At 53.9% G+C, this 56,238-nt stretch carries 57 protein-coding genes (1 of these 57 only partly in view); 28 read left to right on the forward strand and 29 right to left on the reverse strand.

What is annotated here, in order from left to right; all coding sequences use genetic code 11:
* Positions 1 to 324: 324 nt before the first annotated feature.
* The 4 genes from IE092_RS07090 to IE092_RS07105 form a co-directional block, all read right to left on the reverse strand.
* Entirely contained in the window at positions 325 to 534 is a 210-nt protein-coding gene (locus IE092_RS07090; protein WP_189356360.1) for a type II toxin-antitoxin system antitoxin, read from the reverse strand.
* Positions 527 to 1,018: a hypothetical protein gene (locus IE092_RS07095; protein WP_189356361.1), complete on the reverse strand. Its 492-nt coding sequence runs from the start codon at positions 1,016 to 1,018 to the stop codon at positions 527 to 529. Before IE092_RS07095 ends, IE092_RS07090 begins: the two co-directional genes overlap by 8 nt.
* A gap of 31 nt (positions 1,019 to 1,049) precedes the next feature.
* Positions 1,050 to 1,961, reverse strand: a complete 912-nt coding sequence (locus IE092_RS07100) for an SPFH domain-containing protein (protein ID WP_189356362.1) — start codon at positions 1,959 to 1,961, stop codon at positions 1,050 to 1,052.
* A gap of 77 nt (positions 1,962 to 2,038) precedes the next feature.
* A complete protein-coding gene (locus tag IE092_RS07105; RefSeq protein WP_189356363.1) occupies positions 2,039 to 3,412 on the reverse strand; it encodes an MFS transporter in 1,374 nt (457 codons plus the stop codon).
* A gap of 165 nt (positions 3,413 to 3,577) precedes the next feature.
* Between IE092_RS07105 and IE092_RS07110 the strand changes: the two genes are divergently transcribed.
* The 3 genes from IE092_RS07110 to ychF all read left to right on the forward strand — a co-directional run bounded on the left by IE092_RS07110 (position 3,578) and on the right by ychF (position 8,183).
* Complete coding sequence (locus tag IE092_RS07110) at positions 3,578 to 5,275, forward strand: SgrR family transcriptional regulator (protein WP_189356364.1); 1,698 nt, start codon at positions 3,578 to 3,580, stop codon at positions 5,273 to 5,275.
* Positions 5,276 to 5,395: 120 nt separating this feature from the next.
* Positions 5,396 to 6,769 (forward strand): MATE family efflux transporter, encoded by a 1,374-nt coding sequence (locus IE092_RS07115; protein ID WP_189356365.1) that lies wholly within the window; start codon positions 5,396 to 5,398, stop codon positions 6,767 to 6,769.
* A gap of 322 nt (positions 6,770 to 7,091) precedes the next feature.
* On the forward strand, positions 7,092 to 8,183 hold the full coding sequence (ychF, locus tag IE092_RS07120; RefSeq protein WP_189356366.1) for a redox-regulated ATPase YchF: 1,092 nt from the start codon (positions 7,092 to 7,094) through the stop codon (positions 8,181 to 8,183).
* Positions 8,184 to 8,291: 108 nt separating this feature from the next.
* On the opposite strand, the gene IE092_RS07125 is transcribed toward ychF, so the two are convergent.
* The gene (locus IE092_RS07125; protein ID WP_189356367.1) at positions 8,292 to 11,108 is read right to left on the reverse strand and encodes a DUF3857 domain-containing transglutaminase family protein; all 2,817 of its coding nucleotides are present in this window, start codon (positions 11,106 to 11,108) and stop codon (positions 8,292 to 8,294) included.
* A 185-nt stretch (positions 11,109 to 11,293) separates the two neighbouring features.
* On the opposite strand from IE092_RS07125, the gene IE092_RS07130 reads away from it, so the two are divergent.
* A complete protein-coding gene (locus IE092_RS07130) occupies positions 11,294 to 12,142 on the forward strand; it encodes an MOSC domain-containing protein (RefSeq protein ID WP_189356368.1) in 849 nt (282 codons plus the stop codon).
* Between the two features lie 13 nt (positions 12,143 to 12,155).
* Positions 12,156 to 13,280, forward strand: a complete 1,125-nt coding sequence (locus IE092_RS07135) for a GGDEF domain-containing protein (RefSeq protein WP_189356369.1) — start codon at positions 12,156 to 12,158, stop codon at positions 13,278 to 13,280.
* On the opposite strand, the gene IE092_RS07140 is transcribed toward IE092_RS07135, so the two are convergent.
* The 3 genes from IE092_RS07140 to rsmD all read right to left on the reverse strand — a co-directional run bounded on the left by IE092_RS07140 (position 13,281) and on the right by rsmD (position 14,882).
* Positions 13,281 to 13,559 (reverse strand): YfhL family 4Fe-4S dicluster ferredoxin, encoded by a 279-nt coding sequence (locus IE092_RS07140; RefSeq protein ID WP_189356370.1) that lies wholly within the window; start codon positions 13,557 to 13,559, stop codon positions 13,281 to 13,283.
* Between the two features lie 116 nt (positions 13,560 to 13,675).
* Positions 13,676 to 14,176: a pantetheine-phosphate adenylyltransferase gene (gene coaD, locus IE092_RS07145; RefSeq protein ID WP_189356371.1), complete on the reverse strand. Its 501-nt coding sequence runs from the start codon at positions 14,174 to 14,176 to the stop codon at positions 13,676 to 13,678.
* 61 nt (positions 14,177 to 14,237) lie between these two features.
* On the reverse strand, positions 14,238 to 14,882 hold the full coding sequence (rsmD, locus tag IE092_RS07150) for a 16S rRNA (guanine(966)-N(2))-methyltransferase RsmD (RefSeq protein ID WP_189356372.1): 645 nt from the start codon (positions 14,880 to 14,882) through the stop codon (positions 14,238 to 14,240).
* 111 nt (positions 14,883 to 14,993) lie between these two features.
* Here rsmD and ftsY point away from each other — a divergent pair, with 111 nt between their 5' ends.
* From ftsY to rpoH, 4 genes are all read left to right on the forward strand, one after another.
* Positions 14,994 to 16,124, forward strand: a complete 1,131-nt coding sequence (gene ftsY / locus IE092_RS07155) for a signal recognition particle-docking protein FtsY (RefSeq protein WP_189356373.1) — start codon at positions 14,994 to 14,996, stop codon at positions 16,122 to 16,124.
* A gap of 12 nt (positions 16,125 to 16,136) precedes the next feature.
* Positions 16,137 to 16,805: a cell division ATP-binding protein FtsE gene (locus IE092_RS07160; RefSeq protein WP_189356374.1), complete on the forward strand. Its 669-nt coding sequence runs from the start codon at positions 16,137 to 16,139 to the stop codon at positions 16,803 to 16,805.
* A gap of 26 nt (positions 16,806 to 16,831) precedes the next feature.
* The gene (locus IE092_RS07165) at positions 16,832 to 17,746 is read left to right on the forward strand and encodes a cell division protein FtsX (RefSeq protein ID WP_189356375.1); all 915 of its coding nucleotides are present in this window, start codon (positions 16,832 to 16,834) and stop codon (positions 17,744 to 17,746) included.
* 285 nt (positions 17,747 to 18,031) lie between these two features.
* Positions 18,032 to 18,922 carry an RNA polymerase sigma factor RpoH gene (gene rpoH, locus IE092_RS07170; protein ID WP_373295323.1) on the forward strand — a complete coding sequence of 297 codons (891 nt, stop codon included), beginning with the start codon at positions 18,032 to 18,034 and terminating at the stop codon, positions 18,920 to 18,922.
* Between the two features lie 76 nt (positions 18,923 to 18,998).
* On the opposite strand, the gene IE092_RS07175 is transcribed toward rpoH, so the two are convergent.
* From IE092_RS07175 to IE092_RS07195, 5 genes are read right to left on the reverse strand one after another with little or no spacing between them, the layout of a single operon-like run.
* Positions 18,999 to 19,589, reverse strand: coding sequence for an SCO family protein (locus tag IE092_RS07175; RefSeq protein WP_189356377.1), 591 nt, complete (start codon positions 19,587 to 19,589; stop codon positions 18,999 to 19,001).
* Positions 19,586 to 20,467, reverse strand: a complete 882-nt coding sequence (gene cyoE / locus IE092_RS07180) for a heme o synthase (RefSeq protein ID WP_189356378.1) — start codon at positions 20,465 to 20,467, stop codon at positions 19,586 to 19,588. The genes IE092_RS07175 and cyoE overlap by 4 nt, the downstream gene beginning before the upstream one ends.
* 5 nt (positions 20,468 to 20,472) lie before the next feature.
* Complete coding sequence (locus tag IE092_RS07185; RefSeq protein ID WP_189356379.1) at positions 20,473 to 21,552, reverse strand: COX15/CtaA family protein; 1,080 nt, start codon at positions 21,550 to 21,552, stop codon at positions 20,473 to 20,475.
* A gap of 2 nt (positions 21,553 to 21,554) precedes the next feature.
* Positions 21,555 to 22,193: an SCO family protein gene (locus IE092_RS07190; RefSeq protein WP_229793086.1), complete on the reverse strand. Its 639-nt coding sequence runs from the start codon at positions 22,191 to 22,193 to the stop codon at positions 21,555 to 21,557.
* Positions 22,153 to 22,893, reverse strand: coding sequence for an SURF1 family protein (locus IE092_RS07195; protein WP_189356380.1), 741 nt, complete (start codon positions 22,891 to 22,893; stop codon positions 22,153 to 22,155). Before IE092_RS07195 ends, IE092_RS07190 begins: the two co-directional genes overlap by 41 nt.
* A 50-nt stretch (positions 22,894 to 22,943) precedes the next feature.
* Between IE092_RS07195 and IE092_RS07200 the strand changes: the two genes are divergently transcribed.
* On the forward strand, positions 22,944 to 23,144 hold the full coding sequence (locus IE092_RS07200) for a twin transmembrane helix small protein (RefSeq protein ID WP_189356381.1): 201 nt from the start codon (positions 22,944 to 22,946) through the stop codon (positions 23,142 to 23,144).
* Positions 23,145 to 23,187: 43 nt separating this feature from the next.
* Here the strand turns inward: IE092_RS07200 and IE092_RS07205 are convergent, their stop codons facing one another.
* From IE092_RS07205 to IE092_RS07230, 7 genes are all read right to left on the reverse strand, one after another.
* Positions 23,188 to 24,048: a cytochrome c oxidase subunit 3 gene (locus IE092_RS07205; RefSeq protein ID WP_189356382.1), complete on the reverse strand. Its 861-nt coding sequence runs from the start codon at positions 24,046 to 24,048 to the stop codon at positions 23,188 to 23,190.
* A 51-nt stretch (positions 24,049 to 24,099) separates the two neighbouring features.
* Positions 24,100 to 24,315, reverse strand: coding sequence for a DUF2970 domain-containing protein (locus IE092_RS07210; protein WP_189356383.1), 216 nt, complete (start codon positions 24,313 to 24,315; stop codon positions 24,100 to 24,102).
* A complete protein-coding gene (locus IE092_RS07215; protein ID WP_189356384.1) occupies positions 24,312 to 24,896 on the reverse strand; it encodes a cytochrome c oxidase assembly protein in 585 nt (194 codons plus the stop codon). Before IE092_RS07215 ends, IE092_RS07210 begins: the two co-directional genes overlap by 4 nt.
* 6 nt (positions 24,897 to 24,902) lie before the next feature.
* Positions 24,903 to 25,010, reverse strand: a complete 108-nt coding sequence (locus IE092_RS18785; protein ID WP_229793087.1) for a cytochrome oxidase small assembly protein — start codon at positions 25,008 to 25,010, stop codon at positions 24,903 to 24,905.
* 45 nt (positions 25,011 to 25,055) lie between these two features.
* A complete protein-coding gene (gene ctaD / locus IE092_RS07220; protein ID WP_189356385.1) occupies positions 25,056 to 26,651 on the reverse strand; it encodes a cytochrome c oxidase subunit I in 1,596 nt (531 codons plus the stop codon).
* Between the two features lie 23 nt (positions 26,652 to 26,674).
* Positions 26,675 to 27,847 (reverse strand): cytochrome c oxidase subunit II, encoded by a 1,173-nt coding sequence (coxB, locus tag IE092_RS07225; RefSeq protein ID WP_189356386.1) that lies wholly within the window; start codon positions 27,845 to 27,847, stop codon positions 26,675 to 26,677.
* 323 nt (positions 27,848 to 28,170) lie between these two features.
* The gene (locus tag IE092_RS07230) at positions 28,171 to 29,085 is read right to left on the reverse strand and encodes a methyltransferase domain-containing protein (RefSeq protein WP_189356387.1); all 915 of its coding nucleotides are present in this window, start codon (positions 29,083 to 29,085) and stop codon (positions 28,171 to 28,173) included.
* Positions 29,086 to 29,201: 116 nt separating this feature from the next.
* On the opposite strand from IE092_RS07230, the gene IE092_RS07235 reads away from it, so the two are divergent.
* From IE092_RS07235 to IE092_RS07245, 3 genes are read left to right on the forward strand one after another with little or no spacing between them, the layout of a single operon-like run.
* Positions 29,202 to 30,005, forward strand: a complete 804-nt coding sequence (locus IE092_RS07235; protein ID WP_189356388.1) for a ComF family protein — start codon at positions 29,202 to 29,204, stop codon at positions 30,003 to 30,005.
* A gap of 35 nt (positions 30,006 to 30,040) precedes the next feature.
* Positions 30,041 to 30,511 (forward strand): tRNA (uridine(34)/cytosine(34)/5-carboxymethylaminomethyluridine(34)-2'-O)-methyltransferase TrmL, encoded by a 471-nt coding sequence (trmL, locus tag IE092_RS07240; protein WP_189356389.1) that lies wholly within the window; start codon positions 30,041 to 30,043, stop codon positions 30,509 to 30,511.
* Between the two features lie 34 nt (positions 30,512 to 30,545).
* Positions 30,546 to 33,260 (forward strand): putative bifunctional diguanylate cyclase/phosphodiesterase, encoded by a 2,715-nt coding sequence (locus IE092_RS07245; RefSeq protein WP_189356390.1) that lies wholly within the window; start codon positions 30,546 to 30,548, stop codon positions 33,258 to 33,260.
* Here IE092_RS07245 and rfaE2 read toward each other — a convergent pair.
* The gene (gene rfaE2 / locus IE092_RS07250) at positions 33,229 to 33,717 is read right to left on the reverse strand and encodes a D-glycero-beta-D-manno-heptose 1-phosphate adenylyltransferase (protein ID WP_189356391.1); all 489 of its coding nucleotides are present in this window, start codon (positions 33,715 to 33,717) and stop codon (positions 33,229 to 33,231) included. The two genes, IE092_RS07245 and rfaE2, sit on opposite strands and share 32 nt — an antisense overlap.
* A gap of 375 nt (positions 33,718 to 34,092) precedes the next feature.
* Here rfaE2 and IE092_RS07255 point away from each other — a divergent pair, with 375 nt between their 5' ends.
* Entirely contained in the window at positions 34,093 to 34,497 is a 405-nt protein-coding gene (locus IE092_RS07255) for a VOC family protein (protein WP_189356392.1), read from the forward strand.
* Positions 34,498 to 34,585: 88 nt separating this feature from the next.
* Here IE092_RS07255 and IE092_RS07260 read toward each other — a convergent pair whose 3' ends face one another.
* Genes IE092_RS07260 through IE092_RS07280 form a run of 5 tightly spaced genes read right to left on the reverse strand, consistent with a single transcriptional unit; the run spans position 34,586 to position 39,398 of the window.
* Positions 34,586 to 35,524, reverse strand: coding sequence for a CysB family HTH-type transcriptional regulator (locus IE092_RS07260; protein WP_189356393.1), 939 nt, complete (start codon positions 35,522 to 35,524; stop codon positions 34,586 to 34,588).
* 14 nt (positions 35,525 to 35,538) lie between these two features.
* Positions 35,539 to 36,609 carry a sulfate/molybdate ABC transporter ATP-binding protein gene (locus IE092_RS07265; RefSeq protein ID WP_189356394.1) on the reverse strand — a complete coding sequence of 357 codons (1,071 nt, stop codon included), beginning with the start codon at positions 36,607 to 36,609 and terminating at the stop codon, positions 35,539 to 35,541.
* 10 nt (positions 36,610 to 36,619) lie between these two features.
* Positions 36,620 to 37,507, reverse strand: a complete 888-nt coding sequence (cysW, locus tag IE092_RS07270) for a sulfate ABC transporter permease subunit CysW (protein ID WP_189356395.1) — start codon at positions 37,505 to 37,507, stop codon at positions 36,620 to 36,622.
* Positions 37,504 to 38,364, reverse strand: a complete 861-nt coding sequence (gene cysT, locus IE092_RS07275; RefSeq protein ID WP_189356396.1) for a sulfate ABC transporter permease subunit CysT — start codon at positions 38,362 to 38,364, stop codon at positions 37,504 to 37,506. The genes cysW and cysT overlap by 4 nt, the downstream gene beginning before the upstream one ends.
* A gap of 29 nt (positions 38,365 to 38,393) precedes the next feature.
* Positions 38,394 to 39,398, reverse strand: a complete 1,005-nt coding sequence (locus IE092_RS07280; protein WP_189356397.1) for a sulfate ABC transporter substrate-binding protein — start codon at positions 39,396 to 39,398, stop codon at positions 38,394 to 38,396.
* Positions 39,399 to 39,665: 267 nt separating this feature from the next.
* On the opposite strand from IE092_RS07280, the gene IE092_RS07285 reads away from it, so the two are divergent.
* Positions 39,666 to 40,223 (forward strand): glutathione peroxidase, encoded by a 558-nt coding sequence (locus IE092_RS07285; protein ID WP_189356398.1) that lies wholly within the window; start codon positions 39,666 to 39,668, stop codon positions 40,221 to 40,223.
* A gap of 86 nt (positions 40,224 to 40,309) precedes the next feature.
* Here IE092_RS07285 and IE092_RS07290 read toward each other — a convergent pair whose 3' ends face one another.
* On the reverse strand, positions 40,310 to 40,945 hold the full coding sequence (locus tag IE092_RS07290) for a TetR/AcrR family transcriptional regulator (protein WP_189356399.1): 636 nt from the start codon (positions 40,943 to 40,945) through the stop codon (positions 40,310 to 40,312).
* Positions 40,946 to 41,097: 152 nt separating this feature from the next.
* Between IE092_RS07290 and IE092_RS07295 the strand changes: the two genes are divergently transcribed.
* From IE092_RS07295 to IE092_RS07335, 9 genes are all read left to right on the forward strand, one after another.
* A complete protein-coding gene (locus tag IE092_RS07295; RefSeq protein WP_189356400.1) occupies positions 41,098 to 42,390 on the forward strand; it encodes an NAD(P)/FAD-dependent oxidoreductase in 1,293 nt (430 codons plus the stop codon).
* Between the two features lie 8 nt (positions 42,391 to 42,398).
* Positions 42,399 to 43,175, forward strand: a complete 777-nt coding sequence (locus IE092_RS07300; RefSeq protein WP_189356401.1) for a DUF1365 domain-containing protein — start codon at positions 42,399 to 42,401, stop codon at positions 43,173 to 43,175.
* Positions 43,172 to 44,416 carry an SAM-dependent methyltransferase gene (locus IE092_RS07305; protein ID WP_189356402.1) on the forward strand — a complete coding sequence of 415 codons (1,245 nt, stop codon included), beginning with the start codon at positions 43,172 to 43,174 and terminating at the stop codon, positions 44,414 to 44,416. Before IE092_RS07300 ends, IE092_RS07305 begins: the two co-directional genes overlap by 4 nt.
* A complete protein-coding gene (locus IE092_RS07310; RefSeq protein WP_189356403.1) occupies positions 44,413 to 44,964 on the forward strand; it encodes a chalcone isomerase family protein in 552 nt (183 codons plus the stop codon). Before IE092_RS07305 ends, IE092_RS07310 begins: the two co-directional genes overlap by 4 nt.
* A gap of 10 nt (positions 44,965 to 44,974) precedes the next feature.
* Positions 44,975 to 45,544, forward strand: a complete 570-nt coding sequence (locus IE092_RS07315; RefSeq protein WP_308427119.1) for a DUF3833 domain-containing protein — start codon at positions 44,975 to 44,977, stop codon at positions 45,542 to 45,544.
* A 3-nt stretch (positions 45,545 to 45,547) separates the two neighbouring features.
* On the forward strand, positions 45,548 to 46,315 hold the full coding sequence (locus IE092_RS07320) for an SDR family NAD(P)-dependent oxidoreductase (RefSeq protein ID WP_189356404.1): 768 nt from the start codon (positions 45,548 to 45,550) through the stop codon (positions 46,313 to 46,315).
* Entirely contained in the window at positions 46,312 to 46,770 is a 459-nt protein-coding gene (locus IE092_RS07325) for a nuclear transport factor 2 family protein (RefSeq protein ID WP_189356405.1), read from the forward strand. Before IE092_RS07320 ends, IE092_RS07325 begins: the two co-directional genes overlap by 4 nt.
* 83 nt (positions 46,771 to 46,853) lie before the next feature.
* Positions 46,854 to 47,417, forward strand: coding sequence for a hypothetical protein (locus IE092_RS07330; protein ID WP_189356406.1), 564 nt, complete (start codon positions 46,854 to 46,856; stop codon positions 47,415 to 47,417).
* A 131-nt stretch (positions 47,418 to 47,548) separates the two neighbouring features.
* Positions 47,549 to 48,829 (forward strand): MFS transporter, encoded by a 1,281-nt coding sequence (locus tag IE092_RS07335; RefSeq protein WP_189356407.1) that lies wholly within the window; start codon positions 47,549 to 47,551, stop codon positions 48,827 to 48,829.
* 353 nt (positions 48,830 to 49,182) lie between these two features.
* Here IE092_RS07335 and IE092_RS07340 read toward each other — a convergent pair whose 3' ends face one another.
* Positions 49,183 to 51,198, reverse strand: coding sequence for an NADPH-dependent 2,4-dienoyl-CoA reductase (locus tag IE092_RS07340; protein WP_189356408.1), 2,016 nt, complete (start codon positions 51,196 to 51,198; stop codon positions 49,183 to 49,185).
* A 138-nt stretch (positions 51,199 to 51,336) separates the two neighbouring features.
* Here IE092_RS07340 and IE092_RS07345 point away from each other — a divergent pair, with 138 nt between their 5' ends.
* Both IE092_RS07345 and IE092_RS07350 read left to right on the forward strand, forming a co-directional pair.
* On the forward strand, positions 51,337 to 51,870 hold the full coding sequence (locus IE092_RS07345) for a PadR family transcriptional regulator (RefSeq protein WP_189356409.1): 534 nt from the start codon (positions 51,337 to 51,339) through the stop codon (positions 51,868 to 51,870).
* Between the two features lie 158 nt (positions 51,871 to 52,028).
* A complete protein-coding gene (locus IE092_RS07350) occupies positions 52,029 to 52,973 on the forward strand; it encodes a hypothetical protein (protein ID WP_189356410.1) in 945 nt (314 codons plus the stop codon).
* Positions 52,974 to 53,259: 286 nt separating this feature from the next.
* Here IE092_RS07350 and IE092_RS07355 read toward each other — a convergent pair whose 3' ends face one another.
* The gene (locus IE092_RS07355; protein ID WP_189356411.1) at positions 53,260 to 54,162 is read right to left on the reverse strand and encodes a PhaM family polyhydroxyalkanoate granule multifunctional regulatory protein; all 903 of its coding nucleotides are present in this window, start codon (positions 54,160 to 54,162) and stop codon (positions 53,260 to 53,262) included.
* A 184-nt stretch (positions 54,163 to 54,346) separates the two neighbouring features.
* On the opposite strand from IE092_RS07355, the gene IE092_RS07360 reads away from it, so the two are divergent.
* Both IE092_RS07360 and IE092_RS07365 read left to right on the forward strand, forming a co-directional pair.
* Complete coding sequence (locus IE092_RS07360; protein ID WP_189356412.1) at positions 54,347 to 55,555, forward strand: DUF3108 domain-containing protein; 1,209 nt, start codon at positions 54,347 to 54,349, stop codon at positions 55,553 to 55,555.
* Positions 55,552 to 56,238 carry the 5' portion of a DUF3108 domain-containing protein gene (locus IE092_RS07365; RefSeq protein ID WP_189356413.1) on the forward strand. It continues 57 nt past the right edge of the window, so 687 of the gene's 744 nt are visible here — the first part of the coding sequence; the start codon lies at positions 55,552 to 55,554; its stop codon lies off the right edge, out of view. The genes IE092_RS07360 and IE092_RS07365 overlap by 4 nt, the downstream gene beginning before the upstream one ends.

A 56,238-nucleotide genomic window follows, 5' to 3' on the forward strand; every position in this document is an offset into this window, starting at 1 on the left:
TGTGCGCGGCTGATGCGTTCAGTCACTTGCGCTGGTGTGTCAGCACGCAGGCTGGCCATGGTGCTGCCGGAAATCGGGGAAATGCTGTGGATGTCGTTACCGAGGAAGGAATTCAGGTCGGCGCCCATTTGCGCCAGCAGGCTGGCTGCCTGCGCTGTGGTGGCTGAAAAAGTCGTCATGTTTGCTGATACGGAAAAGTACCGGCAGTCAGATTGCCGGAATGAGGAAATCTGCCGATAGTAGGCAAGACGCGCCGGCGCAGATAGGCGCTAATTCCGAATGAATAGTGACGATTTCAGCACAACAAAAAGCAATGCCGGAAGCTCAGGCATCTTCCGGCTGTTCGGGTTCCTGCGGAGGTAAGGGCGTTTTTTTCGTTTCCGGCAAACGCCCGCGTTTTGCCAGCGCTTCACGCAACAGATATTCAACCTGCGCATTCACACTGCGCAACTCCTGCGCTGCCAGTCTTTCGATTTCCTGCCACAACTGCGGATCGATCCGCAGCGGGAAGGATTTTTTATTCGGACTAGCCATAACGGTTTCCTGAGATACGTGCATCCGGCCCGGTACGCCCTTCCAGCAGACCGCGCCACTGTGCAGCCTGCTGCGTTCCGAGGCGAAGGCTGCTTGCATTTTTCAGATGCAGCCGGATGGCTTCTGTGCCAGTCACGTTATACAGCATCCCTGTGGTGGTATACCGGATTCCCCAGCCCTCGTACCACGACGATTTTGTCGTTTCCACACTGCGGATATCTGATAAAGGAATCCGCCAGCCCGGAAACCGAATCCAGTTATAACGCCAGCGGATTTCTTTTGCAGTCAGGGTAATCGTCAGCCTGCACATCGAAAAAAAGATCAGCGCCACAAAAATCGCAATACCGATAATCAGGCCTTGTTCATAGTTGTTTAAACGGTCTCCGCCTTGTTTAAGGAGCAGGAGTGCGCCGATACCGACGGCGGCAATGATACGAAAATACCATGCTGCCGTCTGATGTTCTTCATAAATGATGTCATCCATGATTGCACCTGTTTTTTCACTCAGTCCGGCATCAGTTATACAAAGTACCGGCATTCACCACGGGCTGCGTATCACGCTCACTGCACAACACCACCAGCAGATTGCTGACCATCGCTGCTTTGCGCTCATCATCCAGCTCCACAATCTGGCGCTCCGATAATCCCTGCAATGCGCCTTCCACCATGCTGACCGCACCCTGCACAATTTTCTTACGGGCGCTGATGATGGCTTCGGCCTGCTGACGACGCAGCATCACCTGAGCGATTTCCGGTGCATAAGCCAGATGCGTCAATTTGGCATCTTCCACCTGAATACCGGCAGCAGAAAAACGGTCATGTAATTCCTGTTTCATCGCATTCACAACCACATCCATCCCGGCACGCAGTGTTACTTCGCCGTCCACCAGATCATCACCTTCGTCATAGGCATACTGCGTTGCCAGATGACGCAGCGCTGCTTCTGCCTGCACAGAGACAAAACGCTCGAAATCATCGACGTTATAAATCGCCAGTGCCGTATCGTTGACGCGCCAGACGATTGCAGCGCCGATCTCCACCGGATTGCCGCGCTTGTCATTCACTTTCAGCGGTGGTGTGTTCAGCGTGCGGGCGCGCAAACTGAGTTTGCGTTTGCTGAGGAAAGGATTCACCCAGCGCAAACCCTGGCTGCGATCCGTGCCTTTGTAATCACCGAACAGGCTCAGCAAAGCAGCTTCATTCGGCTGCAGCATATAGAAACCGCTGAACAGCAAGGAGCCAATCGCGATCAGTAACACTTTGATCAGAACACTGTAACCCGGCATCGCACCACCCCAGATCAGACTGGCAATACCGGACGCGATGAGCAGGAAAGCAATTGCCAGAATCAGATAACCACTGGCGGAAGAACGGGATACTTCTCTGATACCTGTACTGCGCATAGAAACTTCGTTTGACGTTGTCATGTTTGCCCCTTATACGATCTCACGATGAAATCAAAGTGATATCACTTTAGGCGCTTCGTTCTGAAATTGCAAGACATTTAGCTCAGGTTGCGTAAACCACGCACTGCATTACCAGCCAGCAGGCGAATTGCGTCGCTGTACTCATGGGATTCCGGCGTGGCATGCTGATCACACGTGGCAGTCTGCACCGCACGGCGCTGCCGTAAAAACCAGCCCGTTGCATACAGCACAACCCCCAGCGCGCCTGCCAGTATCAGGCTTGCAAACATCGCATTGCTGCCGACGTGAGTCAGCAGATACGCACAGACCACGGCATTCAGCGCCGTTCCCAGACTGGCCAGCGTCTGCACGCCGTAGTAAGCGCCGCGCTGACTGGCCGGTGCGATCAGATCAATAAACAGGTACTCGCAGGGCACCACAATAATTTCACCGAGTGAAAACACCACCGTTGCCAGTATCCAGCTGAGCTTGCTGTCAGACACGGCATAGCCGGTCAGACCGAGCAGATAAAATCCGACCCCGGCAGTGATCCATCGCAGCAAGTGCCGGTTTTGCATACGGCTGCCGACCAGATACTGCAGACACACCACCATCACGGCATTCGTCACCAGCACGGTTGTGATCGTACCGGCAGCCTGCTGCGCGCCGTAGACCGCAATCAGATACTGCGCCAGATAACCGGAAATAAAGCGTCCGAACACAAAAGAGGTCAGGATACTGGCCAGTGTAAATAACAACAGAATCCGGTCACTGCGCAAGGCCTGCAGGGTTTCACGCAGACTGGTCTTGGCAGCGGAGCTTTCTGCAAGCGGCAGACTGGCTGCCTGACTGCGCCGCATCGCGCTGTCACGCACCATCCACCCGGCCGCCAGAATAAAGATTGCAGCGAGCCAGAATGGCGCAGCAATCCAGTAAGCAAATAAGCCTGCGCCAATCAGCGGACCTATCGTGAATCCCAGATTGATCATCAGGTAATTCATGGAAAATGCACGGGCGCGCAATTCGCCGGGCAGATAATCCGCCAGCAAAGCTTTCAGGCTGACGCTGCGCAGAACCAGTGCTGCCTCAATTGCCGCCAGCGCCAGCATCGCAAATCCGGCGTTCGGCGAGACGCTGAGCATCAGCACTGCCGCCGCCGCGATCATGCAGGCAATCGCCATTAATCGTGTCTTGGCGACACGGTCAGCCAGCATACCGGCCAGCGGGCCGGATAAAGTCGCCACCAGCGAAGCAAACGCCAGCATCCACCCGATGCGTGTCTGTGAAAGCTGCAGCGCCTGCGCCAGATATAACACCACCAGCGGCAGCGATACTGCACGCCCCATCACGAACACCAGCGAACTGCCCAGCAAGCGCGGTACCGGCGCCGGAAACACCGGTATCCATTGCATCAGTCGCGATTGCCGCCATGCCGGCGTTGCGACGGCGGGAACTTCTGAACATCCACGCATATCACTCTCCTGTGTGCTGATGATGAACTGATGAATCATTGCTGATTTACAGTATCCTCATAAAAGCTGCACATAAAAACGGATAAGAAAGCCTGCATCATTTCCGCTTTTATTTTTTACGACGCACGGCATAATCAAACCATCCGATTCAATGAATGTCTGCCTATGAAACTGCGCGACCAGTTCAACCGTTTGTATCAGCTGATGCATGATCAGAAACAGCCCGGATTACCGGCGCTGGCCGATGCGATGCATTGCAGCGAACGCAATATGCGCCACTTGCTGAGTAAGATGCAGGAACAGGGCTGGCTGCGCTGGACACCGGCGCGCGGACGCGGACACCATTCCGAACTGGAATTCCGTGTCACGCCGGATGCACTGGCGCTGGATCAGATTCAGGGCTTGCTGGCACAGGGTGAACTGGAACAGGCATTTGCCAGCCTCGGTCGCCAACAGAAAAAACAGCTGGCTGCGCGTCTGCCGGAATTTCTGGATTTGCGTGACGGAAACCGTGATGTCTTACGTTTGCCGATGTACCGGCAGGTTTCCACGCTCGACCCTATGCATGCTTACGGCCGGCTGGAAGCGCATCTGGTACGCCAGATTTTTTCAAGGCTGATGACCTTCGATCACCAGACCCGCAGCCTGCGTCCGGTGATTGCGCATCACTGGGAACACAATGCCGACGGCAGCGTCTGGCATTTCTGGCTCAGGCCGCGTCTGCACTTTCACGACGGTTCGGATCTCGGGCCGGAAGATGTGAAAGCCAGCTTTTTGCGCCTGCGCGACCAGCCATCCATGAATCAGCGTCTGTACCGCCATTTGCTGCGCGTGGAAACCGGGCCCGACCGTCGTGTCAGTTTTTATCTGAAACACAGCGACTGGCTGTGGCCGCATTTGCTGGCAACCTCAATGAGTTCGGTTGTCCCGCGTCAACGTGCGCGCAACTTTGCACAGTTCCCGGTTGGCTCCGGTGCGTTTCAGGTGATACGGAATAATCCGTATCAGCTGACCTTACGTGCGTTTGCTTCGTATTACCGTGAAGGTGCATTACTGGATGAAATCGATTTATGGGTGATACAACCCTGCGTCGCCGAACCCACGTTTGATATGCAGTACGGTTACACGCCACCCGGACAAGCGAATCAGCAACAGCAAAGAGTGGATGAAAGCGGCTGCACCTATCTGATTATGAATCCGGACACCCCTTTACTGCGCCAGCAATCCGGACGCCAGCAGATCGCCGCCATCCTGCAACCGGAATCTTTGTTTCCCGAAAACAGCCCGGCACGCAAACCGGCATATGGCTTATTACCGGAATGGCAGCACCGCCCGCCGCTGCCACCGCCGCAACGCGTGGCGGCCGGCACCCGTCTGCGCCTGATCAGCGGGCAGACCAAAGAAATGCGTCAGCTGGCGGAACAGATCAAAGCCTTGCTGGAACAGGCCGGTTTTTCTGTGGAGTGGAAAACCATCACGCTGAAAGAACAAATCGCGCGCGACTGGCTGCAGCAATGCGATCTGTATCTGGGCCGCGAAATGCTGCACGATGATAAAGACTTCGGTTGCTTTGAATGGTTTGGTAACGACAGCCATTTCCGCCACTGGCTGCCGGACAGCATGAATCAGTGGCTGGATAAACAATTGTGCGACATTCAGTCCATGCCCGCAGCCAGCAACCGTATGCAGGCCTATGCCGGCATCGGACGCGAACTGGTACAAGGTCACTGGATCATGCCGGTATCGCATGAAAGCCATTTCGTCAGCGTCTCCCCGCATATCGCGGGAGTCCGCATGACACCGCTGGGCTTTGTCTCGTTTTGTGAATTGTGGGTAAAGAAAGAGCTCAGCAAAGCCTGCTGATTCCTGCTCGTCCTGACCGGATTTCCGCATAATCCACTGCCGGAATCAGGTAACATGCCAGATTCGCCGTTCCGCATCAGCTAAGTTGCTGATGCTTTGTATTTTTTGAAAAGATTGCTTATGAAACACCAGATCCGTTCCGAATTTTCCGCTTTATGGCAACTGGCGTGGCCAGTGCTGATTGGCCAGATTGCGACCGTGGGTATGGGTGTGGCGGATGTGGCGATGACCGGGCATCTGAATGCAGAAGAACTGGCGGCGGTATCGCTGGGAACGTCGGTCTGGACCATCGTGCTGGTGACGGTCATGGGTCTGATGATGGCGGTGAATACCGTGATTGCGCATGAAACCGGGGCCGGTCGCGAAGACCGGATTCCGCATCAGATGCGGCAGGCGATGTGGCTGGGGCTGGGTGGCGGTTTGCTGGCTTGTCTGCTGCTGAATGCATCAACGTTTGTCTTTGATTACTTATCACTGGATGCGCCGGTCGCGGCAAAAGCGAAGCAGTTTGTGCATCTGATCAGTATCGGTATGCCCGCGTTTGCGATGTACCGTGCGCTGTACGGTTACACCACCAGTCTGAATCAGACCAAACCGGTGATGGTGATTGCGCTGCTGGGACTGGCGTATAACGTGCTGATTAACTGGCTGTTTATTTACGGGCATTTCGGTTTCCCTGCGCTGGGTGCCAGCGGTTGTGCGCTGGCGACCGGCAGCGGTTTATGGCTGATGCTGGGCGCGATGCTGTACTGGATACGCCGCTCGGAAGCTTATCAGCGCACCTATCCGTTTGCGCAGGCAGAAGCGCCGCACTGGCCGGAAATCCGTTCCATGCTGAAACTGGGTTTACCGATCAGCGTGACTTACTTTGCGGAAGTGTCTGCGTTTTGCGCGGTCGGTTTGCTGATTGCACGCTTCGGTGTGGTGGAAGTCGCTGCTAATCAGATCGCACTGAATTTTTCGTCGCTGGTGTTCATGGTGCCTCTGAGTATCGGGATCGCGCTGACCACCCGCGTCGGGCAGGCACTGGGCGAAGGCGATGCCGATCGTGCGCGCTTCATTTCCTGGGTTGGCGTCGCCGCGGGGCTGGTGTTTGCGGTGTTTTCCGCGACGCTGATCACGCTGTTCCGACATGTGATCGCCGCTGCCTACACGTCTGACCCGGCGGTACAGCAACTGACGGCAACCTTGCTGTTGTTCGCCGCCGTGTTCCAGCTTTCCGATGCCGCGCAGGTCACCACTTCCTGCGCAGTACGCGGCTACAAAATCACCCGCACGCCGATGCTGATCCACCTGACGGCGTTTTACGGCATCGCGCTGCCGGTCGGCTGTCTGCTCGGTCTGGCACCGGACTGGATGCCGTGGCCGACATCGCCGATGGCATCGCAGGGATTCTGGGTCGGGCTGGTGTCCGGCCTGACTGTCGCCGGTGCGCTGCTGCTGCGCTTCCTGCACCGTGTCAGCCTGCGCGCGCTGACCAGGCCTGCGCACTGAACTGGCGTGGCGATAACGATCATTGTGCAGAAGTCCGCATGCATGTTTTTGCGAAGTCCGGACTTTCTGCCGACGACCGCCGGGGTGCTGTGCTGAACACCGCATTTCGCACCAAAACAGTGCAATTTTTAACCTTCTGAGCCTGCCTGAGACGCTGTCAGCCATCCCCGCCGGATACCGGTAATCACTCAGACAGCAGCCACCCCGCCCTGCCATTTACCCGCATTGCCGCCGCAAAGGCAGGCCGGTACAGGATTTTCCGGTTTGCACTGGCTTTTCCGGTAAAATAGCGGGTTAATTTCATCCTGAATACACAAACACCATGAGTCTCAAATGCGGCATCGTCGGCTTGCCTAACGTCGGCAAATCCACTCTGTTCAATGCACTGACTAAAGCAGGCATTCCGGCAGAAAACTATCCTTTCTGTACTATCGAACCGAACGTGGGCGTGGTGGAAGTGCCTGATCCGCGTCTGGGTCAGCTGGCTGGCATCATCAAACCGGAACGTATCGTGCCGGCCATCGTGGAATTCGTCGACATCGCCGGTCTGGTTGCCGGTGCATCCAAAGGTGAAGGTCTGGGTAACCAGTTCCTGTCGCACATCCGCGAAACCGATGCGATTGTGAACGTGGTGCGTTGCTTTGAAGATCCGAACGTGGTGCACGTTGCCGGTCGCGTTGATCCTATCGCCGACATCGAAGTCATCCAGACCGAACTGGCGCTGGCCGACCTCGGCACACTGGAAAAAGCGCTGCAGCGCGAAGGCAAAAAAGCCAAATCCGGTGACAAAGACGCCATCAAACTGGTCAGTCTGTACGAAAAAGTCCTGCCAACCCTGAACGATGCGAAACCGGTACGCGGCATGGGTCTGGATGCGGAAGAGCTGGCACTGCTGAAACCGCTGTGCCTGATCACTGCAAAACCGGCAATGTACGTTGCCAACGTGTCGGAAGACGGCTTCGAAAACAATCCGCTGCTGGATAAGCTGACCGAATACGCAAATGCGCAAAACGCTCCTATCGTTTCCATCTGCGCTTCCATCGAATCCGAAATCGCGGATCTGGAAGAGGAAGACAAAGCCGCTTTCCTGGCCGATCTGGGCATGAAAGAACCGGGTCTGGATCGTCTGATCCGCGCCGGTTTCAAACTGCTGGGTCTGCAAACTTACTTCACCGCTGGTGTCAAAGAAGTACGCGCATGGACTATCCGTATCGGCGACACTGCACCACAGGCTGCAGGCGTGATCCACACCGACTTCGAACGCGGCTTCATCCGTGCACAAACCATCGCTTTCGACGATTTCATCCAGTACAAAGGTGAAACCGGCGCCAAAGAAGCAGGCAAAATGCGCGCTGAAGGTAAGGAATATGTGGTCAAAGACGGCGACGTACTGAACTTCCTGTTCAACGTCTGATCATTTCCGTATCCGACAAAAAACCGCGCCACGGCGCGGTTTTTTTATTGTCTGCAGAAAGCGTAAGTTCCGTACGGCACTTTCTGCAAACTGACTGCGTAACAGGTTTTACTTCAGTGCTTCAATCTGACGGTCAGAAAAATACAGTTCCGGCATTTCCATCTGCATACCGAACATCGCTTTCTGGAACCACGCTTTCGCCTGCGCCTTATTTCCCTTCTGCAATTCAAACTGCCCCAGTGCGTAACTGGCTTCCGTCACTTTTGTGTAGTCTGGTTTGCCACCGTTTTTCAGTTGCTCCTGCAATGCGGATTCAGATAACTGACCATGCAAGACTTGCAGCACCGGATACGGCCATGCGGGCTGCGTGGATTGCGGCAAAAATTCGCTGGTTGCAGCAACCGGATCTTGTCCGGCAGCCTGTGCAGCAAGGAATAAACCAATCACCGCTGTACTTTTTTCCGCTTCGTTGCGATCTGCCAGCACCACACGCCATTGCGCTGCTGACGCCGCATACTGCTTTTGCTGATACAGCGTGGATGCCAGTAAAGCTTGCGCAGAAACATCATTCGCCTGCAATTCCAGCATTTGTTTTGCAATGCGCGCCGCTTCCGGCAGGTTATTCTGCATTTGCGCAATTTGTCCCAGTTGCAGCAGCAGCGGCAATTCCTGCGGTTTGATCTGCAGTGCTTTCTCGATATCTGATTTTGCACCTTTCAGCCGGCCTATCTGTTGCAAGCGCTGTGCGCGTTCCAGATACGCATCAGCTTTTTGTTTTTCACTGAGGCGACCGGAATTCAGTTGCGCATCCAGCACCGGCAAGCGGTACACCGCTTCAACCTGCGCTTCCGAATACACACTGATTTTTTTCTCTTTAATGGCTTTTTCCAGATCTGCAATATCCAGCTTTGCCCTGACCAGTTGCGGTGTACTGATCGCGTTAACCGTCAGGGTATTCAGCAAACCATTCCAGCCACGCTGAACTTTATCGCGATACGTCGTCCAGTCTGCCGGCTCAACACGGTCACGCATAAAGCGCAGATCCGACTGAATCTGTACATGATCCACCTCACCATTCGCGATACTGTGAATCTCAAAGTGCTTGTTGGCTTCATCAAAACGTTTATTAAATGTTTTAGAGAAAACAGGCTCAGAAAAACGGATATCGGTGACATGACGATACATACCGGTCGGGCTGATACGCATCGTTTCTGTGCGCGGCACCTGTGTTGGCATACGTAAGGTCTGCAGCAGGGACACCGGCGAAAATTCCGACTGCAATACCTGTTTTTCGTGATAACGCCAGAATTCCGGCAATGAAAAACGCAAGGTCAGCGTTAATGCATTTTGTCCGTTTTCTTCGTTCACACCCAGACTACCATCCACCTGCGCAGCCGGATAAAAACGCAGATATTCCGCAATAATTTCTTTCTCAATATCCGACTTACGATTTGCCGCCAGACTGGCACGCAGGGATTCAGCACCATCACCGTAATAGGTCTGACGCACGTCCAGCACAGCCGGTTTCCCCATAGACTGAATGGTGTACTGATCCCAGGTCACCGCCTGCAAATCTCTGGACGGATCTGGCATCGCCACCAGTTCGCGGGTATCGGCCTGCGCTGGTAAGCCGGTGCGCTGTGCCAGTGCCTGACGGGATTTCAGATCACCGGTCTGAAAGCTGCGCGTGCCATCCAGCCAGTAGGTTTTGCCATTCAGTTTAACGCGGGCAATCACATGATTAAACGCCAGCGGGCTTGGCAACAGCTGCGGCGTATCGTCGCGGAATGCGGTGGATACCAGTACCGGCTCCGCATCAATTTTCTGCGCCTTCAGCAAAGCAATCAGCAAGCCGGTTTTATCTTTACAGTCACCAAAACGCTGACGCAATACGTCTGCCGGCGGATGCGGCAAATGCGAGTTCTCACCGATCTCTGTACCAAAGTAGCGTACTTCTTTCTGCACAAAATCCAGCGTTTTTAACAATGCCAGCTCGGGCGTATCCGCCAGCTTTGCCAGCCGCTCGGCTTCTTTTTCAATATCCGGTGCAGACTGGTAAGCCGACTGAAACAAACGCTTAGACCATTGCGCCACATCGTTCCAGTCACGGAATTCACTGATTTGTATCTGATCTTTCAGATAGGTCGGCGCAATCCCGTAAGGATCGTTCTGAAACGCCGGTACAAAGCGACGGCGCAATACAGTTTCTTTCCAGCCGCCGCGGGTTTCCTGCTGCATTTCAAACAGCTTGCTGTCATATTTCCACTGCATCTGACGATTATCCGGATGCTGCAAACGATAATAGAACTGACTGACCGGGCCGTAATTGGAATACACCCATTCGATATCGACAAATCGTCCGTCGAAGACAGGATTTGCACCGGTCAGTGTGTACGCATATTCGATCTGATCTCCGGCGCGGGCATCATCCAGCGTAATGCTGGCAGTAATCTGACCATCCAGCATTTGCGCTTCCAGCCGGGACTCGCGCTGCAGATAGCGGATTTTTTTAGGATCAAATTTCTGTATCACTTTGCCGTTACGCACAATCTGTAACTGGTGAATACTGAGTTTCTGATAATTCGGATCAAAGATCATCAGAATCTGACTACCTGATTCCAGCCCTGCGGTGTCGCGGATTTTGCGGATCACGTGGGAGTAACGGTAAGTCTGGCGCGCATCCACCCGCGTCTGCACATCCAGCAATGGCAGATATACCGGCGCAGTGGCGTCGCGCGCATCCCATTCCGGCGCAACTTTGGTAACCCATGCCGGTGTCGCCTCCAGTTTCTGTGGCCGCGCAGACGCGGCCAGTGGTACGTGATCTGCCGCGAATACCGGCGCAGTCAAAGGCAATACGCTGCCACACATCAGAAAAGCTGCCAGCGCCAGCGGGCGCAGAGAAGTGGTTATACAGAGTCGCATAGCTTCCATCAGAAAAAAAACGGCAATCGGACTGTGCCGGAAACAAGAATTGCATTCCATTGTGAAGCAAATAACAAAAAAAGAATACTTTTCATAGCCGGTTCTGCTGCGCTGTATCAGTCTGCGCAGCATGAGCGAGGCAAAGCGTTTTACAATATGGTTTTATTGATGCAATCGGAACCGCCATGCCTGTTATTACTGAACTGTTTCTGTACCCGGTCAAATCCTGCGCCGGCATCTCCCTGACTGAAGCGGAGTTCGGTGAAAACGGTCTGAGCGTACATGGCATCAGCGACCGCAGCTGGATGATCGTGACGCCGGAGGGCATGTTCATGACACAGCGCGAATTGCCGCAAATGGCAACGATACGCCCTGCGGTTTCTGAACAGGGACTGGTATTACAGCATGACGATATGCCGGATTTTTATCTGCCACCGGCGCTGAATGATGAACACGCGCAGCGCGAAGTCACGGTCTGGGACTTCACCGGTACGGCGCGTGACGCCGGTGATGAAGCAGCAGCATGGTGTACACAGGTTCTTGGTCAGCCCTGCCGACTGGTGCAGGTCACACCGGCAACCGGTCGCACGACCAGCGGCACCTGGACTGACGGCGTTCCCCATCCGGTACAGTTTCAGGACGGCTACCCGTTTCTGCTGACCTCTGTCAGCTCACTGGCAGAACTGAACCGCCATGCGCAACAGGCTGGCTGGACAGATTTTCCGGCTAACCGCTTTCGCCCGAATATTGTCATCGATGATCAGATGGCGTTTGAAGAAGACCACGTCACGCACTATCGCTTCGAAAACGGACTCAGTCTGCACGCAGTAAAACCCTGCACACGTTGCCCGATTCCTGCAGTGGATCAGGACACCGGCATCAGCGGCAACAATCCGGTCGATCTGCTACAGCAATTCCACTGCGACGCCCGCGTTGAAGATCAGCCGGTGTTCGGCATGAATTGCGTACTGCAGAGTGGCAAGGGCCTGACCTTGCGGGTCGGTGATACTTGTCAGGCTGAACTCAGCTTCTGATGGCGAACTCCCGATGAAATCTGTGCCATCTCCGTATCCTGAATTTGAAATCGCCGAGTTACAGCGCGAAAATCAAACCCTGCGCCAGCAACTGCAACAGATTCTGGAACAGGCGCACCGCAACCAGAATATTATGGAGCGCCATCAGCGCTTCGAGCTGGATGCGATTGCCTGCACCAAATTCGAGGAATTGATCGCGCATATCTTCAGTGCGCTGGCACAGACTTCAGAACTGGAAATGGTAACGCTGATGCTGCTGGATCCGCGTCAGGAACTGGCAGCCATGCTGGCAGATCAGCGTGTGGAATTACAAGCCTATCCGCATCTGAAACTGATCGCGAATCAGCGCGAACTCGCCAGCAGCGACTTATCTGCACACAAACCGGTGCTGGGCCCATACATGAGTACGCGGCATGATCATTTGTTCCGCAGCTGGACTGTCAGGCCACGCAGTGTGGCAGTGATTCCCTTACGTCGTCAGCAAAAGCTGATCGGTTTTCTGAATCTCGGCAGTCAGCATGCTGAGCGCTTTCAGCGCTCAATGGCAACGGATTTCATTGAGCGTCTGGGCTCAGTAATTGCCATCGCACTGGAAAATGTGCTGAACAATGAAAAACTGGTGTACATCGGCCTGACTGATCCGCTGACCAAAATCAGCAACCGGCGCTACGTTGAGCAAAGAATGCTGGAAGAAATTAACCGCGCGCGGCGACAGCAGTACAGTATTGCCTGCATGTTTCTGGACATCGATTTCTTCAAACGGATCAATGACCAGTTCGGGCATCAGGGCGGTGATGATGTGCTGTGCGAAGTGGCAGCGCGCATTAAGGCAGAGTTGCGCCTCAGCGATACCCTGGGACGTTTCGGCGGCGAAGAATTTGTTGCGCTGCTGATTAACACCCGGCTGGAAGATGCGTTACAGGTAGCGGAACGCATACGCCGCAGCATTGCCGGTGCAGCCTGCAGACTCTCAGACGGATCACGCTGTCAGACCAGCATTTCTATTGGTCTGACAATTATGGATCCTTTATTGCATCGCGGCGAAGTGGGTACCGTGGCACGTGAAATGTTATCCCGTGCCGATCAGGCCTTATACGGCGCAAAACACCACGGCCGGAATCAGGTCTGTTATCAGTAATCAGGCCTGACGGGCAGCCGCCTTCTGACGCGCCTCTTCCTGCAGACGTTCATACTTGGCCTGCAATTCCGCCTTGCTTTCTTTCCATTCCGGATTAAACGGAATGCAGTTCACAGGGCATACCTGCTTACATTGCGGCTCACTGTAATGTCCGACGCACTCGGTGCACTTATCCGGATCAATCACATAAATCTCCGGACCCATGGAAATCGCATCGTTCGGACATTCTGGTTCACATACATCGCAGTTGATGCAGTCATCCGTAATCATAAGGGCCATACTAACTACTCGCTCTGATATTCAATCGTTCAATAAAACAATCCGGCTCTCACAGGAGAGCCGGATTCAGGATATACCAAAATGCAGATTTTACTGTGCAGTGCACAGAAGCTGCATCAGACAGACTGTCCGCTGCGCAGTGCTTCCACTTTCTGTTTCAGCCAGCGATCCACTGACGGGAACACAAATTTCGACACATCGCCACCCAGCAGGGCGATTTCACGCACAATCGTACCGGAAATAAACTGGTACTGATCTGACGGTGTCAGGAACAGAGTTTCCACATCCGGCAGCAAATAACGGTTCATCCCCGCCATCTGAAATTCGTATTCAAAGTCAGACACCGCACGCAAGCCGCGCACAATCACGCGCGCATCATGCTCACGCACAAAATCTTTCAACAAACCGGAAAAGCTGTGAACCTGCACATTCGGATAATGTCCGAGCACTTCATTCGCGATACCCAGACGTTCTTCCAGTGAAAAAAACGGGCGCTTACTTTTGCTATCAGCAACACCAACAATCAGTGTGTCGAACAATCCTGATGCGCGACGCACCAGATCTTCATGTCCGCGCGTCAACGGATCGAATGTTCCCGGATAAACGGCTGTAACCATCTTCACTCCCTAAGTTGGCGGTTTGCACTAAAAATGTGTGGCAATGCACTGAATTCCGGCATTATGCCTGATTTTCGCTCATTGCTGCAGCCGTTGTGTTGCGTTGCAATATATGAAAAAACACACTTCCTGCTTTATCAGCACGTATCACTTCCCAGCCGTCCAGCCAGGCAAATGCTCCGGTTTCCAGCGGCGTTTCGGCTTCCGCGTAGACCAGCCCTGACGGCGTCAGCAGACTGGCGCAGACCGGTAATACTTTTTCCAGCCATCCGTGATGAAACGGCGGGTCCAGAAAAATCAGGTCAAATCGCTCACCACGGCTGACCGCCTGATTCAGGAATGCCATGGCATCAGCGCGCAGAATCCGGCATTGCTGCGCCCCCAGTTTTTCCTGCACCTGTTGCAACTGACGAACAGCAGCAGGGTTCGTTTCTGTCATTGTCACCTGTGCCACTCCGCGACTGGCTGCTTCCCAGCCCAGTGCACCACTACCTGCAAACAGGTCAAGGCACCGGCGGTGTTCCCAGTCACGGTCAAACAAATGACCCAGCCAGTTAAACACCGTTTCACGCACCCGGTCAGGCGTAGGCCGCAAGCCGTCGGCATCCACGACGCTGATCAGGCTGCGCTTCCACTGGCCGCCGATGATGCGAATCTGGTGCGATGTCCGTTTCGGCGCAGATGTCGTCTGACGTTGATTTTTCATTGCTTATATGACAGGCGCCAAGCGGTAATCCTGCCTCAGTCTGTTAGAATGGCAGCATTCTAATCCAGTGCAGGCGACTATGCCTGCCAGCACTCTGCAAAATCATCCCCCATGTTTAGTTTTTTCCGAAGAAAGCCTAAAGAAGAAGCGCCTGTTGTGGCTGCGCCCGAAGTCGCGCCTGCACCGGCCAGTTCCGTTCCGCCAGCGCCGTCAGCGCCAGTATCCGTACCTTCCGTTCCTGCAAACACTGCGCCGTCAGCACCGGTGGCCGTTACTGCTCCTTCTGCTCCGGCTGTCGCAGAAGAAACAGAAATCACGCCTGCGCCGGCACCGGCTCCTGAGCAAAAGAAATCATGGCTCAGCCGCCTGAAAGCAGGTCTGGCAAAAACTTCGTCCAGCCTGACAACACTGTTCGTCGGCGCACGGATTGATGATGATCTGTATGATGAACTGGAGGCAGCATTACTGACTGCCGATGCCGGCGTGGAAGCGACGCTGTTCTTGCTGGATGCGCTGAAAAAGAAAGTCAAAGAAGAAAAACTGACAGAGGCTGAACAAGTTAAAGCCGCACTGAAAACTTTGCTGACTGATTTACTGACTCCGCTGCAAAAACCACTGGTTCTTGGTAAGCATCAGCCTATGGTGATGATGATTGCCGGCGTGAATGGCGCTGGCAAAACCACTACCATTGGCAAACTCGCTAAACATATGCAGATGCATAACCAGTCTGTCGTGCTGGCTGCCGGCGATACCTTCCGTGCTGCTGCGCGCGAACAACTGGCAATCTGGGGTGAGCGCAACGGTGTAACCGTGATTGCGCAGGAATCCGGCGATCCCGCTGCCGTTGCATTTGATGCGGTTGCCTCTGCAAAAGCGCGGCAGACCAACGTCGTGATGATTGATACCGCAGGTCGTCTTCCAACTCAGCTGCACCTGATGGAAGAACTGAAAAAAATCCGTCGGGTACTTGGTAAAGCTATGGATACGGCACCACATGAAGTGCTGCTGGTAATTGATGGCAATACTGGTCAGAATGCACTGGCGCAGGTCAAGGCATTTGACGACGCGCTGCAACTGACCGGCCTTGTCATCACCAAACTGGACGGTACTGCCAAAGGCGGCGTCCTGGCTGCGATTGCAAAAACCCGTCCGGTTCCGGTGTACTTTATCGGGGTCGGTGAGCAGATTGAAGATTTGCAACCATTCAATGCGCAGGAATTCGTCGACGCGCTGCTCAACTAATCATCTTACGCCATGATCGAGTTTGAAAACGTCAGTAAGCAATACAACCAGGGCGGCTATGCGTTGCAGGACATCAGTTTTTCGATTCCCGACGGGGAGCTGGTGTTTCTGGCCGGACCTTCCGGCGCTGGCAAATCGACATTGCTGAAAATGATTGCCGGCATCGAGAAGCCCAGTAGCGGACGTATCATTGTCAACGGTCAGGATATTACCCGCCTGCGTGCTGGCAGCATTCCCTACCTGCGCCGCAAACTCGGACTGATTTTGCAGGATCAGCATTTGCTGAATGACCGCAGCGTGCTGGCAAATGTGATGTTGCCGCTGATCGTGACGGGGGCCTCATCCGCTGAAGCTGATGGCCGCGCCCGTGCAGCACTGGAAAAAGTAGGCCTGGCAGATAAAGCCAGTGCTTACCCACTGGAGCTGTCCGGCGGCGAACAGCAACGTATCGCAATTGCGCGGGCGATCGTGAATCGTCCGAAAATTATTCTCGCTGATGAACCGACGGCATTTCTGGATCGCGACAACGCGAATAAAGTTCTGAACGCGCTGAAAGCGTTCCGCAGCGCCGGCGTTACCTGCCTGATTTCCAGTCATGATGAACAGTTTCTCGATCAGGCCAGCCGGGTTATATACCTGCAGCAGGGCCGCCTGACCGATAACTGGCATGATGCCGCCTGATTTTTTACTCAACAGGAATTATCCGCATGACCATCTGGTTACGTGAACATCTTTTTGCAATTCGCAGCGCACTGACTCATCTGCGGGCTGCGCCGGGCAATTTTTTGTTTAATGTGCTGGTCGTCGCAGTCGCCCTGTCTCTGCCGATTGCAGGCCTGACCGTCGTCGAAAACGTGCGCCCGGTTTCGTCGCAGTTATCAATCGAACCGGAAATCAGTATTTTTCTCAGTCCGGATATGGCACGCAGCGATGCGACTGCATTATCCATCCCGATTAAAAAACTGCTGAAGGAACGGAATATAGAAGCGCAGCTGAGCTTCACACCGAAAGAAAAAGCGCTGGCTGCGATGAATGACGCATCCAGTCTGGCAGAAGTAATGAATACGCTTGGTGGCAACCCTCTGCCTGACGCATTTATTCTGACTTTGTCCAGCCGCTACGCAGCGCAGCTGGATAATCTTTCCGCACAGCTGCGCGAATTACCGGGTATTGATGTGGTACAGGTGGACTCTGCCTGGGTAAAACGTCTGGCAGCATTGCTGCAAATTGCAGAACTGGGCTTGTTGTTTCTGGCGATATCGCTCAGCGTCGTAGTCTTAGTGGTTGTGTTTAATGCCACACGTCTGCAAGTTGTATCTCATCAGGCTGAAATTGCTGTTGCACGCCTGATGGGTGCAACCAACAGCTTCATTCGCCGCCCGTATTATTACACCGCAGCACTGATGGGCCTGCTCGCAGGAGGACTTGCTCTTGGCTTGACTGCAGCCAGCCTGCAGCCACTGAATCAGGCGATCGCAGAATTTGCCCGTCTGTATGCATCAGAATTTCGTCTGGCACCGCTGGGCTGGCTGCAAAGTACCGCCCTGCTGTGCGTTTCTATGCTGCTTGGTTTGTTTGGCGCATTCTTATCCGTACGCCGCCAGATGGCGCGCATCCAGTAACTCAAAAATAAGTTTCTACAAAGAAATTTATTTCCAAATAAACTGCAACTTCCCGCTCAATAGACAGTCAGAGTCAGGAGAAATCCCTGATTTCTGACGCTATGGAGTAAATGTCGGGCGTAAATATACAGTCCGAATCACGCTTCCTCCCTCACAAAAGTAAGTATTCTGACCACTTTTTAACGGGGATTAGCACTCATCTCAATAGAGTGCTAATATAGGACTCATCAGTGAATGTCTGCTGACATTGTAAGCAGCAGACAGCAACGTGGAGGAATGAACCCAATGACATCGACACAACTTATCCCGGCTTCTGACAGCACAGCGCTGACACTGGGTTTCAGTGGCTCGCTCGGTAATCTGGATGCATACATTTCTGCCGTGAACCGTCTGCCGATGCTGACGCAGGAAGAGGAAATTGATCTGGCAACCCGCCTGCGCGAACAGAATGATCTCGCGGCGGCACAACAACTGATTTTGTCTCACCTGCGGCTGGTTGTTTCGATTGCCCGCGGCTACCTCGGTTATGGCTTACCGCATGCTGACCTGATTCAGGAAGGCAATATCGGCCTGATGAAAGCCGTTAAACGCTTTGATCCGACTCAGGGTGTTCGTCTGGTATCGTATGCGATGCACTGGATTAAAGCCGAGATGCACGAATACATTCTGAAAAACTGGCGACTGGTCAAAGTAGCGACCACCAAAGCGCAACGCAAATTGTTCTTTAATCTGCGCAGCCACAAAGAAGGGCTGGAAGCGATGTCGCCTAAGCAGATTGATGCTCTGGCGAAGTCTCTGGACGTAAAGCGCGAAGAAGTTATTGAAATGGAAATGCGCTTATCTGGTCATGACATCGCGCTGGATGCACCTTCTGATGATGAAGATGAGAAATTCGCACCGATTTCTTATCTGAAAACGGAATCTGAAGAACCGACGCGTGTTATCGAAACACGTCAGTTCGACCGTCTGCAAAGCGAAGGACTGGAATCCGCACTGTCAAAACTGGACCCGCGTTCACGTCACATTATCGAAGCGCGCTGGCTCAGTAATGATGATGGTTCAGGCGCCACATTGCATGAACTGGCAGACGAATACGGTGTTTCAGCGGAACGCATTCGCCAGATCGAAAGTGCAGCACTAAAGAAAATGAAAGGTACACTCAGCCATTTTGCCTGAGAGCCGGTCGCCGCAAAAATAAAAAAACGCCACTGACAAAGTGGCGTTTTTTATTTTCATGCATTGCAGCAGCAGATTACTTCTGGCTCAGCAAAGTCTGTAAATCCTGCACGATCGGCTCCGGTCCCTGTGCATGACGCAGGAAGAGACGAATACGTCCTTGCTGATCAAAGACATAGCTGCCTGCTGTGTGATCCAGAGTGTAACTGTCAGGCGTTTTCCCCGGTACTTTCTGGTAGAAAACCTTCAACCCTTTAGCCAGCTTATCAATTTCGCCAGCATCGCCATACAAACCCAGAAAACGAGAATCAAACGCTGGCACATAGGCATTCAGCAGTGCCTGAGTATCCCGTTGCGGATCCAGTGTCACAAACAAAACCTGTACCTGATCCGACTGCGCACCGAGCTTTTGCATCACCGCCGACATTTCGGCCATGGTGGTCGGGCAAACATCAGGGCATTGCGTGTATCCAAAAAACATCACGACTAACTTACCCCGAAAATCAGCCAGTGTGCGGTCTTTCCCCTGATGATCTTTCAGCCTGAATTCTGCTGTGTAATCCAGTCCGGTCAAATCCGTATTATTGAATTTTGCAGTCGGTGGCGAACATGCGGCCAGCAGCAGCAAAGCCAGCCCGGAAATGACATTACGGAAAAAGGTTTTCATTTCAGATAATGATCAATCAGCAAAGCCGCAAATAACAGCGACAAATAAATAATCGAATATGCAAATGTCTTACGCGCCAGCAAGTCACTGTAATCCGTGAACATTTTCCATGCATACCAAAGGAAAATCAGTCCCAGAATAACTGCGGAAACCAGATAAAACATGCCACTCATTTTCACGGCAAACGGCAACAGACTGGTTGCAAACAAGGCGATCGTATACAGCAGAATATGGGTCAGCGTCACGCGCGGGCCATGCGTTACCGGCAACATCGGCAATCCTGATTTTGCGTAATCATCACGTCTGTACATGGCGAGAGCCCAGAAATGCGGAGGCGTCCAGACGAAAATGATCAGAACCAGCAACCATGCTTCCATTGGTACTTCATTAGCCACCGCTGCCCAGCCAAGGGCGGGTGGCATTGCACCGGACAAACCGCCGATCACGATATTTTGCGGAGTGTTCGGTTTGAGCAGGATCGTATAAATAATTGCGTAACCGACGAAGGTGACAAAGGTCAGCCACATCGTCAGCGGATTCACGAAATTGAAGAGAACCCACATTCCCATGCCACCGATGACACCGGAAAATACCAGAGTTTGTAGCGGGGTAATTTCTCCCTGTGCAGTGGCACGGCGCGCTGTACGCGCCATGCGGGCATCGATTTCACGTTCAATCAGGCAATTCACGGCAAATGCAGCACCCGCCAGCAGCCAGATACCAATGGTCGCAGCAATCAGTACACGCCAGTCCGGCAGGCCGGAGGTGGATAAAAACATGCCGATCACGGCACAAAATACCGCGAGCTGCGTGACACGCGGCTTTGTCAGCGACCAGTACTGGGCTATGCGGTTAGTGGGAAGAGTAAGGGTTGTCATGTTGCTCAATGTGCAGCGGCACGACTTGCATGCCAGATGCGATAGTTTACCATGCTAAGCAATATGACCAGCACCGCAGCCATACCATTATGTAAAACAGCCAGCAATAAAGGCCACGACAACAAGACGGTTGATATTCCTATGGCAATTTGCAATATCACAGCGACAATTAAACCGGTCGCCAGCCGCTCAGCACCACTTATTCTGCGTAGTAGCAGCGCCGTGCCCAGCAGCACTGCCGCAGCGACCCAGGCAAAACTGCGGTGTGCCCAGTGTATCGCCACCAGTGCCTGAAACGTCAGATATTCACCATGCACTGTCTTACCCAGAGGCCGCCACAAACTGAAGCCATGCTGCCAGTCCATCGCCGGTATCAAGCTACCCTGACATGATGGAAAATCCGGACAAGCCAGTGCTGCGTAATTACTGCTGGTCCAGCCTCCCAGAGCAATCTGGCAAAATAAAATTATCATTGCCAAAGGTGCCAGCCATCTTAATCCTGAGACTGGCAACTGCCATGGACGCCAGTATTGCCTGCAGTCATACAACATCCACGAAATGGTTAGCCCGGCCAGCAGCAGCATACCTAATAACAAGTGCGTGGTGACAATGACAGGCTGCAGCCTGAGTGTCACTGTCCAGGCGCCAAAGGCGCCCTGCACAAGGATCAGTGCCAGCATTGCCAGATTCCAAGCATACGACGTGCCGCGTCTTCTATATTCATTCCAGGCCAGCCATAGCTGTGCAATCACCAGAATACCAAGGCTGCCGGCAAGATAGCGGTGAATCATTTCTATCCAGGCTTTGCTGACGGTGACTGGTCCGTGCGGTGCAAGTGCCTCCGCATCCCGGATCTCTTCGTGCGCCATAAACGGGTTTGATTCTCCGTAGCAACCCGGCCAGTCCGGGCAACCGAGCCCGGAATCGGTCAGGCGCGTAAATGCACCGAACATAATCAGTTCAAACGTCAGTGCTACGGTGACCGTCAGCAATTTGCGTCTTCTGTCCGGTACCCGCGAGAAAAAAATCACTGCCAGGGGCAAACAGGCAACCGCCAGAAAAATCAGTCCCAGTTCTACAATCATGCCTAACCTATACCAGAAGCTTTTAATAATTTACTCAAATCTTTTTTGATCTTTACCGTATCAGCGCCCAGTGGATACCGCATCACCAGATTGCCAAGCGGATCCATCAGATACCAGTACATCACCGGCGTTTTTCCTGCCTCAACCGGCAACCACTGATGCAGCGGTGCTGCCTCCGCACGCAACACGTGCATACCTGCGACAGCCTGTAATTGCACAGCTGGTGGCTGATACTGGTCTGTAATCAGCCAGATACGCTCAATGCGGCTTTGTTCCTTACCCTGCATTAAGCGTAACTGCCTTATCTGATACAAGGTCTCTTCACACACGCGGGTACAGGGAGCATCCGTCACCATCAGCATGCGCCATTTACCCTGAGTATCCTGAATTTGTGCCGGCGCATTATTTTCCACACGGGACAGCATCATAGCAGGCACTGGAAAAAGGCGCGGATCAAGCAAAGTACCGTAATTCGTACGACCTTCGGGTTTGATCCAGTAATACGACAAATAAGAGAGAATCACCGGTGCTGCGCAGACTGCAATCACCAGAAATAATGTCAGTCGGGAGCGGCCGGAAGCCGGTTTTATCGCACCTGCTTCATTCGCTGCCGGATTTCCTGTGCTGAATTGTGGAGTCATGAATTCGGATCGTAAAGATAGCAAAAAAAATCAAAGACAAGGCACTTAATGCCAGCCACTGCCATGCATAAGCACGGTTCCGCTCAGCACCATTCCCGACACTACTCCAGTGCAGCTGCAATCCCGCTGATGGTTCGCTGGTTTGCTGCAGTACCCATGGCAACACTGGCAGACCACTGGCTTGCCGGAATGTTGCGGTATCAAGATTTTGTAAAAGAGCTCCTTGCGTAACCGCTGGTGCCTCCCCCAATTGCAGAACACGGTCTAACTGATGCCTGACAAAACCACTGACCCGGACAAGCCCTGCGGGAGCAGGCGGTATTGTCACGTGCAAACGATCCTTCGGATCACGCGCCTGCCATCCGCGCGCAATCAGCAAAACGTTACCGGATAGTTTCAAACGCATGGGCATCAGCACGATCCGGCCTGAAATCCCTGCCAGCGGACGATTATCCAGATATACCGTCCACTCCGGTAGCCATTCGCCCTCAGCAAATACCGGTGTGTAATCCTCTGGCATTGAAAGCCCGAAACTGACTGCATCTGTTGCTGTCTGAGCCTGACGCAGCTGTAACTGACGCGCCTGTTCTTCACGCATATTTGCTTTACTCCATTGCCACCTTGCCAGTGAGAGGCCGAGCAACAACAGAGTGAGACAAATCAGTGCGGGAATGATTCGGAATCGGAAAGAGATACGCATTCGGAGATACAATCGGTTTGCCTGTTCAATAACAGCTTACCGGAGTTTGGATGAAAATTCTGATCGCGATTGCGTTTTTGTGCATTATCGGCAGTCTGGCCTCAGCGCTGATGTTTATGATGAAAGATAAAGGTCAGACGAACCGCACTGTCAGTGCGCTGGCATTGCGTGTCGGCTTCTCAATAATTTTATTTATCTGCATACTGATTGCAGCGAAACTTGGCTGGATACAGCCTACAGGACTGCGCTGAATCAGGCACTGCGAACAGGCAGTGCCTGAATTCTCTGTCTGAATTACATCCAGTAAACCACGATATACAAGCCCAGCCAGACCACATCGACAAAGTGCCAGTACCACGCAGCCCCCTCAAAAGCAAAATGCTGCTCAGGCGTGAAATGGCCTTTCATTACGCGGAACCAGACGACACCCAGCATAATTGCACCAAGCGTCACATGAAATCCGTGGAATCCGGTCAGCATAAAGAATGTTGAGCCGTAAATACCCGATGTCAGTTTCAGATTCAGCTCATGATATGCGTGAATGTATTCATAAGCCTGGAAACCGATAAATACTGCACCGAGTGCAATCGTCGCAAATAACCAGAATGCTGTTTTTCCACGCTGACCGGCACGTAAAGCATGATGCGAAATCGTCAGCGTCACGCCGGAAGTCAGCAGTAAAGCGGTATTAATCGTGGGAATCGGGAAAGGCCCCATGGTGGTGAATGCATCCACAGTTCCTGCTGGCCCGGCATTGCCCCACTGCCCAGAAAAGTCCGGCCACAGTAACTTATGATCAATATCAGCAAGCCACGGCATACTGATACTGCGCGCATAAAACAATGCCCCGAAAAAAGCTGCGAAAAACATCACTTCAGAAAAAATAAACCAGCTCATGCTCCAGCGATAAGACACATCAATACGTGCGCTGTACTTACCGGATTCAGATTCTGAAATCGCATCGCCAAACCAGTTATACATCACAATAACTGTCAGCATGACGCCCGCGATATTCACATAGCTGCCCCAGGAAACATGATTCACCCAGGCAGACGCACCTATCATCGTCAGCAATAAAGACAGCCCCGCCAGCACTGGCCATCGCGATGGTCCGGGAACAAAGTAATAAGGGGCATTAGAACGTGAAGCACTCATGGTTAGTCTCCCTGATTGCACATCTTAAAATCGATTTTTTATGAACAGTTTTCATTTCTGTACAACTAAATGAACGATCCAGATCAGCGTCAGCACAAACACCGCCGCTGCGATCAGTCCTGCAAGAATGACATGCACCGGATTCAGTTTTGCTGCGTCCGATTCATAATCGCCCTTCTTACGAATTCCCAGGAATGACCATAAAACAGCCTTGATTGTGGTGCCAAACGAAAGCTTGCGCTGGCTGGCTGACTTCAGGTCACTCATGATTTATCTGCTCCTGATGCCGCAGCCGTTTTTGTTTTTCCACCGATATCAAAAAATGTGTAAGACAGCGTAATCGTTTTCACATCTTTCGGAATTGCCGGATCTATAAAAAACACGACCGGCATTTGCCTCGCTTCTTTTGGTCCCAGCGTTTGCTGCTGAAAACAAAAGCACTCCATTTTTTTAAAAAACTGACCTGCCTGCTGTGGTGCATAACTGGGAATCGCTTGAGCATCCATCTGATATGGCTGCTGATTGACTACTTCGTACACAATCTGGTGCATTTCACCCGGATGCACTTTCATGGACGATTGCACCGGACGAAAACGCCATGGTCCCTGCGTATTAGCATCAAACTCCACCAGAATTTCACGACTGCGGTCAATCTGAGAGTTACTCAGTTCTTTCGCAGAAATATCTTTCGGTGTCAGCAGGTTAATACCGGTCACCTCACAAATTGCTCTATATACAGGCACCAGTGCATAGCCAAAACCAAACATCAGCACTGCGATGACGAGTAACTTCCCCATCATCGTCCGATTTAGTTTCTGTAATAAGGATTTGTCAGATGGATCAGACATACGTACTCAGCGCAAAAACTGCTTAATCACAACACCGGCAAAAAAAATCAGTACGAGCACTCCCAGCATCATCGCTGTACGCCGGTTCTTTTGCTGTAAATGTTTCGCGTCCATCAGATACTCCTGCGAGAACCAGCCCCGACCGGGGCCGGACGTGGATTAACGGAACTCAGGCGGCTCTTCAAACGTATGGAACGGTGCAGGGCTTGGTACCGTCCACTCCAGTCCCTCTGCGCCTTCCCATGGTTTGGCCGGTGCGGGCTTACCGCCACGAATTGCAGGGAATACCACGAACAAAAGGAAATACACCTGCATGAGACCAAAGCCGAATGCACCGACCGTTGCGACCACATTCCAGTCAGTGAATTGCGCAGGATAATCAGCGTAACGGCGTGGCATACCTGCCAGCCCCAGAAAATGCATAGGGAAGAACGTGATATTGAACGTGATCAGCGAACCCCAGAAGTGCACTTTTCCGCGGAATTCGTTGTACATGAAACCTGTCCATTTCGGTCCCCAGTAATAGAAACCGGCAAACAGACTGAACAGTGATCCCGCCACCAGCACATAGTGGAAATGGGCGACGACGTAATACGTGTCCTGCAACTGAATATCAATCGGTGTTACCGCGAGAATCAGTCCGGTAAATCCGCCCATGGTGAACACGAAGATAAAACCGACAGCGAACAGCATCGGCGTTTCAAAGGTCATAGACCCTTTCCACATGGTGGCGACCCAGTTGAACACTTTGACGCCGGTCGGCACCGAGATCAGCATGGTGGCATACATGAAGAACAACTGTGCCGTCACCGGCATACCGGTTGTGAACATATGATGTGCCCAGACGATAAACGACAGAATCGCAATCGATGCTGTTGCATATACCATCGATGCATAGCCAAACAATGGCTTACGGGCAAAGGCAGGCACAATCTGAGAGATAATGCCGAACGCAGGCAAAATCATAATATACACTTCAGGATGTCCGAAGAACCAGAAGATGTGCTGATACATCACCGGGTCGCCGCCACCTGCTGCATTAAAGAAAGAAGTACCGAAGTGACGGTCAGTCAGCGTCATCGTGATCGCACCAGCCAGTACCGGCATAACCGCGATCAGTAAGTACGCGGTGATCAGCCAGGTCCAGCAAAACATCGGCATTTTCATCAGTGTCATACCCGGAGCACGCATATTCAGAATGGTGGTGATGATATTAATCGACCCCATAATCGACGATGCACCCATGATGTGGACGGCAAAAATTGCCATATCCATCCCCGGCCCCATCTGTGTGGACAGTGGTGCGTACAGAGTCCAGCCGGCAGCAGTTGCACCACCCGGAACAAAGAAAGAAGACACCAGCAAAATGGCGGCAGGCGGCATCAGCCAGAATGAAAAGTTATTCATCCGCGCAAAAGCCATATCGGATGCACCTATCTGCAATGGAATCATCCAGTTTGCAAAGCCAACAAACGCAGGCATGATCGCGCCGAACACCATAATCAGTCCATGCATGGTGGTCAGCTGATTGAATAACTCCGGCTGCACGACCTGCAAACCGGGCTGAAACAATTCAGCGCGAATCAGCAGGGCCAGCACACCGCCGGACAGCAACATCGTGAATGAAAACCATAAATACAAAGAGCCAATGTCTTTATGGTTAGTGGCAAACAGCCAGCGACGCCAGCCGTGAGGATGATCGTGCGCGTGGTCATGCGCATGATCGTGGGAGTGCGGTACAGTCGTGGAACTCATCGTGTCTCTCCGGCGAATCTGAATTATTTACGTGCAGCCAGCACTTCGGCAGGCTGAACCAGATTTTCTGCAGCTTTGTTTGACCAGCTGTTGCGTGTATAGGTAATCACAGCTGCAATTTCTGTATCAGACAATGTCGACTTCCAGGCTGGCATCGCATTTTTACCATTCAGCAAAATACCGATCTGCGCTGCTTTAGGCCCCGTAACAACCGCAGAGCCTTCCAGTGCAGGGAACGCCCCCGGAATACCTTTGCCGGTCGCCTGATGGCAGGCCACGCAGTTTGCGGCATACACTTTTTCACCACGCTGTTTCAACTCATCCAGTGTCCAGACTTTGGCCGGATCATCCGCTTTCGCTGCCATTTCCTTTTTCTTAGTGGCGACCCAGTTCTTGTATTCCTCTTCAGTGACCACATTCACAACAATCGGCATGAATGCATGCTCTTTGCCGCACAATTCCACGCACTGGCCACGATAGACACCGGTCTTCTCTGCTTTAAACCATGTGTCACGTACATAACCGGGAATTGCATCCTGCTTTACGCCGAATGCCGGAATCGTCCATGAATGAATCACATCATTTGCAGTGGTGATCAGGCGTACTTTTTTATTGACTGGAACAACAACCGGGTTATCCACTTCCAGCAGATAATTATCAGTACGGGCTTCTGTAGGAAGAACGCCCGGGGCACCGATCTGGGTACGCGGCGTCGCCAGTGTGGACAGGAAAGAAATACCCTCGCCCTCACCTTTCAGATAGTCATAACCCCACTTCCATTGCATCCCCGTTACCTTGATCGTCAGGTCGGGACTGGAAGTATCTTTCATCGCAACTACGGTTTTAGTGGCAGGCAGCGCCATCAGAATCACAATGATGAAAGGGACGACTGTCCAGGCAATTTCTACGCTGGTGGATTCGTGAAAAGTGGCCGCTTTATGCCCGACCGATTTACGGTGAGCGATGATGGAATAGAACATGACACCGAAGACAATTACGAAAATTGTCAGGCAGATGCCAAGCATTAAGTTGTGCAAAGAGTAGATATCCTCTGCGATTTTTGTCACCGGCGCCTGCAGATTGAGCTGACGTATTGCAGGGCCGCCCTGACTGTCTCCGGTCGCCAAGGCAGGCAGACTGGTCGCAAGCACAGCAGCGCCCAGCAAGAACGACTGACATCGTTTTGCACTGATCATGATTTCCCCAAAACCCTGTTTAGTTTTTTATGAAACGTTCACCAGAACGCGAAAAACCATGAATCCAAACTGCGTGCTGGCAACTTGAACAACGTCACCAGTATAGGAGGCAAATAAAATTCTGAGCAAGCAAAAACCTGCCTGTTTAACATTGCGCTGACGCAAATGTGACACTGATGCAGATCAGAAACAGGGAAATCTCAGGGATATGCTGCACTGCAATTCGCAGTGCAGCAGGCAATAGCAGAAAATAAAGAAGCGGATATTTTGCAGCGCATCATGCCTGTGGAAAAAATCCTCACGCAGACTCCCGAGAGACCGGATCAGCGCGGCTTGCGGGGTAAGTCGAAACGAATGATGGCTTCACCGGCATCCGTTTTACTCGGCACCGGCTTGAATGCGTGGCCGTACACCACCTCAATTGTCAGATGCAAACGTCCGTCCGGTCGGCGCTGTTTTTCCAGTGCATCGAGTAAGCGCTGATAACGGACGCGACCGGTCAGTCCGCGTAAACGGTTGTCCAGCGGATTACCGCCGAGCGCACGCACGTCCTCCAGTAAAGCCTGCGGATGCTCATAGGTCAAGGTCAGTTTTTCCATATCCATGACCGGTGTGGAAAAACCGTTTTCGATCAGCATATCGCCAAAATCATGCATATCCACAAACTGCAGCGTGTGCGGAAACGGGTCGGCTTCCGCAAATGCAGCCCTGACTTCGGTCAGCGTATCGGGGCCAAAACAGGAAAACATTAATAAGCCCTCAGTCCGCAACACACGACGCCATTCCGCGAACAGTGCATGCGGCTGCGGATGCCAGTGCAATGCCAGATTCGACCAGATCAGATCGACACTGCGGGCCGCCAGCGGTAAATTCGCAAAATCACCGCTGATCAGCGCCGGTGCTGGCTCTGGTCGCAATGCGGCCGGTGTCAGACGCGACAGAAAACGTCCCAGCACCTGACGTGCGCTGCCACGCGCCTGCTCCCCGGAACGCAGCATGGCCAGACTCGCATCCAGGCCGATGACCAGTGCATCAGGATAGCTGCGTTGCAGCTCAGGTAAATCTGCACCTGCGCCGCAGCCTGCATCCAGCACACAGGCCGGCTGAATTTTGACCAGCTCCAGTTTCTCACGCATACGGCCGGCTATTTCACGGCGCAGAAAATCGGTACCGGCACTGCGTTGCGGATCAGAAAAAAGCCGGCGAACCTGTTGCAAATCAATCGGAGAACTCAACATAACAAATCAATCATGAAAAAACTGCGCTAACCTCCCATGGATCAGCCAGATGGCGGGCAGTTTACACGCTGTCTGCCAAGCGTGCTGAACTTACCTTTACCCATTGCTGAGAAAACATGGCCGACTTGCTCCATCCGGCAACAACCGAACCGCACTCTCTGCGCTACCGCTTACTGCAGAGCGGACGCGCCCTGCTCTCCGGTATCAGACGGGAACTGGCATTGCAGATACCGGGAGCCTGTCTGCTCTGTCAACAGGATAGTACGGGACTTGTATGTGACAAGTGCCGGGAAACGACGGTACTGCGCCGGGTGCAGCGCTGCCCGCGCTGTGCGGTTGCAATGTCTGCACCCGCTGCCGTCTGCGGACAATGTCTGCGGCATCCGCCGGCATTTGATCGGAGCTTTACCGGATTCTGTTACCGCGCGCCGGCCGATCAGTTAATCCTTGCGCTGAAATTCGGACACCGTACTGCACTCGCAGGCTGGCTGGGACAACAATTATTCGATGCAATACCTGCGCACTACTGGCAGGATGACGCGCCGGACTGTCTGATTCCTGTCCCCTTAAGCAAACAACGATTGCAGCAACGCGGATTTAATCAGGCGCTGGAAATTGCCAGACCGCTCAGTCGCCTGTCCGGCGTTGAACTATGGCCGGATGCCATACTGCGCTTACGTGATACCGCGCCACAAGCCAGTTTGCCGCTCAGAGAACGGCGTCAGAATCTGCAACATGCATTCGGCTGGCGTGCGGAACAAGGCGTACTGCCTGCGGGCAGACATATTGCGCTGGTCGATGACGTTATGACTTCTGGCATGACTTTGCATGAAATCGCTACAATGCTGAAGTTAAACGGTGCAAGGCGCGTCAGTGTGTTGCTGGCAGCGCGCACACCGTCCCCCGGCGATGCGTTGTAAGCGGCGCTTCTGCCTGCAGAATCTGAAGGAGAATTATGTTTCACGTCGTTCTGGTCGAACCGGAAATCCCGCCAAATACCGGCAACATCATCCGTTTGTGCGCGAATACCGGCGCGCAACTGCATCTGATTGAACCACTCGGTTTCCCGCTGGATGATGCCAAAATGCGACGGGCCGGTCTGGACTACCATGACTATGCCACCATGAAAGTTCACAGTAACTGGCAGGCTTTTCTGGAAGCTGAAAAACCGGCTGCGGACCGTATGTTTGCAATGACGACGCACGGTTCATCGCCGTTTGCACAACAGGCATTTGCTGCGGGCGACTACTTTATTTTCGGTTCTGAAACCCGTGGACTGGCACCGGATCTGCGAAATTCTTTCCCTGAAAAACAACGTATCCGTCTTCCTATGCGTGAAGGCAACCGCAGTCTGAATTTATCGAATACAGTCGCAGTAGTCGTGTACGAGGCATGGCGGCAACATGGTTACGCCGGTGGCGCCTGACCTTATCCGTTAACAATTTGCGCGGAGTCTGCATTTGAATATCAGTGGCGTCTGGATCTGGCATGCGGCACAACAGCAGTTCACGCTGTCGCCGGCTTGCGCACAGTGGCTGCAAATAGCGCCGGACCAGCCCTGCACGCCGGAACAATTGCAAGCCAGACTGGGAACTGAACTGGTTCGCCAGTGGATGACACTGATCAGCCAGTCCGGTGCCGACGGGTTCGATACCACGCTGATACCGTCCGGCATTAGTTTACAGGGACAACTCCGTCTGATCGGAGGCTGCCTGCAGCACGGACAATTGTGCGGCAGTCTGGAATGGCTGGAAACGCCTACGGCTGAACGCTGCTTCTCCGACCATCTGCCACTGGGCATGATAGAACTGGACAGCCAGACCATTTATCACCTGAACCAGACACTGCGCGGCTGGCTGCAGTTACGTAATGTTCCACCCTTGCCGCAACGCTGGGAAGCGGTGTTTCCGCCAGCACTGCTGCGCGAACTGGGGCCGCTGATGCAAGCGGTTGCTGCCGGTAGCCGTGAGCAAAGACTGACCTGGAAAGAGCGCACCCTGCAACTGGAAGCGGCATCTGATCTGACCGCCGATGGACACAAACTGATGATCGTGCACGACATCAGCCGTTATCAGGCGGCAGTGCAAGCCATGCAGCACACCGAAGAACGCTGGCGGCGCGCGCTGGAAGTGTCCGGCGACGGTGTATGGGACTGGTATCCGCAAGCCGGTGTCGAATATTTATCAGACCGTCTGCTGGCAATTTACGGCTACGACCGCGCAGATCTGGAGAGCGATCCGGAAGAACTGGACCGCCGCACCCATCCTGATGATCTGGCTGAAATGCGCGCAGCCCGCGAAGCCCATTTCTCCGGCCAGACGCCGATGTACATCAACGAACACCGGGTACAGAGTAAAGACGGCAGCTGGAAATGGGTGCTGACGCGCGGCATGGTGCTGGAGCGCGATGCGGAAGGCAAGCCATTGCGCGTGGTCGGTACGCATACCGATATTTCTGAACGCAAACGGTCCGAAGCTGCATTACGTGAAGGCGAAGAACGTTTGCGCATGGCTTTATCTGCCACACATCAGGGAACGTATGATGTGGATCTGCGCTACGGCACAGCCGTGGTCAGCGCAGAATATGCGCGCATGCTGGGCTACGACCATGCGCATTTCGTGGAAAACCGGGAAAACTGGATAGCACGTCTGCATCCGGGCGACTTCCGTAATTCCGAACGTGCATTCCGCCATTATGTGAGCGGCAAAGCCCCGGAATACCGCGCCGAATTCCGCCAGCGCCATGCAGAGGGGCACTGGGTCTGGATTTTATCCGTGGGCGCTGTGGTCGAATGGAACGCTGACGGTAATCCGCTGCGGATGCTGGGTACGGTCACTGACATCACCGAACGCAAACAGGCAGAAGCCCTGATCTGGCAGCAGGCGCATTTCGATACGCTGACGTCGCTGCCGAACCGGCGCATGCTGTATGACCAGCTGGAAAAAATGCTGGTGCACCGTAAGCAGCGCCGCAACCGGTTTGCTGTGCTGTTCATTGATCTGGATTACTTCAAAGAAGTGAACGATACGCTCGGCCATGCTGCCGGTGACCGTTTGCTGCAGGAAGCCGCCGCTCGGCTGGCAGCCTGCGTCAGCCGCAAGGATATGGTGGCAAGGCTGGGCGGTGATGAATTCATGGTGATACTGCGCAGCCTGGCCGACCCGCAGCGTACCGAGCAGATTGCCGCTGCCATGATTACCAGCATCAGTGCACCATTTCAGATCGGCGGTGAAACGATATTCTTATCTGCCAGTATCGGCATCACCCGCTTTCCGGAAGACGCACAAACCGTCAATGATCTGATCAAACAGGCAGATCAGGCAATGTATGCGGCCAAAGCGGGCGGACGCAACCGTTACAGCTTTTACACACCGAGTCTGCAGACCGCTGCGCTGGCCCGCATGCGTCTGAGCAATGATTTGCGCTACGCACTGCAGGAGCAGCAACTGCATGTGGTGTATCAGCCGATTGTGGCATTACAAACCGGCAAAGCCGTGAAGGCCGAAGCGCTGATACGCTGGCAGCATCCGCAGAAAGGCTGGATCAGTCCGCTGGAATTTATTCCGCTGGCAGAAAGCAGCGGTCAGATTACCGCAATCGGTGATTTTGTATTCGATCAGGCCTTGCATCAGGTTGCGCAATGGCGGCAATCGCTGGACCCGGAATTTCAGATCAGCATTAACCAGTCGCCGGTGGAATTTCAGTCAGATCCGGCCCGTTATCAGCGCTGGCTGGAAGCGATGGAAGCGCAGCAATTACCGGGACAGGCCATCACGATTGAAATCACCGAAGGTTTGCTGCTGGATGCCAGTGAAAAAGTAGTGCAGCGCTTGCTGGAGTTCAGCGCAGCCGGTGTGCAGGTGGCGATTGATGATTTCGGCACCGGCTATTCATCACTGTCTTATCTGAAGAAATTCGATATTGATTTCCTCAAAATCGATCAGTCTTTCGTGCGCAATCTGCAACGCAATAACAGCGATCATGCGCTGTGTGAAGCGATTATTATGATGGCGCACAAACTGGGCTTAAAAGTGATTGCAGAAGGTGTGGAAACCACAGCGCAGGCGGATTTACTGCGCGAAGCCGGTTGCGATTTTGCGCAGGGCTACCTGTACGGCAAGCCCTCCGCAGCGGCAGATTTTCTCAGTCTGCCTTGCTGTGCATGCGCACCTTAGCCAGAATGCGGGTGGTGGAACGGTCGTGTTCAAACGCGATCGCGGCGACTTTTCCGCCGTAGGCCAGCACCGCCTGCCCTTCCGGAATTGCATCCATCTGATAATCGCCGCCCTTCACATACACATCCGGCTTTGCCTGCAGTACTGCTTCCAGCGCAGTATCTTCGTCAAACGGCACCACCAGACTGACCGATTCCAGCGCTGCCAGCACCGCTAAGCGGTCTTCGCAGGTGTTGACCGGCCGGTCATCGCCTTTGCCCAGACGACGCACCGATGCATCGGTATTCACCGCCACCACCAGCGACGCGCCCAGACGGCGCGCTTCATCCAGATAGGTGACATGGCCACGGTGCAGCAAATCAAACACACCATTGGTCATCACCACCGGACGCGGCAGCGCGGCAACACGTTCTGCCAGACTGGCGCGATCACTGATTTTTTGTTCAAAACTGGCCATACCGCCCTCATCCAATGCAGGTCAAAAGAGGCGCGTATTGTACACCCTGCCCTGTTACTGGCTGCTGCCGAAGGGCTGAGTGCAGCTGGCCGGGTGTTCACGCGCCGCGACAGGCCGGAAATCTCCCAAAACTGCCTCAAATGCGGACTACGGCACAAAAAAAAACCTTTTTTACGGACGTCCGCATCAACACTGGCTCTCCGGCCTGCCTGTTTTTTGCCAAATGACGAATATTGCACAATGGAATGTTCAGTGCAGCATGAAATTTCCTGTTCTTTGATGCCGTGCTGAGGCAGACTGCAGAACGTTCAGCTGATCTGCCGGACTGCAAAATCCTGCAGGCCAGCTCTTTTTCACCGGTTTAAGGAGACCGTCATGCATCTGAATGCGTATCTGAGTTTTTCCGGCAATTGCGAAGCGGCATTCGCGTTTTATCTGAAGCACCTGGGTGGTGAAATCATGGAGCAGCACCGCTATGCGGGCTCGCCGATGGAAGCGCAGTGTCCGCCGGGCTGGGGCGACAAAATCATGCATATGCGCGCCCGTGTCGGCGACATGGTGCTGATGGGCTCAGATGCCGGTGGTGAATGTGCACCGGAAAAGCTGGCGGGTTTTTCGCTGAGTATCAATACTGGTGATCCGGCGGAAGCCGAACGCATTTTCGCGGCGATGTCCGAAAACGCCGTGATTGGTATGCCGCTGGCAGAAACTTTCTGGGCCAGACGCTTTGGCATGCTGACCGATCAGTTCGGCGTGCCGTGGATGGTGAACTGCGAATAAAAAATCCATAAGTATGAATAAAAACGGTGCAGTACCGGGCAAAAAATCTCCCCGTACTGCACCGCTAAGCGCCCCTAACAGAAGGGTTTTACTCGCTGTGTTCTTCCGGTGCCATGACCGCTTCACGGATTGCATCGACACTCAGGCTAGGCGCAAATGCACGGATGAAATCCAGAATGTAAGTACGCAGATAAGTGCCGCGCCGCACTGCCAGCCGCGTCACATTCGGCGTGAACAAATGCTTACCGTACAGCGTGCGCAAACCAAAGCTGCGACCGGATTCCGCTGCCATCGAAGCGATAATACCAACGCCCAGACCCAGCGAAACATACTGCTGAATCACGTCCGAATCCATCGCAGTCAGTACGATATCCGGACGCAGACCGGCATGAGAAAACGCGGCATCGATATGGCTACGACCGGTAAAACCCTGATCATAAGTAATCAGCGGATAGCGCGCCAGTTCTTCCAGTGTCAGCACATGCTGATTCAGCAGCGGATGATCTTCCGGCACCACAATCATATGGTTCCATTCATAGCAGGCAAACGACACCAGATCTTTAAACTGCGATAAACCTTCGGTCGCGATACCGATGTCTGCCTTGCCCGACAACACCCATTCCGCAATATGTTCCGGCGAACTCTGCTGCAGGGCGATGCGCACATCCGGATAGCTGCCACGGAATTGCTGCACCACTTGCGGCAACACATAACGCGCCTGCGTATGGGTAGTGGCAATCGACAAAGTGCCGCGTGTCTGATCCGAGAATTCATCACCTGCGCGCTGCAGATTTTCTGCTTCCACCAGCAAACGCTCGATAATCGGCAGGATGGATTTTCCGGGCTCAGTCAAACCGGTCAGACGCTTACCGTTGCGCTCAAAAATATCCACGCCAAGCTCCTCTTCAAGCTCACGAATCTGGCGGCTGACACCCGGTTGCGAAGTGAACAGCACATTCGCCACTTCGGTCAGATTAAAACCACGGCGCGAGGTTTCGCGCACCGAGCGTAACTGTTGAAAATTCATAGGATGCTTCCCTTTCAGGCGGCCTGCTGATCGGCAAACACACGGTAGTGCTGCGGACGAACAATCAGGGTTTCTCCGGTTTTTAAATTCAGATGCTGCAAACGTTCGCTGCTGATGGTGGCTTCGATCAGCTGGTTGTTGTCATCTCTTTCCAGTTCCAGCTGTGCCAGCGGGCCGGTGCCGTGAATACGGCGCAACTGCACCAGCAAACCTTCTATGCCCGGTGAATAGCGTTCCACGCTCAGTTCATACGGACGCACATACGCCGTGCCGCTCGCATCGCGCAGATCACTGAATTCCGGTGCGGCAATACGCAAGCTCCCCAGATCGAGCTGACCTTCATGCAAGCGACCGGAAAAGCGGTTAATCTGACCGAGGAAGTTCAGCACAAATGGCGTTGCCGGTTGCTGATACACCTGCTGCGGCGTACCGGTCTGCTCCACTTTGCCGTGATTCATCAGCACCACACGGTCTGCCACTTCCAGCGCTTCTTCCTGATCATGCGTCACGAAAATACTGGTCACATGCAATTCATCATGCAGACGACGCAGCCAGCGGCGCAATTCTTTACGCACTTTCGCATCCAGCGCACCGAATGGTTCATCCAGCAGCAATACTTTTGGCTCCACTGCCAGCGCACGGGCTAAGGCAATACGCTGACGCTGACCACCGGACAACTGCGGCGGATAGCGGTCTGCCAGCCAGTCCAGTTGCACCAGCTCCAGCAACTTCATCACGCGCGCGCGGATCTCGTTTTCAGAAGGGCGGCGTTTTTTATCCATCACGCGCAGACCGAAAGCCACGTTTTCAAAAATCGTCATGTGCTTGAACAGCGCATAATGCTGGAACACAAAACCAACCTGACGTTCGCGCACATGGCGGCCGGTCGCATCTTCACCGTGCATCAGCACTTGTCCTGCATCCGCGGTTTCCAGACCGGCGATGATACGCAGCAGCGTGGTTTTGCCGCAGCCCGACGGGCCGAGCAAAGCAGTCAGTTCACCCTGAGCAAATTCCAGATCCACATTATGCAACGCAGTGAATCCGCCAAATCGTTTTTGCAATCCGCTTACAGCAATACTCATTTTCTTCTCCTCAGGATGCACGGTGCGTATGCGCAGGGTGCTGGCTGCGCCAGTCGGCAATCGCTTTCAGCGCCAGCGTCAGCAAGGCCAGCAGAGTCAGCAGCGATGCAACAGCAAAGGCGGCAGCAAAGTTATATTCGTTGTACAAAATTTCCACTTGCAAGGGCATGGTATTGGTCTCACCGCGAATATGACCCGATACCACCGATACCGCACCGAACTCGCCCATTGCCCGCGCATTGCTCAGAATCACGCCGTACAGCAAGCCCCATTTCACGTTCGGCAGCGTGACGCGGAAGAAGGTTTGCCAGCCGGATGCGCCAAGCACCAGCGCTGCTTCCTCTTCCTCAGTACCCTGTGCCTGCATCAGCGGAATCAGTTCGCGTGCCACAAACGGGAAAGTCACGAACAGTGTTGCCAGTACGATGCCCGGCACCGCAAACAGAATGCGGATATCGTGTTCACGCAACCACTCGCCAAACCAGCCCTGCGCACCGAACAGCAATACATAAATCAGACCGGAAATCACCGGCGATATCGAGAACGGCAAGTCGATCAGCGTCAGTAAAATGCTTTTGCCCCGGAACTGAAATTTCGCAATCGCCCATGCTGCAGCCACACCGAACACCAGATTCAGCGGCACGGAAATCGCGGCGGCGATCAGCGTTAAGCGTATCGCCGACAAGGCATCCGGCTCCACCACGGATTCCAGATACACTTTCCAGCCCTTGGCCAGCGCTTCAGCAAACACGGCGGCCAGCGGAATAAATAAAAATAAAGTCAGAAATAAGGCTGCCACACTCAGCAATACAATCCGCACCCAGCGTGGTTCGGTTGTGGCAGCACTGCGCACCACCGTGACGGCCGGTGCAGCAGATAAAACAGCAGTCTGTGTCATGCGAATTTCCCTCCGGTCTGACGACGGCGTGCCCATGCCTGCAGCAGATTAATCGTGAGTAACAATACAAAGGAAATACTCAGCATGACCACTGCAATCGCCGTTGCACCGGAATAATCGTACTGTTCCAGTTTCGTAATAATAAATAAGGGGGTGATTTCAGAAACCATGGGCATATTGCCCGCGATAAAAATCACCGAACCGTACTCACCGGTGGCACGTGCAAACGCCATCGCAAAACCGGTCAGCCACGCTGGCAGTATGGTAGGGAAAATCACGCGTACAAAAGTTTGCCAGTGACTCGCGCCCAGACTCAGCGCCGCTTCTTCCAACTCTTTTTCTGTTTCTTCCAGTACCGGTTGTACGGTACGCACGACAAACGGTAAGCCGATGAAAGTCAGCGCAACCCAGACACCCAGCGGCGTAAACGCGACCTTGATACCCAGCAGCGTCAGCCACTGACCCAGCCAGCCTTGCGGCGCGTACAGTGTTGCCAGCGTGATGCCAGCCACTGCGGTTGGCAATGCGAATGGCAAATCCACCAGTGCGTCCAGCACACGCTTACCGGGAAACGGGTAACGCACCAGTACCCAGGCCACGATCAGCCCGAAAATACCGTTGGTCATCGCTGCCAGAAACGAAGCACCGAAGGTCAGGCGGTACGATGCCATGACCCGTTCAGATGTCACTGTCGCGACAAACTGATCCCAGCTGAGTCCCAGTGTTTTCAGAAACACGGCAGACAAAGGAATCAACACAATCAGACTCAGGTACACCAACGTAAATCCCAGTGACAGGGACAATCCCGGTATCACCTGACGTCGTCGTGGTGCAGAAGAAAAAACAGAACTCAGCATGGGAACCTCATCTCACACGGGCAGCAATATCAACGCTGACCCGGCTGGTAAATCTGATCAAATAAACCGCCGTCCGCGAAATGGGTTTTCTGTGCATTGGACCAGCCGCCAAAGGTGTCGTCGACTGTGACCAGTTTCAGTTTAGGGAATTGTGCAGCGTATTTTTTAGCTGCTTTTTCTGTGCCCGGACGGTAGTAATGTTTCGCAATCAGATCCTGTGCTTCATCGGTGTACAGGAATTGCAGATAGGCTTGTGCTACCTTGCGGGTACCGCGTTTGTCAGCAACTTTATCGACCACGGCGACTGCAGGTTCTGCCAGAATACTGATGGACGGCACCACGATATCGACTTTATCCGGCCCGAGTTCGCGGATCGCCAGCAAGGCTTCGTTTTCCCACGCCAGCAATACGTCACCGATACCGCGCTCTACAAAGGTGGTGGTGGCACCGCGTGCGCCGGAATCCAGCACCGGAACGTTACGGTATAAGCGGCTCAGGAAATCTTTTGCAGTCGCTGCATTGCCACCCGGCTGACGCAGCGCATAAGCATAGGCGGCCAGATGGTTCCAGCGCGCACCGCCGGAAGTTTTCGGGTTTGGCGTGATCACAGCCACACCCGGCTTGACCAGATCATTCCAGTCGCGGATTTGTTTAGGATTGCCTTTACGCACCAGAAACACAATGGTCGAGGTATAAGGCGATGCATTGTTTGCAAAGCGTTTTTGCCAGTCTTTTGCCAGCAAGCCGCGCTCTGCCAGTGCATCGGTGTCATAGGCCAGCGCCAGTGTCACCACGTCGGCATCCAGACCATCAATCACGGCACGCGCCTGTTTGCCGGAACCACCATGCGATTGTTTGATCGTGACGGTGTCACCGGTACTTGCCTGCCACTGGCGGGCGAAGGCTTTATTCACATCCTGATACAGCTCACGTGTTGGGTCATACGATACGTTCAGCAAACGCACTTCTGCAGCTTGTGCCGCTGTGCCGGAAATAGCCAGTAATGCCACTGCAATCCACTTATGTACAGACATGCTTTCCTCATTTGGTTATCGAATAATGAAGTAAGCATATCTGCGGTTTTTATACATTAAAACGAAGTATTTTTTTGTTCTATATTCAAAAAACGAATATAGAGCGCAGTTATTCCGGTTTTTTGTCGATTTTCTTATTTGAAAAATAAGTTTTTTATCGCCTTCAGCAAAAAAGTGTTTGCTCAGCTACACTGCGCAGCGGCGCTGACAGCAGGCAATTGCCGCACGCGGTCAGCATGACTGTGTATTCCGTTTTCTCCGGAGCGAATGATGAAAAAATGGCTTTTGGCACTGGGTCTGATGCAATTTCTGGCGGTACCGGCAATGGCGGAAGACGCCGCCTCCTGCCCTGCGGTTCTGAACCACAGTTTTAACCGTCTGCAGGACGATGTACCGCAAAACCTTTGTCAGTACAAAGGAAAAGTAGCACTGGTCGTGAATACTGCCAGCTATTGCGGTTTCACCAAGCAGTATGAAGGTCTGGAAAAGCTGTACGCCCGTTTGCAGGATAAGGGTCTGGTGATTCTGGGTTTCCCGTCGAATGATTTCGGCAAACAGGAACCGGGCAACAGCAAGGAAATTGCTGATTTCTGTTTCAATACTTACGGCGTGAAATTCCCGATGTTTGCCAAGTCCTCCGTCAGCGGCAAAGATATCAATCCGCTGTACGCCGAACTGGTCAAAGCCACCGGTACCACGCCGAAATGGAATTTCTACAAATATCTGATCGACCGTAACGGTAAAGTGCTGCATGCATATTCCAGCGTGACCACACCGGACGATAAAAAACTGGTCAGCGATATTGAGAAAGCACTGGCGCAGTAATCAACGCGATTCCCGCTATCAAAGCAAAAGCCTGAAACCAGAACGGTTTCAGGCTTTTTTCATTTTCAGACTCAGTGCTGACTTGCTCAGCCTGCTGCAGAGACGGCCGAACGCGCCTGTTCCGACAAAAATCCACCCAGCGTTGCATGCACCATTGCAGCGACAATCTGCTCGTGGCTCATGCGTTTATCGCGCAACAGAAAATCCACAGTCGGATCGCAGGCGCGTGAATACAGGGTGTAGACCAGCACATCGTCCGGTACCAGCGGGGTCAGTGCGCCCTGTTCACGGGCTTTTGCCACCATCGCATGGAAACGCTTGTGCATTTTCAGGGCCAGCGTAATGTATTCCAGATTCAGCATCAGGCTGCGCTGCAGGGTCAGACTGGTCGATGGCAGATGCGGCACACCACCCTCCAGCCGCAATTTCAGCGACCAGGTCAGGATATGGCGGATCTTTTCGATTTCCGGCATCGTTTCCGGCAGCGTTTCCAGCTCTGCCATCGTCGCATTCAGCAAACGGATCAGCGCCGCAGCCGCCAGCTTGTCTTTGGAAGAGAAGTGCTTGTACAGACTTCCCTTCGCAATGCCGACCGCATCCGCCACATCATCCATGGTCATCAGGTCGTAACCTTTTTCTGACAAAAGACGGTTAACGGCATCGATGATCGCTTCTTCGCGCGCATCAAATTGTTGTTTTTTAAAGGGAATCCGTATCTTCACAATTTTTTCCAGCACAAATAAAAACTTTGTAGTATATTTTGTGACTGATGAGTCACGTTTTGAATCAACAGTCATATTTTATCCCAGATCGCAGCTTTTTCCAGAAAAAGCTTGCGCCGTGATCTGAACACTGAACCCGACAGGAAAACGCCATGAGAATCGCTGTAATCGGTTCCGGCATCGCCGGACTCTCCGCCGCCTACCAGCTGGCAAAAAGCAAACAGGATGTCTGCCTGTTTGAAGCCAATGACTATTTCGGCGGGCATACCCATACCGTCGATGTCGATGTTGACGGTCACCGCTTCGGCGTGGACACGGGTTTTCTGGTGTTCAATCACCATACCTACCCGAATCTGGTGCGCCTGTTTCAGGATTTGCAAATCGATACGGTGAATACCGACATGTCGTTTTCGGTCAGCATGCCCGGCCCGGATGGCAAGGCACTGGAATGGTCGGGCACCAGTCTGGATACCGTGTTTGCCCAGCGCAGCAATCTGCTGCGCCCAGGCTTCTGGCGCATGCTGCGCGACATTCTACGCTTCAACAAACAAACCACCGATCTGGCAAAAAGTCAGAATCTGGACGACTGGCAAATGCCACTGGGACAATTTCTGGATCGCTTCAACTACAGCCATGAATTCCGTCAGTGGTATCTGCTGCCGATGGCAGCCTGTATCTGGTCTTGTCCGACAGAAACCATGATGGCATTTCCGGTCGCTTCGTTTGCCACCTTCTGCCATAACCACGGCCTGCTGCAAATCACAGATCGTCCGCAATGGCGCACGGTGCGCGGCGGTGCGCGTCAGTACGTAGAAAAAATCCTGCAGGCGATTCCGCAAACCTGTCTGAACACACCGGTACGCGCAGTGCGTATCGGCGCGGGTGGCCTGCCGGAAGTGCAGACCGATGCCGGCAGTGAAGTGTTTGATCAGGTGGTATTTGCCTGCCACAGCGACCAGACCCTGCGTTTGCTGGAAGGCGCCACTACCGAAGAATCCGCGATCCTGAGTGCCGTCCGCTACCAGCCGAATGTGGCGGTACTGCATACCGACGCTTCGGTACTGCCAGCGCGTCAGAAAGCCTGGTCTGCATGGAATTATCAGAGCGAAGGCGGCGCCGAACCGCGTGTCTGCGTGCATTATCTGCTGAACCAGCTGCAACCTTTACCGTGCAGCACGCCGGTGATCGTGACACTGAATCCGGTGTCTGAAATCGCCAAAGATAAAATCATCGCCAGCTACGACTACGCTCACCCTGTGTTTGATCAGGCAGCGGTAGCAGCACAGCAGCAACTGAACCGCATTCAGGGTCAGCGCCGCCTGTGGTTTGCCGGAGCATGGACTGGCTACGGCTTCCATGAAGACGGTCTGAAATCCGGCTTAAAAGTCGCACAGGGTATTTTGCAGCAAATGCTGGCAGAACAAAGCTGGGCGGACGCCGCATAAGGATGATCATGGAATCTGCGTTTCCTGTTCAGATTTGTACCGGTACCGTCATGCATAAGCGTTTGCGTCCGGCGGTGAATGCATTCCGTTACGGCGTGTTCTTTTTGCGTCTGCAACTCAGAGCACTGGAACAACAACCGCAAAGCCGTTTCCGCTGGTTTTCCGTGAACCGTTTTAATCTGCTGGCATTTCACATGAAAGACCATGCGGACGGCAAAGGCCGCCTGAGTGCATGGGCCGATCAGATTCTGCATGCCAACGGCATTCACGATGCCGACGGTGAAATCACACTGCAATGCTTTCCGCGTGTGCTTGGCTATGTGTTTAATCCGGTCTCGTTCTGGTTTTGTCACCGTGCCGACGGTGCGCTGCGCGCCGTGATCTGCGAAGTGAATAACACCTTCGGCGAAAAACATATTTATCTGCTGGCAGGTGAGCAGCCGCTGGGCAATGGCGTGCAGTTACAGGCACGCAAAATTTTCCATGTCTCGCCGTTTTGCGAAACCACAGGCCAGTACCGTTTCCGCTTTATCCGCCGCGAACAGGATGCAAGGGTTGCAGCGCGGATTGAATACGATGATGTAGCCGGTCCGCTGATTACCACCAGCGTTTCCGGACAAGTACATGCGATGAGCGACCGCCGCATTCTGCAGGTTTTCGCGCGCTATCCGCTGATGACGCTGGCCGTAGTCTGGCGTATCCACTGGCAAGCTTTGCGTTTATGGATCAAGCGCGTTCCTTTCTTCACTAAACCCCTTCCGCCGTCTCAAGAGGTCAGCCGATGAACACTTTGTCACCAACGATGCCATCCAACGATGACAGCCTGTCCAGTCTCGATACCCGCGCCTTTCCGACCGGTGTTGCCACCGTTCTCAAGCATCTGGCGCGTTTGCGCGAAGGCTGTCTGACACTGCATTTTCCCGATGGTCAGAGTGCCACATTCGGACAGCTGACAGAACAGGGCTTGCATGCCGTACTGCATTTGCGCGACTGGTCAGTAATCCGTTCCGTACTGCGCTCAGGCGATATCGGCTTTGCGGAAAGTTATATCGCCGGACACTGGCACAGCCCGAATCCGGTCAGCCTGCTGGAACTGGTAACGCGCAACCGCGAAGCACTGGAACAAGTAATTTACGGCAGCTGGTGGGGTAGTTTGCTGTATCGCATACGCCATCTGCTGAACCGCAATTCACGCAGCGGCAGCCGAAAAAATATCCATGCGCACTACGATATCGGCAATGCGTTTTACCGTTTGTGGCTGGATACATCAATGACGTATTCCAGTGCAATTTTTGATCCGGCTGCCGATGAAGATCTGACGACTGCACAGGACAGAAAATACCGCCGCATTCTGCAGGCACTGCAATTACCTGCAGATGCCAGCGTGCTGGAAATCGGTTGTGGCTGGGGCGGTTTTGCAGAACTGGCGGCGCGCGAAGCCGGCGCAAAAGTCACTGGCTTAACACTCTCGACAGAACAGCTCGCCTATGCGCGTAAGCGTCTGGCGCAGGCGGGTGTTGGTGAGCAGACCGATCTGCGTTTGCAGGATTACCGCGATACCGAAGGGGCTTACGATGGCATCGCGTCGATAGAAATGTTTGAAGCCGTTGGCGAAGAATACTGGCAGGACTATTTCGCCTGCCTGAAACGTAATCTGAAATCCGGCGCACGTGCCTGCATTCAAAGCATCGTGATTGATGAGCGTTTGTTTGAACGTTACCGCAGCGGCACTGATTTTATTCAGCAATACATTTTCCCCGGCGGCATGCTGCCATCCATCGAACGCTTCCATGCCATGGCAGAACAGCACGGACTGGAAGTGTGCAACACCTTCAGCTTTGGTCAGGACTATGCAACCACCCTGCATTTGTGGCGTCAGCAATTCCTGCAGCAATTGCCGCAGGTACGTGCACAGGGCTTTGATGATGCGTTCATCCGCACCTGGGAATTTTATCTGGTGTACTGCGAAGCGGGCTTCCGTTCCGGCAACATCAGCGTTGCCCAGTTCACCCTGAGAAAACCATGAAACCCGCCCTGTTCTGCCAGTTTGCGATTGTTGCCTGTGTTGTACTGTCGCCGCTGCATGCCGCGCTGGCAGCGCAACCACCGGCACCGGCGGCAGTCACGACCGAATTGCGCCAGCCATTTTTACTCGGCCAGGGTACGCACCGCTGGTTTGGTTTAAAAATTTTTGATGCGACGCTGTGGAGCACCACACAGGAATGGCAGGGACTGACGCAGCGTTTCGCGCTGGAACTGCGCTATGCGCGGCATTTGTCCGGAAAAAAAATTGCCGAAGTCAGCATCGAAGAAATGCAGAAACTGGAAAAGCTGAAGCCGGAACAGCAGCAACGCTGGCTGCAGCAAATGCAGGCGATGTTTCCGGATGTTGAAGAAAACACCCGCCTTACCGGTGTGCATTTACCGGGTGAAGGCGCACGTTTTTTTCTGAATGACCAGCCGCTCGGTGAAATCGGCGATCCGGAATTTGCGCGTCTGTTCTTTGGTATCTGGCTGGATAGCCGCAGCTCTGTACCGGCACTGCGTGCGCAGCTGACCGGCAAACCACGCTGATCAGGAGATCATGATGTTTCGTACTTTCCCGCGTCTGCGCAGCATGGCTGTGCGCACTTTTACCGGCCTGCTGACCGCAGCCCTGCTCTCTTCCTGTGCGAGTACCATGGATATTTCCCGCTACAACAACGAACGCCCGGTATTACAGGTTGAAAACTATTTCAACGGCAAGCTGGATGCCTGGGGCATGTTTCAGGATCGCTCCGGCGATATCGTCAAACGCTTTACCGTAGAAATGGATTGCCAGTGGAATGGCGATACCGGCACGCTGAATGAGTATTTCACGTACAGCGACGGCACGAAGCAAACCCGTATCTGGACGCTGAAAAAAACCGGCAATGGCAAACTGACCGGCATCGCTGCAGATGTGGTCGGCGAAGCACAGGGTGAAGTAGCCGGTAACACGCTGCATCTGCGCTATGTGCTGGCCTTGCCGGTGGATGGGCGCATCATTAATGTGAATATGGATGATGTGATGGTACTGATGGATCAGCAAGTGATGCTGAACCGTGCCGTGATGAGCAAGTTCGGCGTACAGCTCGGCACCGTGACTTTATCGTTCCGCAAACGTCAGGGATAAATCATGAACACCCCTGTGACTGACTGGCGCGGCAAACGTGTCTGGATCATCGGTGCCTCCAGCGGCATTGGCGCTGAAACCGCTAAACAACTGAGCGCACAAGGCGCGAAGCTGGCTTTATCCGCACGCCGTAAAACGCTGCTGGAGCAGGTAGCCGCCAGCTGCCATGATGCACTGGTACTGGAAGCAGACATCACCGACAACGCCACCCTGCAACAAGCGAATGCAGAATTGCTGGCGCAATGGGGCGGCTATGATCTGGTGCTGATTGTGTCCGGCACGTACCACCCTATGCGCGCCGAAACCTTTGATCTGCGGGCAGCACAGCAAACCATTGATGTGAACCTGAAAGGCGTGTATCAGGTACTGGACAATGTGCTGCCAGTTTTTCTGAAACAGCAATCCGGCGGCATTGGTGTGGTGGGTTCGGTCGCAGGCTTATCCGGTTTGCCGGATGCACTGGCTTACGGCCCGAGCAAAGCCGCGCTGATCAACCTGTGCGAATCTTTATATTTTGATTTACATGCAAAAGGCGTGGCGGTGTATATGATTAATCCCGGCTTTGTGGATACACCGATGACATCGGTGAATAAATTCACGATGCCAGCCTTAATGACACCGCCGCAAGCTGCCACCGCGCTGATTCGTGGCATCATGAACGGTGAATTTCATATTCACTTTCCACGCCGCTTCACCAACTGGCTGCGCTTTGCGCGCCTGTTACCGTATCGCGGCTACTTTTATCTGATCCACAAATTCACCGGACTATGAATAACAACGCGCACGCAACGGAACAAAGCTGTCAGCACAGTCTGCAACAGCTGGTGCTATTCTTTGAAACCATCAGCCCCAACAGCGTGCAGCGCATTCCCGACATTTACAGCGCCGACGCCTACTTCAAAGACCCGTTCAATGAAGTGCGCGGCGTGGAAGCGGTAAAAAAAATCTTTGTACACATGTTTGTGCAAGTCGAAGCGCCACGCTTTATCGTCACCAATACCGTACTGCAAGGCGATCAGGCCTTTCTGTGCTGGGAATTTATCTTCCGCTTCCGCCGCTTCAGCAACGAAGAACAATGCGTGCGCGGCGTCACGCATTTCCGTTTCGACAGCAACGGCAAAGTCAGCATGCACCGCGATTACTGGGACGCCGCTGAAGAACTCTACGAAAAACTCCCCGTCCTGCGCCACCTGATGCGCTGGCTACGCCGCACGGCGAATCAGTAACGGCAACGTCCGGCGCTCTTCAGATATACTAATTTCTGGCGGATACAAATACGTGTCCGCAATACATACAATTAATTGAATCAATGAAGCGAGCGAAAAACCTTACAGATCGCTCACTTGCATACGTTAAATTAGACATGTCCCATAGACGCGTTTCACCTGAATTTTTCTCCGCTCTTCAGTGGTTTTCTTTGGCATTACCACTATCGATCTTTCTGGGAATTGCAGCGGCAATCGCGATATTTATGCACGGCAACGAGTCGTTATACACCTCACTCTTGCAGTCACTCTTCTTCATCGCCACCGGCGGCGGCATTGCTATGATGTATTTTGTCTGGTGGATGAGCATGACGTTCCGGGGAATCGTAGCCACCCCAAAGACGCCCTGGGAAATTTGCGTAATCGCTGACATCATCAAGATCAAGTCCAAACGCTTCGAGGTGACGTTTCCAATTTCTCAGCCAAATGAGTACATTCACGTATGGGATGGCAATTTTGATCAGATTCAGGGTCTGGAAGACGAAGGGCTGCTGATTGACTTCGGCCACATCTTCCGAATCGTCGTACCCGGTTCCAGTATCAACTTCGAGGCCGCACTCGCACACATTGAAACCTTCCGGCCTGTCCGCACAAAGATTGTTGATTAGATACAGCGTAACGCCCTCACAACTCAACTGAGGCAGTTTGTGGCTTGCCGCAATTGCCATTTCACCAAATCTGCCTTTATGCTGTCCGCATGCGTCTGACGACAAGGCGCGGATCAACCAGGAGACAAGCAATGGCAGTGAGTAACCGGCCGCTGAACCGGCAGGATTTCAAAACACTGGCGCTGGCCGCATTAGGCGGGGCGCTGGAATTTTACGATTTCATTATCTTTGTATTTTTCACCGTGGTCATCGGTGAACTGTTTTTTCCGCCGGACATGCCGGACTGGTTAAAGCAGGTGCAAACCTTTGGCATTTTTGCGGCTGGTTATCTGGCGCGTCCGCTTGGCGGCATCATCATGGCGCACTTTGGTGATTTGCTCGGTCGCAAACGCATGTTCACGCTCAGCATTATTCTGATGGCGCTGCCGACGCTGGCGATGGGCTTGTTGCCGACCTACGCCACGCTGGGCATTGCTGCGCCGGTGGCCTTGCTGGCCTTGCGCATTTTGCAGGGCGCGGCAATTGGCGGCGAAGTGCCGGGTGCATGGGTATTTGTGTCGGAACACGTACCGGCGCAGCGTACCGGCTTTGCCTGCGGTACCTTAACCTCCGGCCTGACTGCCGGCATTCTGCTCGGCTCGCTGATGGCAACGGCGATCAATACCAGCTTCAGCCCTGAAGAAATCCGCGCGTGGGCGTGGCGGATTCCGTTTATTACCGGCGGTATTTTCGGTTTTGTGGCGATGTATCTGCGCCGCTGGCTGCATGAAACGCCGGTGTTTCAGGAAATGCAGGAACGCAAACATCTGGCGGCTGAACTGCCGCTGAAAAAAGTGCTGCGCGAACACAAGTCTGCCGTGCTGATGTCGATGGCGCTGACATGGTTGTTATCCGCCGCGATTGTGGTGGTGATTCTGATGACGCCTGCCTATCTGCAAAAGCAACTGGGACTGGCGGCGGCTGTCACGCTGAAAGCGAATTCGATTGCGACGATTGCATTAACCATTGGTTGCATACTGGCAGGCCGCATTATCGACAGCCTCGGCGCAGGCTGGACCTTCATCGCGGGCAGCAGCCTGCTCGGTGGCGTGGTCTGGCACTTTTACAACGGCGTGCTGGCCGATCCTTCCACGCTGTATCTGAACTATGCGCTGGCTGGTCTGGCGGTCGGCATCGTCGGTGCTGTGCCGTATGTGATGGTGAATGCGTTTCCGGCCGTGGTGCGCTTCACCGGCCTGTCGTTCTCGTATAACGTGGCTTACGCGATCTTCGGCGGCCTGACGCCGCTGATGGTATCGCTGTGGCTGAAAACCGAACGCCTCGCCCCCGCCTACTACGTCTGCAGCCTCAGCGTCCTCGGCGTACTGATCGGCTTCACCCTGCTGTGGCAACAACGCCGCCAGTCCCGCTGATATTTTCTGTGCCGGAACGCGAAGCTGTTTCGCGGTTCCGGTGATATCCTTCTCTCTGCATCTTCCCCCTGCTTCACAAGCCACCGGCCTGCGGGATGTCCATAGTTGCCTGAACCTGCCTGCAAGCCCCGAAAATGCCTCAAATGCGGACTACTGCACAGCAACCCGGCTGTCGTCGGCAGAAAGTCTGGGCCTCCGTGAAAGACGAATGATGATATTTGCACAGTACGAGCGCTGATCTTCCATGGGCAGACATTACCTGCAAGGAAGGTGAACGGAAAAACAAACGCCCCGGTATGCAATTGCACACCGGGGCGTTTTGTTTGTGAGCTTCAGTCCGTGCTTTGTTTCGCTCAGATCACCGCAGCCAGACGCACCCCCTGATTGATGGCGCGTTTGGCGTCCAGTTCGGCAGCAACATCGGCGCCACCGATCAGGTGCACGGTTTTACCGGCGTCCAGCAAACCTTGTTGCAGTGCGCGGTTTGGTTCCTGTCCGGCGCAGATGATCACGTTATCGACCGGCAGCACTTGTTCCTGACCATCAACGGTAATGTGCAGACCGGCGTCGTCGATACGGCGGTAAGTAACACCGGCGATCATGTGTACGCCACGGTTTTTGAGGCCGGTACGGTGTATCCAGCCTGTGGTTTTACCGAGGCCGTCACCGACTTTAGACGTTTTACGCTGCAGCAAAAATACCTGACGCGCCGGGGCTTCGATTTCTGCGTCGCGCAGGCCGCCCGCATTGCGGTATTCCGTATCCACACCCCATTCTGCAAAGAACTTGGCCGGATCGAGGCTGGCGGAAGTGCCGCTGTGGCACAGGTATTCTGCGGTGTCGAAGCCGATACCGCCAGCACCGATAATTGCCACGGATTTGCCCACCGGCTTTTTATCGCGCAGCACATCCAGATAGCCAAGCACTTTGGCGTGTTGTATGCCTTCGATTTCCGGCAGGCGTGGTGTGATGCCGGTGGCCAGTGCGACTTCATCGAAGTCTTGCAGATCTTCTGCGCTGACTTTTTTACCCAGCGCCAGCGTCACGCCGGTTAACTGAATTTGTTTATTGAAATAACGGATGGTTTCGTAAAACTCTTCTTTGCCCGGCACTTGTTTTGCGACATTGAATTGTCCGCCAATTTCAGAAGCCGCATCGAACAGTGTGACCTGATGGCCGCGACGGGCTGCGGTGGTGGCGAATGCCAGACCGGCAGGCCCTGCACCGACCACGGCGATTTTTTTCGGGGTAGTGACTGGCTGATCGCTGATTTCGGTTTCGTGGCAGGCACGCGGATTGACCAGACAGGATGTCAGTTTGCCGCCGAAGGTGTGATCCAGACACGCCTGATTACAGCCGATACAGGTATTGATTTCATCAGCGCGGCCTTGTTCGGCTTTCAGCATGAATTGCGGATCTGCCAGCAGCGGACGTGCCATCGACACCATGTCGCACGCGCCTTTCGCCAGCAAATCTTCCGCCACTTCCGGCGTGTTGATACGGTTGGTTGCGATCACCGGAATCGACACATGTTCACGCACGCCCTGTGTGACCCATGCAAACGCGGCACGCGGTACTTTGGTGGCGATGGTCGGGATACGCGCTTCATGCCAGCCGATGCCGGTGTTCAGCAGCGTTGCACCGGCTTGTTCCACGGCTTTGGCGAGCTGAATCACTTCGTCGCGGGTGGAGCCGCCTTCGACCAGATCCAGCATCGACAGGCGATAAATAATGATGAATTCTTTGCCGACCGCTTCGCGGGTACGGCGCACGATTTCCAGCGGGAAGCGGATACGGTTTTCATAGCTGCCGCCCCATTCATCTTCGCGCTGATTGGTACGCGCAGCGATGAATTCATTGATCAGATAACCTTCGGAACCCATGATTTCCACGCCATCGTATCCGGCTTGTTTCGCCAGCGTCGCGCAGCGTACGAAATCGGCAATAGTTTGCTCGACTTCTTCGGTGGTCAGTGCATGCGGTTTGAACGGGTTGATCGGCGCTTTAATCGCGCTCGGTGCTACCAGATTCGGCTGATACGAATAACGGCCAAAGTGCAGAATCTGCATCGCGATTTTGCCGCCGGCAGCGTGGACTGCATCGGTGACGATTTTATGATGCGCAGCTTCGGCTTCGGTGGTCAGCATTGCGCCGCCGTGCATAGGACGGCCACGTTCGTTCGGCGCAATACCGCCGGTGACCATCAGCGCCACGCCGCCGCGTGCGCGTTCTGCGTAAAACGCTGCCATGCGCTCGAAACCGTTATCCACTTCTTCCAGCCCGACGTGCATCGAGCCCATCAGCAGACGGTTTTTCAGGGTGGTGAAACCCAGATCCAGCGGCTGGGTCAGATGTGGATAAAATGCCATGATTCTTTCCTTTATCAGATGATTTCAGCGCAGCATAGCCAAAGCCCTTCATATATGCAACAAGTTGCATATTAAATTGCCACAACGGGGGTAGTGCGGGTATTCTAGAACCGCTTTCCGGTTTCGATGAATGTTTCTATGTCCCTGCCCCACGCCCTGCTGACTTCCCTGCTTGAAAAGCCTTGCTCCGGCTATGAACTGGCGCGCCGTTTCGATAAATCGATCGGCTTTTTCTGGCATGCCACCCATCAGCAGATTTACCGCGAACTGGCAAAAATGGAAGAAGCCGGCTGGGTCAGCTCAGTGGAAGTGGAAGGTGGACGCGCCGGTAAAAAGGAATTTGCGGTGCTGGATGCCGGTCGTGCAGCCTTGCTGGCATGGCTGCACACACCAAGCGAACCCTTGCATCTGCGCGATGGCCTGATGGTGCGTCTGCGCGCCAGCGCCGTGACCGGTGAGGCTGGCATGCCGGAAGAATTGCAGCGCCGTCTGGCTTTGCATGAAGAACAGCTGGCGGTGTACCGCGCCATTGAGCAGCGCGATTTTCAGGGGACGCTGAGCAAGGAAGCGCGGCTGCAGTACCTGATTCTGAAAGCCGGAATCGCTTACGAAGAAGGCCGCATCAGCTGGACCCGCGAAGCGATTGCCGAATTACAGTCTGCACAGGACTGAACCCACGCTGCTGTATAGCCGCATTACCGCATTTCATACCCCTGTTCCATAGAACATCTGTTCCATAGAGTCATTGTCACAAGACTCAGACAATCCACGCTATCAATTCAACTTACGGTATCGCTGAACGGCGATGCCTTTTCTGAAAAGGATCAGCGATGAAAAAGACCTGGGTAATGCTGGCGATGACAGCAGCGGTACTGAGTGCCTGTGGCGGCGGTGGCAGCGATTCCGGCAACAATAGCAGCAGTTCTTCGGGCAGTGGTTCCGGCAGTGGTTCCGGCTCAGGCAGCGGCACCGTCACGCTGACTGCCAGCATGCAGGAAGCCGTGAATGTGTTTGCAGAAAGCTGGATTGCCACGCAAGCACTGATGCACAGCCATTACTTTCCGTATCTGGCAGCCAATATGACAGGCAAAACCAGCATCAGTTTTCCGAACGGCGGCTCGGCAACTCAGGTCGCTGACACGCTGACCATGAATAAATTTGTCATGAATTTTCCGGCAGATAACAACTATTCCGGCGTTTTACTGGTCACACCGAATGCCAGTGGCATCTACAGCGTCAGCGGAACCGGCATTTCGATCGTTGATAACAGCAATGGCAAACAGTCGATGAACAGCGTTGCGCTGCAGATGAGTGCCAGTGTCACTGCCATCGGCCAGGATACCGACAGCATCAAAATCAGCAATCTGAACGGCACGTATCCGCTGAGCAGCACCAACACTTACATGATCAGCAATACCACTTCAGAAATGAAGAAAACCACGCTGAACAACAGCAATAATTTCAGCGGCAGTAATCTGAACCTGAGTTTTGCGTACACTTACAAACGCAATACCGGCAATAACGTGACGGTCACCAGCACCGTGGAAAATCTGATGATTCCGGCGGACACCAGCTCCACCAAAGGCATTACTAACAATCCTACCGGCGGCCAGTACAGCATTGCGCAAGGCGGCACCGGCAGTTGCGGCACGATCAGTGTCACCTTCCGCTCCGGTAATGCGATCAATCTGATTTGCCAGAAAACAGGCGAAACCCAGACTTTCAACTGGAACGACAGCACCATCACTGCGGCAAAAACCAAAGCCCTTCAGTAATCAGCTGTTCACGCACCGACTCAGCCCGCCCTGCGCGGGCTGTTTTTTTGTCTGTATCGTCTGAACACTGCGGTCATTGTGCAGACATCGTCATTTGTGATTTCCGGAGAGCCGGACTTTCTGCCGACGACCGCCGGATTACTGTGCAGAAGTCCGAAAATCGGGCTAAAAACACTGAAAACCGGTGCTGGCGACGGCCGGAAAAGCCGCACGCCGCATCCTCCGTCACAGAAGATGCGGCGTGCATGGCAGAACGATGCTGTCAGCCGTCAGCGAACGCTGAACTTCAGCCAGCTTTTTTCGCGCTGGTTTTGCGCTGCGGTTTTGCCGGTGCCGGAGCACGGCTGCTCGCCACGGCGGAACCGGCGCTGGCAGGTTTGCTGCGCGGCGTGCCGGTTTTTGTGGCTTTCACCGTTTTGGCTGCAGCAGGTTTGGCTGTGCTGCTGCGCGGTTTTTTGACGGTGGCAGTGCTGCCTGCAGCGGATTTGGCTGCTGCTTTTTTTGCAGCCGGTCTGGCCGGTTTTTTTGCAGGCGATTCCGGCGGCGTTTCGGCTGCCGCTTCTGCCGCCTGCGCTGCCGCGCTGGCTTTTTCCTGCGCCGTTACCTGACTGACCGCTTGCCGGAACTGATCCTGCAATAAATTCCACCATGCTGATGGCGAAGTGAATGCGGTCTTCGCGGCTGCCTGCGCGGCGCTTGCTTCTGCGTCGTCTGTTGCGCTGGCTTGCGGCGTCTCTGCGCTTTCCGGGGTAGACTCTGCAGTCGTTTTTGCTGCCGCTTCAGTAGTTGTCTGCGCAGTGTCAGGACTGTCCGTGCTGCTCTTTGCTTCTGCAGACTGTGGCATAGGCCAGCCACTGCGGCTGGCACTGGCGGCACTGGCAGCGGCTGCCGCAGCGCTTTCCTGCACATTCTGCGCCTGCTGCATAAAATTTTCTCGCAGCGATTGCAGCGCAGACAGCGTGGCACGCTGCACTTCCAGTGTTTGTATCGTGCCGCGTAACATACTCATGTTCACATTCAGCCAGGATTCCACCGTTTTTAAATCCTGAATTTTCTGATCCAGCTCATCCAGCGACATCGGCGGCGTGACCATGCCGGGAACCTGCATACTGCCCCAGAGACGTTTGACCCAGCCTAGCGGATCAGACATACCGGAAGCGCCATCGCTGCCGGAAAAAGGATGATTCATCGTCAACTCCCGTGTGAACTGCCGTTGGTAGAATGTATTTGGAAGGCATGCCAGGTATCGCGCGGTGCGACAGTCAGGACAGCATACGCTGTCTGTATCTTGCATCAGTGATACTAATGCGTCAATCAAGCGCATACGGCAAAGGCTGCGTTACACTTACGTGGTAAGCGTTTTGCGCAACACCGTGCGTCTGACACGCCCATCCTCGTGCTTTCTGACTGAACTGCAAACTCAGGTGAAACCAAATTCCGGCCCTTCTGTTATCCGGCAATTACTGCCTTATCTGACGCTGGCAGCAGTGCTGCACGGTGGCTTGCTGGCTGCGCTTAACGGCGAATGGTTGTCGCAAGAACCCGATGCACCGGCGGCGCTGCAGATCAGTCTGACGGAGGCAGCACCCGCGCCCGTACCTGAAGTTGCGCAAGCGGCGACGCAGGCTGCAAAAAAATCCGGGCAGCCTGCGAAGTCAGCGGCGGCTGGCGGTTCACCACGCCGCGCTGCGATCCGCGCTCCGACGCAGCCCGTCATCGCCGATGCGGTGATTGCCGCAGAACCGGTTTTACCGCTGGCTGACAGCAGCCTGATCCCCGCGCTGTCTGCAGTTACTGCAACCACTGCCAGCACAGACGATGCTCACAAAATCAGCGCAGGGAATGGTAATGCTGCTGAAGCGCAGGGCGTCAGTGCTGCCGACGATGCGCCGCGCCTGAGTACAACACAGATCATCGCGCCGCCATCCGTGACGATGCAGATGCGTATCGTGCGCGAAACGCCGGGACAAAATCCCATGTACGGCGTCGGTGAAGTGCGCTGGCAGCATGACAGCCAGCATTACCGGCTGGAACTGAATGCCGGACTGGATTTGCTGCTGACTTCGGTCACGCTGTATCAGTCGGTCAGCGAAGGGCAAATTACTCAGGCTGCGCTGCAACCACGCATCCTCAGCGAAAAACGGCGCGGCCGCAGTGAAACCGCGACGCATTTTGACCGTAGTGGCGCGACGGTGACCTTTTCGTCTTCGAATAAAACACTTGCACTGCATTCCGGCGCACAAGACCGCGCCAGCGTACTATTGCAACTGGCAGCGCTGGGCAAAGCTGATCCGGGCTGGTTTCAGGCGGGACGACGTTTCCGGATTCAGGTTGCGGAAGACCGCGATGCAATGGATTTTGTATTTGAAGTGGTGGAAGAAACCACGCTGAAAACCAGCGCAGGCACTTATCGCTGCTGGCATTTACGCAGACCACCACTGGCGGGCAAATACAATTCTGCACTGGATATCTGGCTGGCACCGGATCTGCACTGGCTGCCGGTGCAGATCCGCAATACAGAAAGCCATGGCGCAGTCACCACACAAACCCTGCGCAGTACGGAATGGAGTTCACCCTCATGAAAAAAATATTGATACGCAGTTTGCTGAGCCTGATGCTGCTGGGCAGCGCTGCAGCACACGCCGCTGAAGCTGCCGCATTTTCGCTGGCACCGTCTGCAGAATTGCGTTACACGATTAAAGCCAAACAAAGCGGTATTCCGGTCAGTGGCAATGCCACCGTGCAATGGCAGGCGGACGATAAAAAATACAGCGTCCACAGCGAAACCCGCGCCATGCTGATCGGCAAAATTCTCGATACCGGCAGCCGTGGCAGCATTGACAGTTTCGGTCTGGCACCGGATCAGTTTAATGAAAAGCGTTTCAATAAACCGGAAACCATCACCACGTTTGACCGCGCTAAAAAGACGCTTAAGTTTTCAGCATCCGAGCAAACCTATACGCTGAAAGGCGGCGAGCAGGATCGCAGCAGCGCGGTATGGCAAGTGATTGCGCTGATCCGCGCCAATCCGGATAAAGCCGTCACCGGACAGGAATGGAAATTATTCGTGGCCGGACGCCGCGATGCCGATCCGTGGACTTTCCGTGTGGTCGGCAATGAAACCCTGCAAACGGCGATGGGCCCGCAAGCCTGCCTGCATTTAAGCAAAGCACCACCGGCAGATTCCAAAGACCAGCAACTGGATATCTGGCTGGCACCCGGTCTGGACTGGTATCCGGTGCGTTTGCGCTTCAGCGATGCGGAT

The sequence above is a fragment of the Cognatundibacterium squillarum genome, assembly GCF_014652435.1.
Lineage (GTDB): Bacteria > Pseudomonadota > Gammaproteobacteria > Burkholderiales > Burkholderiaceae_D > Undibacterium > Undibacterium squillarum.

Excerpts from the sequence above, each read along its gene's own strand:
- IE092_RS07325 (WP_189356405.1), top strand. The coding sequence starts at position 46,312 with ATGAATAACAACGCGCACGCAACGGAACAAAGCTGTCAGCACAGTCTG.
- IE092_RS07200 (WP_189356381.1), top strand. The coding sequence starts at position 22,944 with ATGAAAATTCTGATCGCGATTGCGTTTTTGTGCATTATCGGCAGTCTG.
- IE092_RS07330 (WP_189356406.1), top strand. The coding sequence starts at position 46,854 with ATGAAGCGAGCGAAAAACCTTACAGATCGCTCACTTGCATACGTTAAA.
- IE092_RS07115 (WP_189356365.1), top strand. The coding sequence starts at position 5,396 with ATGAAACACCAGATCCGTTCCGAATTTTCCGCTTTATGGCAACTGGCG.
- IE092_RS07105 (WP_189356363.1), bottom strand. The coding sequence starts at position 3,412 with ATGCGTGGATGTTCAGAAGTTCCCGCCGTCGCAACGCCGGCATGGCGG.
- IE092_RS07345 (WP_189356409.1), top strand. The coding sequence starts at position 51,337 with ATGTCCCTGCCCCACGCCCTGCTGACTTCCCTGCTTGAAAAGCCTTGC.
- IE092_RS07205 (WP_189356382.1), bottom strand. The coding sequence starts at position 24,048 with ATGAGTGCTTCACGTTCTAATGCCCCTTATTACTTTGTTCCCGGACCA.
- IE092_RS07165 (WP_189356375.1), top strand. The coding sequence starts at position 16,832 with ATGACCATCTGGTTACGTGAACATCTTTTTGCAATTCGCAGCGCACTG.
- IE092_RS07340 (WP_189356408.1), bottom strand. The coding sequence starts at position 51,198 with ATGGCATTTTATCCACATCTGACCCAGCCGCTGGATCTGGGTTTCACC.
- IE092_RS07320 (WP_189356404.1), top strand. The coding sequence starts at position 45,548 with ATGAACACCCCTGTGACTGACTGGCGCGGCAAACGTGTCTGGATCATC.
- rpoH (WP_373295323.1), top strand. The coding sequence starts at position 18,032 with ATGACATCGACACAACTTATCCCGGCTTCTGACAGCACAGCGCTGACA.
- IE092_RS07185 (WP_189356379.1), bottom strand. The coding sequence starts at position 21,552 with ATGATTGTAGAACTGGGACTGATTTTTCTGGCGGTTGCCTGTTTGCCC.
- IE092_RS07230 (WP_189356387.1), bottom strand. The coding sequence starts at position 29,085 with ATGTTGAGTTCTCCGATTGATTTGCAACAGGTTCGCCGGCTTTTTTCT.
- IE092_RS07210 (WP_189356383.1), bottom strand. The coding sequence starts at position 24,315 with ATGAGTGACCTGAAGTCAGCCAGCCAGCGCAAGCTTTCGTTTGGCACC.
- IE092_RS07310 (WP_189356403.1), top strand. The coding sequence starts at position 44,413 with ATGAAACCCGCCCTGTTCTGCCAGTTTGCGATTGTTGCCTGTGTTGTA.
- IE092_RS07305 (WP_189356402.1), top strand. The coding sequence starts at position 43,172 with ATGAACACTTTGTCACCAACGATGCCATCCAACGATGACAGCCTGTCC.
- IE092_RS07090 (WP_189356360.1), bottom strand. The coding sequence starts at position 534 with ATGGCTAGTCCGAATAAAAAATCCTTCCCGCTGCGGATCGATCCGCAG.
- IE092_RS18785 (WP_229793087.1), bottom strand. The coding sequence starts at position 25,010 with ATGGACGCGAAACATTTACAGCAAAAGAACCGGCGTACAGCGATGATG.
- IE092_RS07265 (WP_189356394.1), bottom strand. The coding sequence starts at position 36,609 with ATGAGTATTGCTGTAAGCGGATTGCAAAAACGATTTGGCGGATTCACT.
- IE092_RS07175 (WP_189356377.1), bottom strand. The coding sequence starts at position 19,589 with ATGAAAACCTTTTTCCGTAATGTCATTTCCGGGCTGGCTTTGCTGCTG.
- ychF (WP_189356366.1), top strand. The coding sequence starts at position 7,092 with ATGAGTCTCAAATGCGGCATCGTCGGCTTGCCTAACGTCGGCAAATCC.
- IE092_RS07335 (WP_189356407.1), top strand. The coding sequence starts at position 47,549 with ATGGCAGTGAGTAACCGGCCGCTGAACCGGCAGGATTTCAAAACACTG.
- coaD (WP_189356371.1), bottom strand. The coding sequence starts at position 14,176 with ATGGTTACAGCCGTTTATCCGGGAACATTCGATCCGTTGACGCGCGGA.
- IE092_RS07295 (WP_189356400.1), top strand. The coding sequence starts at position 41,098 with ATGAGAATCGCTGTAATCGGTTCCGGCATCGCCGGACTCTCCGCCGCC.
- trmL (WP_189356389.1), top strand. The coding sequence starts at position 30,041 with ATGTTTCACGTCGTTCTGGTCGAACCGGAAATCCCGCCAAATACCGGC.
- coxB (WP_189356386.1), bottom strand. The coding sequence starts at position 27,847 with ATGATCAGTGCAAAACGATGTCAGTCGTTCTTGCTGGGCGCTGCTGTG.
- IE092_RS07300 (WP_189356401.1), top strand. The coding sequence starts at position 42,399 with ATGGAATCTGCGTTTCCTGTTCAGATTTGTACCGGTACCGTCATGCAT.
- cysW (WP_189356395.1), bottom strand. The coding sequence starts at position 37,507 with ATGACACAGACTGCTGTTTTATCTGCTGCACCGGCCGTCACGGTGGTG.
- cyoE (WP_189356378.1), bottom strand. The coding sequence starts at position 20,467 with ATGACAACCCTTACTCTTCCCACTAACCGCATAGCCCAGTACTGGTCG.
- IE092_RS07160 (WP_189356374.1), top strand. The coding sequence starts at position 16,137 with ATGATCGAGTTTGAAAACGTCAGTAAGCAATACAACCAGGGCGGCTAT.
- IE092_RS07140 (WP_189356370.1), bottom strand. The coding sequence starts at position 13,559 with ATGGCCCTTATGATTACGGATGACTGCATCAACTGCGATGTATGTGAA.
- IE092_RS07355 (WP_189356411.1), bottom strand. The coding sequence starts at position 54,162 with ATGAATCATCCTTTTTCCGGCAGCGATGGCGCTTCCGGTATGTCTGAT.
- rfaE2 (WP_189356391.1), bottom strand. The coding sequence starts at position 33,717 with ATGGCCAGTTTTGAACAAAAAATCAGTGATCGCGCCAGTCTGGCAGAA.
- IE092_RS07315 (WP_308427119.1), top strand. The coding sequence starts at position 44,975 with ATGATGTTTCGTACTTTCCCGCGTCTGCGCAGCATGGCTGTGCGCACT.
- IE092_RS07280 (WP_189356397.1), bottom strand. The coding sequence starts at position 39,398 with ATGTCTGTACATAAGTGGATTGCAGTGGCATTACTGGCTATTTCCGGC.
- IE092_RS07100 (WP_189356362.1), bottom strand. The coding sequence starts at position 1,961 with ATGACAACGTCAAACGAAGTTTCTATGCGCAGTACAGGTATCAGAGAA.
- IE092_RS07130 (WP_189356368.1), top strand. The coding sequence starts at position 11,294 with ATGCCTGTTATTACTGAACTGTTTCTGTACCCGGTCAAATCCTGCGCC.
- IE092_RS07235 (WP_189356388.1), top strand. The coding sequence starts at position 29,202 with ATGGCCGACTTGCTCCATCCGGCAACAACCGAACCGCACTCTCTGCGC.
- IE092_RS07350 (WP_189356410.1), top strand. The coding sequence starts at position 52,029 with ATGAAAAAGACCTGGGTAATGCTGGCGATGACAGCAGCGGTACTGAGT.
- IE092_RS07215 (WP_189356384.1), bottom strand. The coding sequence starts at position 24,896 with ATGTCTGATCCATCTGACAAATCCTTATTACAGAAACTAAATCGGACG.
- IE092_RS07110 (WP_189356364.1), top strand. The coding sequence starts at position 3,578 with ATGAAACTGCGCGACCAGTTCAACCGTTTGTATCAGCTGATGCATGAT.
- IE092_RS07285 (WP_189356398.1), top strand. The coding sequence starts at position 39,666 with ATGATGAAAAAATGGCTTTTGGCACTGGGTCTGATGCAATTTCTGGCG.
- ctaD (WP_189356385.1), bottom strand. The coding sequence starts at position 26,651 with ATGAGTTCCACGACTGTACCGCACTCCCACGATCATGCGCATGACCAC.
- IE092_RS07260 (WP_189356393.1), bottom strand. The coding sequence starts at position 35,524 with ATGAATTTTCAACAGTTACGCTCGGTGCGCGAAACCTCGCGCCGTGGT.
- rsmD (WP_189356372.1), bottom strand. The coding sequence starts at position 14,882 with ATGAAAAATCAACGTCAGACGACATCTGCGCCGAAACGGACATCGCAC.
- IE092_RS07190 (WP_229793086.1), bottom strand. The coding sequence starts at position 22,193 with ATGACTCCACAATTCAGCACAGGAAATCCGGCAGCGAATGAAGCAGGT.
- IE092_RS07255 (WP_189356392.1), top strand. The coding sequence starts at position 34,093 with ATGCATCTGAATGCGTATCTGAGTTTTTCCGGCAATTGCGAAGCGGCA.
- IE092_RS07135 (WP_189356369.1), top strand. The coding sequence starts at position 12,156 with ATGAAATCTGTGCCATCTCCGTATCCTGAATTTGAAATCGCCGAGTTA.
- IE092_RS07125 (WP_189356367.1), bottom strand. The coding sequence starts at position 11,108 with ATGCGACTCTGTATAACCACTTCTCTGCGCCCGCTGGCGCTGGCAGCT.
- ftsY (WP_189356373.1), top strand. The coding sequence starts at position 14,994 with ATGTTTAGTTTTTTCCGAAGAAAGCCTAAAGAAGAAGCGCCTGTTGTG.
- IE092_RS07195 (WP_189356380.1), bottom strand. The coding sequence starts at position 22,893 with ATGCGTATCTCTTTCCGATTCCGAATCATTCCCGCACTGATTTGTCTC.
- cysT (WP_189356396.1), bottom strand. The coding sequence starts at position 38,364 with ATGCTGAGTTCTGTTTTTTCTTCTGCACCACGACGACGTCAGGTGATA.
- IE092_RS07095 (WP_189356361.1), bottom strand. The coding sequence starts at position 1,018 with ATGGATGACATCATTTATGAAGAACATCAGACGGCAGCATGGTATTTT.